Annotated in this window: 45 protein-coding genes (1 of these 45 only partly in view); 13 read left to right on the top strand and 32 right to left on the bottom strand. The window is 70.6% G+C overall.

Annotation, left to right across the window (positions count from 1 at the left end; translation table 11 throughout):
• Both VGC13_RS11790 and VGC13_RS11785 read left to right on the top strand, forming a co-directional pair.
• On the top strand, positions 1-852 hold the 3' portion of the coding sequence (locus VGC13_RS11790; protein WP_331125460.1) for an Ig-like domain-containing protein. It extends 702 nt beyond the left edge of the window; the window shows 852 of its 1554 coding nt (coding positions 703-1554); its start codon lies beyond the left edge, outside the window; the stop codon is at positions 850-852.
• A gap of 190 nt (positions 853-1042) precedes the next feature.
• Positions 1043-2179, top strand: coding sequence for a tail fiber domain-containing protein (locus tag VGC13_RS11785; RefSeq protein WP_331125459.1), 1137 nt, complete (start codon positions 1043-1045; stop codon positions 2177-2179).
• Between the two features lie 188 nt (positions 2180-2367).
• On the opposite strand, the gene ligD is transcribed toward VGC13_RS11785, so the two are convergent.
• Both ligD and VGC13_RS11775 read right to left on the bottom strand, forming a co-directional pair.
• Positions 2368-5154, bottom strand: coding sequence for a DNA ligase D (gene ligD / locus VGC13_RS11780; RefSeq protein WP_331125458.1), 2787 nt, complete (start codon positions 5152-5154; stop codon positions 2368-2370).
• Positions 5155-5170: 16 nt separating this feature from the next.
• On the bottom strand, positions 5171-6169 hold the full coding sequence (locus VGC13_RS11775) for a Ku protein (protein ID WP_331125457.1): 999 nt from the start codon (positions 6167-6169) through the stop codon (positions 5171-5173).
• A gap of 585 nt (positions 6170-6754) precedes the next feature.
• Here VGC13_RS11775 and VGC13_RS11770 point away from each other — a divergent pair.
• Entirely contained in the window at positions 6755-7798 is a 1044-nt protein-coding gene (locus tag VGC13_RS11770; RefSeq protein WP_331125456.1) for an N-acetylmuramoyl-L-alanine amidase, read from the top strand.
• A gap of 92 nt (positions 7799-7890) precedes the next feature.
• Here the strand turns inward: VGC13_RS11770 and VGC13_RS11765 are convergent, their stop codons facing one another.
• Together VGC13_RS11765 and VGC13_RS11760 are read right to left on the bottom strand one after the other, a co-directional pair.
• On the bottom strand, positions 7891-9843 hold the full coding sequence (locus tag VGC13_RS11765) for a HEAT repeat domain-containing protein (RefSeq protein WP_331125455.1): 1953 nt from the start codon (positions 9841-9843) through the stop codon (positions 7891-7893).
• Positions 9844-9987: 144 nt separating this feature from the next.
• Complete coding sequence (locus VGC13_RS11760) at positions 9988-10752, bottom strand: polyprenol monophosphomannose synthase (RefSeq protein ID WP_331125454.1); 765 nt, start codon at positions 10750-10752, stop codon at positions 9988-9990.
• 96 nt (positions 10753-10848) lie between these two features.
• Between VGC13_RS11760 and VGC13_RS11755 the strand changes: the two genes are divergently transcribed.
• Positions 10849-12048, top strand: a complete 1200-nt coding sequence (locus VGC13_RS11755) for a glycosyltransferase (protein WP_331125453.1) — start codon at positions 10849-10851, stop codon at positions 12046-12048.
• A gap of 343 nt (positions 12049-12391) precedes the next feature.
• Complete coding sequence (locus tag VGC13_RS11750) at positions 12392-13327, top strand: hypothetical protein (protein ID WP_331125452.1); 936 nt, start codon at positions 12392-12394, stop codon at positions 13325-13327.
• Here VGC13_RS11750 and VGC13_RS11745 read toward each other — a convergent pair.
• Together VGC13_RS11745 and VGC13_RS11740 are read right to left on the bottom strand one after the other, a co-directional pair.
• The gene (locus VGC13_RS11745; protein ID WP_331125451.1) at positions 13287-13901 is read right to left on the bottom strand and encodes a hypothetical protein; all 615 of its coding nucleotides are present in this window, start codon (positions 13899-13901) and stop codon (positions 13287-13289) included. The genes VGC13_RS11750 and VGC13_RS11745 overlap by 41 nt on opposite strands.
• 198 nt (positions 13902-14099) lie before the next feature.
• On the bottom strand, positions 14100-16370 hold the full coding sequence (locus VGC13_RS11740) for a S8 family peptidase (protein WP_331125450.1): 2271 nt from the start codon (positions 16368-16370) through the stop codon (positions 14100-14102).
• A 750-nt stretch (positions 16371-17120) separates the two neighbouring features.
• On the opposite strand from VGC13_RS11740, the gene VGC13_RS11735 reads away from it, so the two are divergent.
• From VGC13_RS11735 to VGC13_RS11715, 5 genes are all read left to right on the top strand, one after another.
• Entirely contained in the window at positions 17121-18038 is a 918-nt protein-coding gene (locus VGC13_RS11735; RefSeq protein WP_331125449.1) for a class I SAM-dependent methyltransferase, read from the top strand.
• Positions 18035-19177, top strand: coding sequence for a glycosyltransferase family 4 protein (locus VGC13_RS11730; protein ID WP_331125448.1), 1143 nt, complete (start codon positions 18035-18037; stop codon positions 19175-19177). Before VGC13_RS11735 ends, VGC13_RS11730 begins: the two co-directional genes overlap by 4 nt.
• Positions 19177-21570, top strand: coding sequence for a YfhO family protein (locus tag VGC13_RS11725; protein ID WP_331125447.1), 2394 nt, complete (start codon positions 19177-19179; stop codon positions 21568-21570). Before VGC13_RS11730 ends, VGC13_RS11725 begins: the two co-directional genes overlap by 1 nt.
• Complete coding sequence (locus VGC13_RS11720; protein ID WP_331125446.1) at positions 21567-22535, top strand: lysylphosphatidylglycerol synthase domain-containing protein; 969 nt, start codon at positions 21567-21569, stop codon at positions 22533-22535. Before VGC13_RS11725 ends, VGC13_RS11720 begins: the two co-directional genes overlap by 4 nt.
• Before the next feature lie 1026 nt (positions 22536-23561).
• The gene (locus VGC13_RS11715; protein ID WP_331125445.1) at positions 23562-24044 is read left to right on the top strand and encodes a GreA/GreB family elongation factor; all 483 of its coding nucleotides are present in this window, start codon (positions 23562-23564) and stop codon (positions 24042-24044) included.
• A 142-nt stretch (positions 24045-24186) separates the two neighbouring features.
• Here the strand turns inward: VGC13_RS11715 and VGC13_RS11710 are convergent, their stop codons facing one another.
• From VGC13_RS11710 to VGC13_RS11695, 4 genes are all read right to left on the bottom strand, one after another.
• Positions 24187-24636, bottom strand: a complete 450-nt coding sequence (locus tag VGC13_RS11710; RefSeq protein WP_331125444.1) for a DUF6174 domain-containing protein — start codon at positions 24634-24636, stop codon at positions 24187-24189.
• A gap of 159 nt (positions 24637-24795) precedes the next feature.
• Positions 24796-25239 (bottom strand): DUF6174 domain-containing protein, encoded by a 444-nt coding sequence (locus tag VGC13_RS11705; RefSeq protein ID WP_331125443.1) that lies wholly within the window; start codon positions 25237-25239, stop codon positions 24796-24798.
• A gap of 124 nt (positions 25240-25363) precedes the next feature.
• Positions 25364-25897, bottom strand: coding sequence for a secretin N-terminal domain-containing protein (locus tag VGC13_RS11700; RefSeq protein WP_331125442.1), 534 nt, complete (start codon positions 25895-25897; stop codon positions 25364-25366).
• A gap of 89 nt (positions 25898-25986) precedes the next feature.
• Positions 25987-26712, bottom strand: coding sequence for an MBL fold metallo-hydrolase (locus VGC13_RS11695; RefSeq protein WP_331125441.1), 726 nt, complete (start codon positions 26710-26712; stop codon positions 25987-25989).
• A 337-nt stretch (positions 26713-27049) separates the two neighbouring features.
• On the opposite strand from VGC13_RS11695, the gene VGC13_RS11690 reads away from it, so the two are divergent.
• Positions 27050-27802 (top strand): hypothetical protein, encoded by a 753-nt coding sequence (locus VGC13_RS11690; RefSeq protein WP_331125440.1) that lies wholly within the window; start codon positions 27050-27052, stop codon positions 27800-27802.
• A gap of 29 nt (positions 27803-27831) precedes the next feature.
• Positions 27832-28155, top strand: coding sequence for a hypothetical protein (locus VGC13_RS11685; protein WP_331125439.1), 324 nt, complete (start codon positions 27832-27834; stop codon positions 28153-28155).
• Between the two features lie 1222 nt (positions 28156-29377).
• Here VGC13_RS11685 and VGC13_RS11680 read toward each other — a convergent pair.
• The 22 genes from VGC13_RS11680 to VGC13_RS11575 form a co-directional block, all read right to left on the bottom strand.
• Complete coding sequence (locus VGC13_RS11680) at positions 29378-30940, bottom strand: hypothetical protein (RefSeq protein ID WP_331125438.1); 1563 nt, start codon at positions 30938-30940, stop codon at positions 29378-29380.
• Between the two features lie 151 nt (positions 30941-31091).
• On the bottom strand, positions 31092-32657 hold the full coding sequence (locus VGC13_RS11675) for a hypothetical protein (RefSeq protein ID WP_331125437.1): 1566 nt from the start codon (positions 32655-32657) through the stop codon (positions 31092-31094).
• Between the two features lie 218 nt (positions 32658-32875).
• A complete protein-coding gene (locus VGC13_RS11670; RefSeq protein ID WP_331125436.1) occupies positions 32876-33322 on the bottom strand; it encodes a nucleotidyltransferase in 447 nt (148 codons plus the stop codon).
• On the bottom strand, positions 33258-33479 hold the full coding sequence (locus VGC13_RS11665; RefSeq protein WP_331125435.1) for a hypothetical protein: 222 nt from the start codon (positions 33477-33479) through the stop codon (positions 33258-33260). Before VGC13_RS11665 ends, VGC13_RS11670 begins: the two co-directional genes overlap by 65 nt.
• A gap of 38 nt (positions 33480-33517) precedes the next feature.
• On the bottom strand, positions 33518-34498 hold the full coding sequence (locus tag VGC13_RS11660; RefSeq protein ID WP_331125434.1) for a glycosyltransferase: 981 nt from the start codon (positions 34496-34498) through the stop codon (positions 33518-33520).
• A gap of 47 nt (positions 34499-34545) precedes the next feature.
• Positions 34546-36036, bottom strand: coding sequence for an RNA polymerase factor sigma-54 (rpoN, locus tag VGC13_RS11655; protein WP_331125433.1), 1491 nt, complete (start codon positions 36034-36036; stop codon positions 34546-34548).
• Positions 36033-37610 (bottom strand): LPS export ABC transporter ATP-binding protein, encoded by a 1578-nt coding sequence (gene lptB / locus VGC13_RS33630; RefSeq protein WP_331125432.1) that lies wholly within the window; start codon positions 37608-37610, stop codon positions 36033-36035. Before lptB ends, rpoN begins: the two co-directional genes overlap by 4 nt.
• Entirely contained in the window at positions 37607-39265 is a 1659-nt protein-coding gene (locus VGC13_RS11645) for an OstA-like protein (RefSeq protein ID WP_331125431.1), read from the bottom strand. Before VGC13_RS11645 ends, lptB begins: the two co-directional genes overlap by 4 nt.
• Before the next feature lie 2 nt (positions 39266-39267).
• Positions 39268-39828, bottom strand: a complete 561-nt coding sequence (lptC, locus tag VGC13_RS11640) for an LPS export ABC transporter periplasmic protein LptC (protein ID WP_331125430.1) — start codon at positions 39826-39828, stop codon at positions 39268-39270.
• A complete protein-coding gene (locus VGC13_RS11635; protein WP_349264204.1) occupies positions 39828-40748 on the bottom strand; it encodes a KpsF/GutQ family sugar-phosphate isomerase in 921 nt (306 codons plus the stop codon). Before VGC13_RS11635 ends, lptC begins: the two co-directional genes overlap by 1 nt.
• A 92-nt stretch (positions 40749-40840) precedes the next feature.
• Positions 40841-41404: an HAD-IIIA family hydrolase gene (locus tag VGC13_RS11630; RefSeq protein ID WP_331125428.1), complete on the bottom strand. Its 564-nt coding sequence runs from the start codon at positions 41402-41404 to the stop codon at positions 40841-40843.
• Positions 41397-42350 (bottom strand): 3-deoxy-8-phosphooctulonate synthase, encoded by a 954-nt coding sequence (gene kdsA, locus VGC13_RS11625; protein WP_331125427.1) that lies wholly within the window; start codon positions 42348-42350, stop codon positions 41397-41399. The genes VGC13_RS11630 and kdsA overlap by 8 nt, the downstream gene beginning before the upstream one ends.
• Positions 42350-44062: a CTP synthase gene (locus tag VGC13_RS11620; RefSeq protein ID WP_349264203.1), complete on the bottom strand. Its 1713-nt coding sequence runs from the start codon at positions 44060-44062 to the stop codon at positions 42350-42352. The genes kdsA and VGC13_RS11620 overlap by 1 nt, the downstream gene beginning before the upstream one ends.
• Before the next feature lie 5 nt (positions 44063-44067).
• Complete coding sequence (gene kdsB, locus VGC13_RS11615; RefSeq protein ID WP_331125425.1) at positions 44068-44853, bottom strand: 3-deoxy-manno-octulosonate cytidylyltransferase; 786 nt, start codon at positions 44851-44853, stop codon at positions 44068-44070.
• Positions 44854-45449: 596 nt separating this feature from the next.
• Positions 45450-46073 (bottom strand): zinc ribbon domain-containing protein, encoded by a 624-nt coding sequence (locus VGC13_RS11610; protein ID WP_331125424.1) that lies wholly within the window; start codon positions 46071-46073, stop codon positions 45450-45452.
• A 533-nt stretch (positions 46074-46606) separates the two neighbouring features.
• Positions 46607-47251: a class I SAM-dependent methyltransferase gene (locus VGC13_RS11605; RefSeq protein WP_349264202.1), complete on the bottom strand. Its 645-nt coding sequence runs from the start codon at positions 47249-47251 to the stop codon at positions 46607-46609.
• Between the two features lie 38 nt (positions 47252-47289).
• Positions 47290-48801: a hypothetical protein gene (locus VGC13_RS11600; protein ID WP_331125422.1), complete on the bottom strand. Its 1512-nt coding sequence runs from the start codon at positions 48799-48801 to the stop codon at positions 47290-47292.
• Positions 48798-49376, bottom strand: a complete 579-nt coding sequence (locus VGC13_RS11595) for an aminodeoxychorismate/anthranilate synthase component II (protein WP_331125421.1) — start codon at positions 49374-49376, stop codon at positions 48798-48800. Before VGC13_RS11595 ends, VGC13_RS11600 begins: the two co-directional genes overlap by 4 nt.
• Before the next feature lie 158 nt (positions 49377-49534).
• A complete protein-coding gene (locus VGC13_RS11590; RefSeq protein ID WP_331125420.1) occupies positions 49535-49966 on the bottom strand; it encodes a hypothetical protein in 432 nt (143 codons plus the stop codon).
• A 166-nt stretch (positions 49967-50132) separates the two neighbouring features.
• Positions 50133-51305 (bottom strand): DUF2911 domain-containing protein, encoded by a 1173-nt coding sequence (locus tag VGC13_RS11585; protein ID WP_331125419.1) that lies wholly within the window; start codon positions 51303-51305, stop codon positions 50133-50135.
• A gap of 457 nt (positions 51306-51762) precedes the next feature.
• The gene (locus tag VGC13_RS11580; protein ID WP_331125418.1) at positions 51763-52842 is read right to left on the bottom strand and encodes an aminotransferase class I/II-fold pyridoxal phosphate-dependent enzyme; all 1080 of its coding nucleotides are present in this window, start codon (positions 52840-52842) and stop codon (positions 51763-51765) included.
• Entirely contained in the window at positions 52839-54185 is a 1347-nt protein-coding gene (locus tag VGC13_RS11575; protein WP_331125417.1) for an APC family permease, read from the bottom strand. The genes VGC13_RS11580 and VGC13_RS11575 overlap by 4 nt, the downstream gene beginning before the upstream one ends.
• A 438-nt stretch (positions 54186-54623) precedes the next feature.
• On the opposite strand from VGC13_RS11575, the gene VGC13_RS11570 reads away from it, so the two are divergent.
• Entirely contained in the window at positions 54624-56888 is a 2265-nt protein-coding gene (locus tag VGC13_RS11570; protein ID WP_349264201.1) for an excinuclease ABC subunit UvrA, read from the top strand.
• The last annotated feature ends 783 nt before the right edge of the window (positions 56889-57671 follow it).

Raw genomic sequence — 57671 nt, 5'->3', positions numbered from 1 at the left:
GTCGATTCGCTGAACGGCGGCTCGCCGATCACGTACACGAACGTGGACTACATCGACTATCCGGGGCTGCTCGCGCAGAACGACACGTCCTCCCCGAAGCACCTCCGGTTCGTCTTCACCCCCAGCGTCACCAAGCTGGCGTTCACGTACCGCATCTGGACGCGGGTGCAGTATCCCCACGGCTACATCACCGTTTCGCCGGCCACGGTGCCCACCCTGTCGCCCGGGGTGACCCGGACGCTCACGGGTACCGTGTACAACGCGTTCGGGGCGGTGCAGGGGGACAACATCACCTGGTCCAGCTCGGACCCGGCGGTCGCGACCGTCGATGCCTCCACGGGCCTGGTGACGGCGGTGGCACCCGGAACGGCCACCATCACGGCCACCTCCACGGTGAACGCGCAGCGCATCGGCACGCGCGACATCGTCGTCAGCTTCGAGACGACCTGGCAGGGGGACGTGGACGGCGACGCCAACAACTGGCACAACCCGCTGAACTGGTCGGGCGAGGCCGTTCCGACCTCGCAGAGCATCGCCATCATCCCCGCGGTGCCCAACCAGCCGGTGCTCTCCGCCGACGGCACGGTTCTGGACCTCCAGGTCGCCTCCGGCGGCACGGTGGCGCTGAGCGGAAACACGCTCGAGGTATTCGGCGACATCGCGGTGGCGGGGACCGTCTCGGGCGGCACGGTGTTGCTGAGCGGAGCCGCGCAGGTGCAGGGGACCATCCCCGGAATGCGGATCACCGGCGGCATGTCGCTGGACGGCCCAACCAAGGCCACGGCGGCGGTGTCGGTGAGCGGCGGCTCGCTGACCGTGGCGGACCAGGCGCTCAGCATCTCCATCCCCTGACGAACCCGGGGCCGCAGGAACGGTGACGGGACGGACTCGGACGCTCCCCGCGGCCGCGCGCCGGCCGGCTCCGCGCTCGCGGTGAGCAGCGGCGCCAGCCGTTGAAGGCTTGCCCATCCCTCCGGGGTGTGCGGTGCCGCACCCCTGAACTCAGGAAACTTCTGACCAGGGCCGACCACGAATGACAACCATGCATCGCAGCCTCGTCATCGCCGCCGGCGCTCTGGCCGTCGCGCTCGCGGCGCCCGCGCGGGCCCAGGCCCCCGACTCCGCCTTTGCGGTGAGCAGCGGCGGCACCAGCCTGTTCCGCGTAAACATCGACGGCGGAGCCCTCTTCCTGGGCGTTTACACCGGGAACTCCACCGGGCCGCTGTGCACGTCCGGAGGTTCCGCGGTCAACTGCATTCCCGCCGAGGGGGCGGGAACGCGGATGATGTGGTACCCGGAAAAGGCGGCGTTCCGGGCGGGATACATCAACGGCACGCAGTGGGACGACGCCAACATCGGGCTGTACTCGGTGGCCATGGGCCAAAACGTGCGCGCCAGCGGTGACAACGCCGTCGCGCTGGGCGTGCGGAGCACGGCCGCCAACGGCAGCTCGTTGGCGATCGGCGAGGACAACACGGCCTCGGGCTATGCGTCCGTTGCCCTGGGCTACCACGCCCACACCAATGCGCGGCGGGGATCGTTCGTGTTCGCCGACAACGTCAGCGGCGGGACGCAGGACTCCGTGCGGGCGGGGCTGGTGGGCTCGGCAACGTGGCGGCTGAGCTGCGGGATGCGGATCTACACCAACCAGGCGCTCACCACCGGGGTGTCGTTCGGCGGGCCGTCCGTGAACCCGTCGGTGTGCGGCAGCAGCAATCCCTACCACGGCCAGGCCACCGCGATGATCTCCACCAGCACCGGCGCGTACCTGTCCACGTCCGGTGTGTGGACCAACACGTCGGACGCCAGCCGCAAGCACCGGTTCGAGAGCGTGCGCGGCGAAGACGTGCTCGACCAGCTTCGCGGGATGCCCGTCCGCAGCTGGAGCTACCGCGTGGACGATGCTTCCGTGCGGCACCTGGGTCCCACGGCGCAGGACTTTCGAGCGGCGTTTGGCCTGGGGATGGATGAGCTCACCATCGGCACGGTGGACGCGGACGGGGTGGCGCTGGCCGCGGCGCAGGCGCTCACCGCGCGCACGGACGCGCTGCGGGCCGAGAACGAGGCCCTGCGCGCCGAGAACGCGGCGCAGGCGGCCCGGATCGCCGACCTGCAGGCCCGCATGGCGCGCGTGGAGGCGCTGCTGGCGGGGCAGGGGACCGCCCCCGCGCAGCCGTAGCATCCTGCAGAGCACATACGAAACCGCCGCCCCGGAGCACCGGGGCGGCGGTTTTCGTTCATCCACAGTTTCGAAAAAGCAACAACTTGGGGGTACAGAGGAACAGAGTCAGACAGAGGAACAAAGCTGATGGTTCAGTTCGCTTTCTCTGTCTGACCCTGTTCCTCTGTACGATTATTCTTTTGGGATCAGCGCATGCCGACGGCGGTGCGCATGGGCTTGGTGATGGACTGCTTCGACGTGTAGAAGCCCTCCCACGGGTCGCGCTTGAGCTTGGCGACGCGGCGGATGACCGCTTCCGGCGTGAACGTGTCGGGATCCAGCGCGGGGCTCAGCTCGTCCCAGCGCAGGGGGACGGAGATGGCGCCCGTGGGCTTGGCGCGGATGCAGAAGGCCGAGATCGCCGTGGCCCCGCGGCCGTTGCGCAGGTAGTCGATGAAGATCTTTCCCTTGCGCGCGGCGATGTTGGCCTTGGTGAGGTACTTGCCCGGGTTGCGCACGCTCAGGTCTACCGAGAACGCCCTGGTGAAGTCCTTGACCTCGTCCCACGACTGCCGTCGGGCAAGGGGGACGACGATGTGCAGCCCCTTGCCGCCGGTGGTCTTGACCCAGCTGTCCAGCCCCAGCTCCGCCAGCCGGTCGCGCACCTGGAACGCCGAGGCCACGGTGCGCGCCCACGGCACGTCCGGCGCGGGGTCCAGGTCGATGACGAAGCGGTCCGGCCGCTCGAAGTTGTCGCGCCGCGCGTTGGAGGTGTGCAGCTCGATCACCCCCATCTGCACCATGCCCACCAGCGCGGCGGCGGAGTCCACGTAGGTGTAGACCTTCTCTTCGCCGTCGTTCTCGGCGATGGTCACGCGGCCGATGGAGGCGTGGAAGTGCTGGTCGCCGTGCTTCTGGTAGAAGCAGTCGCCGCCCACGCCGTCCGGGCAGCGCACCAGGGTGAGCGGGCGGTCCTGGATGTACGGCAGCATCCACTCGCCCACGGCCTCGTAGTAGCGCGCCAGCTCCAGCTTGGTGACCCCCTGCGCGGGAAACAGCACCTTTTCGGGGCTGGTGATGCGCACGCCCAGCACCTCGGTGTCCTCGCCCTTGCCGCGGCGCGGGTTGGAGCGCTGGGTGGAGGGGGGCACGGGGCGCGAGCGCGGGGCAGGGGCGGCATCGCGCGGCTGGGCCCGCTCCGCGGCGCGGGCGCGGCCGGCCCGCCTGGGCGCGTCTGATTCCGGCGCGGCGGTCTCGCCGGCGGGGAGCGCGGCCGCGTTCTCGCGCACCACGTCGCGCGGGCTCTTGTCCTCGCGCAGCCCCTGGAACACCGGGTGGCGCAGGATCCCTTCCTCCGTCCACTCGGTAAAGGCGATCTCGCAGACGAGTTTGGGATCGATCCAGTGGACGCCGGCCAGCTTGCGCCCCCTGCGGCCGTGGTTGACGAAGGGCGAGTCGTCGCGCTCCAGCTTGCGCAGGCGGGCGAACACGTCGCGCAGCCGCGACTGGTCGAAGCCGGTGCCCACCTTGCCGGCGTAGACCAGGTCGCCCTTTGCGTCGTGCACGCCCAGCAGCAGCGCGCCAAAGTGGGAGCGCGACCCGCGGGGCTCCGTCCATCCGCCGATGACGAACTCCTGGCGCAGCAGGCACTTGACCTTGAGCCAGTCGTTGTTGCGCTTGTGCTGGTAGGGGGCGTCGGCGCGCTTGCAGATGATCCCTTCCAGCCCCAGCCCGCACGCCTGCCTGTAGAACTCGGCGCCGGCGCCCGCGATGTGGTCGCTGAAGCGGACGAGGCCGCGGTCCGCCGCCAGCAGCCCGCGCAGCGCCTCCTTGCGCGCCAGCAGGGGCGATGCGCGCAGGTCCATCCCCTCCAGGTACGGCAGGTCGAAGGCGTAGAACACCAGCTCGCCCGCGCCGCCGGAGCTCATCACGTTCTGCAGCGCCTGAAAGCTGGTCGTCCCCTTGGGCGTCAGCACCACCAGCTCGCCGTCCAGCACGGCGCTGGCGGCGGGAAGCGCCTCCAGCGCCGCGGCCACGGTGGGAAAGCGGTCCGTCCAGTCGTTGCCGTTGCGGGTGATGAGGCTGGCCCTGCCCTTGTTGAGCATGGCCACCAGCCGGTAGCCGTCGTACTTGAGCTCGTGGATCCACTCGTCGCCGGCGGGCACCTGGTCCACCAGCGTGGCCAGCTGCGGCGTGAACGGCTTGGGGAACGCCGCCTTCCGCGCGCCCGGGACGTCGGGGGCGGGGGAGGGGGCCTTCCTGGACCGGGCGGATGACTTCGCGGCGGAGGGCTTCGCGGCGTCCGCCGCAGCCTTCTTCGCGGCCGGCTTCTTCTTGGCGCCGGTGTCGGCCTTCGCCTTCGACGGCGTGCCGTGGCGCGTCATGGCCTCGGCGGCGGGGGCGCGCGAGTCCCAGCTGGCGTCGGCGTCGGCGGCGATCTCGTCCATCGTCCGCCCCGTGTCGACGCTGGTCATGAACTCGTCGGTCACGGTGCCGGCGGACTCCGGACGGGCCACGTCGTCGTCCTCCTTGAAGAGCAGCCACTGCTCCTTCTGGCCCTCTTCACCCCGGCGGGAGCGCACCAGGTGCCAGCCGCCGCTCAGCCGCTCGCCCTGCAGGTGAAAGCGCAGGTGGCCCTTGCGGTACGCCTTGTGGGGGTCGTCGTCGGGCGTCCAGGTGCCGCGGTCCCACAGCATCACCGTGCCACCGCCGTACTCCTTCTTGGGGATGATCCCCTCGAAGGTGCCGTACTCGATGGGGTGGTCCTCCACGTGGACCGCCAGGCGCTTGACCGAGGCGTCCAGGCTTGGCCCCTTGGGGACGGCCCAGCTCTTCAGGACGCCGTCCAGCTCCAGGCGAAAGTCGTAGTGAAGGTGGCTGGCGGCGTGCTTCTGGATGCAGAAGGAGAGCACGTCCCCCTGGGGGTGGACGTGCCCTTCCGGCTCCGCGGTGACCTTAAAGTCGCGCTTGCGTTTGTACTCGTCGAGACCCATTCAGGAGTGTCCGGGTTCAGGCGGTCTTGCGCTGCTTGCCGCGCGGCTTGGCCGCGGCGGTGGAGCGGGGCGCAGGCGCGGCGGCGGCGGCGGGCTTGGCGCCCCTGGCCGGCCTGGCATCCGCCTCGTCCGCGTCCGCGTCGGATTCGGCGGCGGCGGCGGCCTTCTTGGACTTGCGGGGGGCGCGCTCGGTGTCCGCGGCCACGCGCTCGCCGCGGCCGGTGGCCTCCACGCTGCGCTTGAGCAGGGCCATGATGTCGATGACGTCGCCGCCCTCGGCCTCGGAGACCTCCACCGGCGACTCGTCGGGGTGGTCGGTGTTGCCGCTTTCGATGCGCGCCTGGATGAGCTGCATCAGGTCGTCGCGGTAGCTGTCGTGGTAGCGGGAGGGATCCCACTCGGCCGTCATCCCCTCGACCAGCCGCTCGGCCATCTCGATCTCGCGGTCGTTCACGCCCAGGTCCTTGAGGTCGCCGTGCGGCACCTCGAGGTCGTCGGCGGAGCGGATCTCGTGGGGGTAGCGCAGGATCTCGAGCAGCAGCACGTCGCCCTGGGGCACCACGGCGGACAGGTACTCGCGCGAGCGGATGACCACCTTGGCGATGCCCACCTTGCGGGTGCGCTTGAGCGCCTCGCGCAGCAGGGCGTAGCCCTTACGGTTCTTGCCGGTCGGCGCCAGGTAGTACGGCTTGTCGAAGTAGACGGCCTCGATCTCGTCCAGGTCGACGAAGTCGGTGATCTCGACGGTCTGCGTCTTTTCGGGATTGGCGCGGCGCAGGTCCTCGTCGCTCAGGACGACGTAGTGGCCGCTCTCGTACTCGTAGCCCTTTACGATCTCTTCGGACTCGACGTCGTCGCCGGTGTTCTTGTTGTACTTCTTGTAGCCGATGGGCGACAGGTTCCGCTTGTCCAGCTGGCGAAAGCTCAGCTCGTCGGGCGAGGCGGCCGAGAACAGTCCTACCGGGATGTTCACCAGGCCAAAGCTGATGCTGCCTTTCCAGATTGCGCGTGCCATGAGCGTGCTCCTGGGGAGATGCGTCCCAAGCCTCAGGCATCATGGGTGACTTGGGATGCATCCCAAGCGCAAGGATTACTCCACTTCGTATAATATGCATTATGTAAACTAAGTCGTGTGGAAAGATGTGGAAAAGCGGGATGAGGCGTGGAGATGTGTGGATTCCCCGCTCCGGCCCCTCACGAGAGTGCTTCGTGTGAGGTCGTACGCGTTCCGCCACGGCGTGATGGCTCAGTCCTACGTGAGAGGTGCCGTGTCGCGACGCGTGGGAGGATGGACGGCGATGGTGCGCCTCGTCCCGGCCTCGTCGCGTTGGACGGGATTTGCAGGCGATCCCCCTATTCCGTATCGCCGTGGACGTCCCGCTCGCGGAAATGGTATCGTGGAACTGTAACGGCTGAATCGCGCCGTTACAGTGCCGCGGACCCGGATGCGGGCTGCCGCCCGTCGTTCGGGACTCATATCTTACATGCTCATAGACAGTTAGCTTCGCCACTCCCTGCCCCGGGGGCGCACGGACATCGGTTTGCGATTGAATCGGCGCGGCGCCCCGCCGCTTGCCCTTCCCCGCACTCCCGCACGCCCATGAAAACGCAAGGCCAGTTCACGCTGTTCGAGACGCTGGATGAATTCGCGCAGTTCATCCAGAAGCCCGTCCAACGGCAGATCAAGCTCATTCAGAACCACCACACCGCCGAGCCCAGCTACAACGACTTCAACGGCCAGAACCACTTCCAGCAGTTGAAGGGGATGAAGAGCTTTCACGTCAACGAGCGGAAGTTCAGCGACATCGCGCAGAACCTCACCACGTTCCCGGACGGCACCATCGCCATCTGCCGGCCGATGGACCAGAACCCGGCGGGGATCAAGGGCGCGAACACGGGCGCCATCTGCATCGAGCACGTGGGCAACTTCGACAACGGCAAGGACAAGATGACCGCCGCGCAGCGCGAGTGCATCATCAGGATGAACGCGCTGCTCGCCCGCCGGTTCAAGCTGAAGCTGGATACCAACGCCTTCGTGTACCACCACTGGTACGACCTGGACTCCGGCACGCGGAAGAACGGCGCCGGGAACACCAAGACGTGCCCGGGAACCAACTTCTTCGGGGGGAACACGGTCGCCGCCTGCCAGGCGAGCTTCCTTCCGCTGATCCAGGCGGCCGTGGCGGCGCTGGACGGAACGGCGCCCGCTCCCGCGCCCGTCGCGGTGCCCACTCCCGGCACGGTGTCCATCCCCATCGCGGTGGTTGCCACGCAGGGCGCCGCGCTGTCCATTCGCCGCGGGCCCGACGCGAACGCCGACAAGCTGGGCGAGCTGGCGGACGGCTCGGTCGTGCACATCCACGAGGCGAACGGCATCTGGCGCCGCATCGATCCCGTGGCGCAGAAGTGGGTGTCCAGCAAGTACCTGGCGCCGGCGCCGCAGGCGGTGTCCATCCCCATCGCGGTGGTTTCCACGCAGGGCGGCGCGCTTTCCATTCGCCGCGGGCCCGACGCGAACGCCGACAAGCTGGGCGAGCTGGCGGACGGCTCGATCGTGCACATCCACGAGGCGAACGGCATCTGGCGCCGCATCGATCCCGTGGAGCAGAAGTGGGTGTCCGGCAAGTTCCTGGCGCCTCGCTGAGCCGCCCGGCGCCCCTGCGCCGCGGATGAACGAAGAGCCCCCGGCGGATCAAACCGCCGGGGGCTCCGTGTTTCCGTCGCGGGAGTGCGCCGCTACCCCGACGCCGCCAGGAGGCGGCGCGCCTCCTCGGCCATCTCGTCCCTGCCCTGGGCCACGGCGGCCAGCGCTTCGCGGGCGGCGGGCGTGTCGATCTTCGCGATGGCGTACAGCGCGGCCACCTTGCCGCGGGTGGACTTCTTGAGCCCCAGCAGCGAGCGCTTCTGCACCGCCGTAAGCAGCGCGGGGAGCGCCTCGCCGCTGCCGATGCGGCCCAGCGACGCGGCGGCGGCCACGGCAAGCTCTTCGTCGCCGTCGCCCAGCAGGCGCGCCAGGAACGGCACGGCGGCGGCCTCGCCCAGCGTGCCCAGCCCCTGCACCGCCTCGCGGCGCACCAGGCGCTCGGGGTCGTTCAGCAGGTCCACCAGCACGCGCATGGAGCCGCGGCCGCCCAGCGCCGCGGCCGTGCGCCCCGCCTCCACGCGCACGGCGGCGTCGCGGTGCGAGGCGGCCTCACCCGCCCAGCGGCGCGCGATCTCGGGATCGATGCCGCTCTGCCCCGCCAGCTCCAGCAGCGTGCGGGTGCGCACCGGGTTGGGGTCCTGCACGGCGTTGGCGATCAGCCGGTCCGTAAGCCCTTCCACCCCCACCAGCGTGCGCACCACGGCGGTGCGCAGCTCCAGGTCGCCCGCGCGGTACAGCAGCCCCTCCAGCATCAGCAGCGCGTCGGCGCCCAGGAAGACGAAGAAGCGCAGGATGCGGTCGCGGTCCGCGCCGGCGTACGGCAGCCGCTCCAGCAGCCGCTGCAGCGTGGGCGCCGTTCCCGCGCGGCGCAGCGCCTGGACGGCCGACTCGCGGAAGAAGCGGGTGCGGTCCGGGCGCTCGGCCTCGCGCACCAGGGCGTCAAGCAGCTCCACCGCCTGCGCGTAGCCGTCGTTCTTGAGCAGCGTGAGCGCCGTGCGTGCCGCCGACTCGGCCAGCTCGTCGAAGCGGGTTACGGTGGACGCCTCGTGCAGCAGCCGCGGCAGCGCCTCGGCGGCCTGCTCGCCGTGGTCGGCGGTGCGGAAGAAGTGGTACATGTCGCTGCTGGGCGGCTCCTCGCGCCCGCCCGGCTCCCCCGCCCGGCCAAAACTGGACGGTGCGGCGGGCTGCCCCGCGTCCGTCAGCGCGCCCGGGCCCGCCCCGTCGAACGCCTCGTCGATGAACTCGAACTCCGCCAGCTCCGTGCTCTCGCCCTCGTCTTCCCACGGCATCCCCTGCCCCGTCGTCAGCGAAGGGGATGCGAGCTCCGCGGGTGCCGGAGCGTCCGCCGCGGATCCATCCGCCGTGGGCGCGGCAGGTGCGGGCTCCGCGGACGCCGGAGCGTCGGCCACGGGCTTCGGAGCGGCGGATTCCGCGGGCGGCGCGGCCTCGGGCGCATCCGTCGCGGGGGCGGACACGGGCTCCGCGGATGCCGGAGCGTCGTCGGCGCGTTGCGGAGCGGCGGACTCCGCGCCATCGGCCACCGGCGTGGATGCGGGAAGCTCCGCGATCGCGGAAGGCGCGGCGGGTGTCGAAGGCTCCTCGGATGCGGGAGGGGCGGCGGCGCGGGCGGGGGGCTTGTAGACCTCGCCGGCGGCGGTGCTGGCGTACAGGCCGCGGGGCTGCGCCTGCGCCAGCGCGCCGATGGCGCCCCCCTCCCCCAGCTCCGTGGAGCCGCGGGCGACGATCTCGCCGAACGCCTGCAGGTCCGCCGCCGCCGCGTCCGGCGTAAAGCCCACGCGGTTCAGCCGCAGGGTGATCAGGTGCCCGGCGGCGCGCAGCACGCGCGGATCCACCCCGCCCACCAGCTGCCCCTTTTGCGAGAACCCGGTGAACTGTACGTCCAGCACCAGGCTCTTCTGCGTGGCGAGCACCTCGCGCAGCGCCGCGTGTGCCTCTTCCGCGCGCGCGGCCGCGTCGCCGTCGCGCGAGACGAGGGCGGCGAGTGCGCGGACGAAGCGTGCGGCGGCTTCGGGTGCGTCGGGCATGGGGCCGGGTACGGAGATAAAAGAAAGTGTGGAGGGGAGGTTCAAGTGCCCAGGATCAAGTGTCGAGAAGCCGTACCCCGATCATTCGATACGAGGCACTCGGCACTTGGCACTAGGCACTAGGCACTAGGCACTAGGCACTCGTCACTGCGTCTTCCGCGCCACGGCCTGCTTCTTCTCCAGCCGCCCGAACATCGCCAGAAACCGCAGCCGCCACACGCGCCAGACGGCTTCGCGGACGATCTTCTTGCTCATCTTGCTTTCGCCCTGGTCGCGGTCCACGAACATGATGGGGATCTCGCCCAGGCGAAAGCCCTTTTTCCAGGCGCGAAAGCTCATCTCGATCTGGAACGCGTAGCCGTTGCTCTCCACCCGGTCCAGGTCGATGGCCGCCAGCACCTCGCGCCGAAAGCACTTGAACCCGCCCGTGGCGTCGGCGATGGGCAGCCCCGTCACCCAGCCGGCGTACAGGTTGGCGAACCAGCTCAGCAGCAGCCGCCCCATGGGCCAGTTGACCACGGTGACCCGGCCGTGCAGGTATCGCGAGCCCAGCACCAGGTCGTACTTCTCGATGGCGTCCAGGAACTGCGGCAGGTGCACGGGGTCGTGCGAAAAATCGGCGTCCATCTCGAAGAGGACGTCGTATCCCCGCTCCAATCCCCAGCGAAAGCCGTCCAGGTACGCCGTTCCCAGCCCCAGCTTGCCGGCCCGGTGCAGCACGTGCACGCGCTGCTCGGTGGCGGAGATCTCTTCCGCCAGGCGGCCCGTGCCGTCGGGCGAGGCATCGTCCACGACCAGGATCTCCAGGCGCTCGTCGCGCGAGAGAACCGACGGGATGAGGCGAGGAAGGTTTTCGCTCTCGTTGTAGGTCGGGATGATGACGAGCGCGCGCTCGAACGACGACGACACGTGCCTGGGAACCGGGGGGAAGTGCTTGTATCCGCTGAAAAAAGCCCGTAGGTTGGGCCGGATGCACAACGTATCGCGGCGTACCCATCCCCACAAGTGAAGGTCCTTTACCTGGTCTCGGCGTATGCCCGCGACCCCGGCGACCTCATTACCCCCTGGATGGTGCAGACCATCCGGCGCCTGCGCCCGCTGGGTGTCGAGGTGGAGGTGCTGGCCCCCGCGTACCGCGGCCTGCGCACGCACACGGTGGACGGCGTGCGCGTGCACCGCTTTCGCTACGCGCCGCGGCCGTGGGAAACGCTGACGCACGACCAGACGGCGCCGGACCGCATCCGCGAGCGCCCCGTCTTCATGGGGCTGGTGCCCGGCTACGTGGCCTCCGGCTCGCTGGCGGCGGCGCGGCTGGCGCGCACGGGCGGGTTCGGCGCGGTGCACGCGTTCTGGCCCCTCCCCCACGGCCTCATCGGGCTGGCGGCCAAGCGCGCGTCGGGGGTGCCGCTGGTGAGCACCTTCTTTGGCGTGGAGCTTACGTGGATGGAGAAGGAGCTTCCCTTTCTTTCCCCCATCCTCCGGCGCATCGTCCGCGGCAGCGACGCGGTGACGGCCATCAGCACCTACACGGCGGACCGGCTGCGGCGGCAGGTGCCCGGTGCCGATCCCGCCATCATCCCCTTCGGCGCCACGGTGGAGCCCGCGGCGGAGCTCCCCGTCCCGCGCACGGATCCGGCTGCGCCCTTCGAACTGCTGTTCGTGGGCCGCCTCGTCGAACGCAAGGGTGTGCACCTGCTGCTGGAGGCCCTCTCCACCCTGCCCCGCGAGCGCCGCGTGGTCCTTCACGTGGTCGGCGACGGGCCGGACGGGCCGCGGCTGCGCGAGCAGGCTGCGCGGCTGGGGCTGGGGCCGCGCGCCGTCTTTCACGGCTTCGTCTCGCGCGAGCAGCTCGAGGCGCGCATGGCGGGGTGCGACGCGTTCGTCCTTCCCGCCGTGGTCGATGCCAAGGGCGATACGGAGGGCTTGGGCGTGGTGCTGCTGGAGGCGATGGGCTACGGCAAGCCGACCATCGCCAGCGCGGCGGGCGGCATCGTCGATATCGTCCGCGACGGGCGCAACGGCTTCCTGGTCCCGCCGGGCGACGCGCCGGCGCTGGCGGGCGCGATCGTCCGGATGATGGACGACCCTGCGGCCGCGCGGCGGCTGGGGATGAACGGCCGCGACGACGTGCGCGCGGACTTCTCGTGGGACGTGATCGTCGGCCGCTTGGCCGAAGTCTACGCGCGCGTCGCCGCGGGACGATAGACACGAATCAGCCGCACCGGCCGATCTCCTGCCCCACCGCCCGCTCACCCCGCGCGTGGAGCGAGGGGAAGGTTCTCGAGATCGCGCATCAGGGATCGGTTTGGCTCGATCCGGTGCGCTGCCGATACCATCTGGCGATCCGCATCTTCCCCCAAAAACGCGGATGGCCCCCTGCCGCATCCCATCTCCTTCCCGTTCCCGATGGCCCACGCCGGCTCGTGCCTCGCCGACTGGCGCGCCATGCCTCCGCTCACCACGGATCGGCGTTTCGGACGGTCGCGGAGGAAACGGCACGAGAAAACTCTGCTGACTCTGTGTGAGGCCTGTTCTTTTGCGGATTCCGATGCGCCTTCCCCAACATCGCTGTCCCCTGCTGATCTCCGCCTCGCTGGTGCTGGCGTGCGGAACTCCGGCCCGTCCGGCTCCCCAAGCCGTTGAGATCCCACCTCCCGCCATTCAGCCTGCCGTCGAACCCGTCACCGCCCCGCCGATCGCCCCGAAGCCGCTTGCCCGCGGCGAAGATTCGTTCGACGACCCGTCGCTGGGGCGCTACACGGCGCACACCATCAAGGGCTCTTTCTGGTCCGTGCGCGCCGGGGTGCTCACCGCCCGCGGGCCCGCAATCCAGAGCGTGCTGATCCGCGACGACGTCCGCTTTGCCGACGGCTACGTGGAGGCCACGTCCAATCGCGCGGACGACGGTGGGCTGGTGCTGCGCTTCGTGGACGAGAACAACTACTACCTGCTCACCTTTCGCGACGACCAGGCGCCGTGGCCGCGCGACCGCCAGAACCTGGCCGTGTATCGCCGCATCGGCGACGAGTTCCGGGAGATGTGGAACACCGACGTCGACTGGCGTCGTGGAACCGTGCGCACCATCCGCTTTCAGGCACGTGCCGAGCGGCTGTCGGTGTTCGTCGATGGCAAGCTGATCCTGGCCGTGTACGATCGCGACCCTCCGCTGGGCGCCGACGCGTCGGCGTTCGCCACTACGGCGCGGATGCGTCGTGGGTCACTCGCTTCCACGCCTTCCGCTGGCAGGAACTGCTCGCCGACTGAAAACGAAGGCCTCACACAGAGTCAGCAGAGTCAGCAGAGTTTTCTCTTGCCGGTTCCGATAACCCGTTGTGTGGCAACTTTGGGGACAGATTGGGCAGTTGAAGCCCCGCGGGGTTTGCGGGGCTTTCCGCGGTTGTTGCGGCGGCTTCAGCCGCTCTCGCGCGGTTGTCGGCAGGGGATCAGAACGAGCCCCAGCGCAGCAGGTCGAAGCGCGAGGTGATGCCGGGTCCCTTGTGGGTGTTGTCGTGCCGCAGCCCGAAGCCGCCCGACTCGTACGCGTCGTCACTCCCCCGCAGCACCGGCTCACCGTCCATGTAGGCCGTCAGCGTGGTCCCGCGCGCCTCGAAGCGGAACGTCTTGCGGTCACCGCGCGTGAACGCCACGTCCAGGGGACCGGCGATCCGTTCGAACTGGCCGCCAGCCGCGCGGTACATCTCCAGGTTGGCCCAGCCGTAGTGCGAGTCGTCGCGGATCGCCAGCAGGTAGTAGTCGCCGCCGCCCTGGTGGCGCAGCACCAGCCCGCCGTCGGACGCCTGGTCCGTCTCCGTCTCCACCCATCCGTCGGCCAGGGTGGCGCCGGTGCGGATCACCACGCTCTGCACCGCGCCCGTGCCGCCCACCAGCTGCCCGTCGGCGACGGACCACGCCCGCGGGGTGTTGTGGATGGTGTACCGGAGCAGCGCCCGGCCGCCGAAGGTGTCGACCGTCGTGGAACCGCCGCCGAAGATGCTCGCGCACCCCGTCAGCGTGCAGAGCGAGCACAGGAGCAGGGCCGGGCGAACGTGGATGCGCATGGAGTGTGTGCCAGGGTTGGGGAGTGGGGTTGGAACGCACCGGAAGGGTAGCCGCCCGCGGGCGATGGTTCAAGCGGCGCCGCGCGGACGTACGAAGGAGCGGCCAGGCACCCCGGGGTGCCTGGCCGCTCCTTCATCCCGCTTCCCCGCCCCGCTCGGCCCGGGGGCCGCTCCGGGCGGAGGGCGCCGGCCGGACCGTTAGAACGAGGTCCAGCGCAGCAGGTCGAACCGCGAGGTGATGCCCGTTTCGGCGCGGGTGTTGTCGTGCCGCACCCCGAAGCCGCCGGACGCGTAGGTGGCGTCGGTGGCCTGCAGCACCACCGTGCCGTCCATGGACGCCGTCAGCGTGCTGCCGCTGGCCTCGAAGCGGAACGTCTTGCTGCCGCCGCGGACGAACGACAGGTCCACCGGCCCGGCGATGCGCGTGAACGCGCCGCCCGCCGCCTTGTACATCTCCAGATTGGCGTAGCCGAAGCGCGAGTCGTCGCGGATGGCCAGCAGGTAGTAGTTGCCGTTGCTCTGGAAGCGCAGCACCAGCCCGCCGTCCGACGCCTGGTCCGTCACCGTCTCCACCCAGCCGTTGGCGATGGAGGCGCCGGTGCGGATGGCCACGCTCTGCCGGGCGGCCGCGCTGCTGTTCAGGTACCCGCCCGACATGGACCACGCCGAGGTGGTGTTGTACAGCGTGTAGGCCCCCAGCGAGGTGCCGTCGAAGTTGTCGACGCTCACCACGTTGCCCCAGCGCAGCACGTTGAAGCGCGAGGTGATGCCCGCCTCCATGCGGGTGTTGTCGTGCCGCAGCCCCAGGCCGCCCGACGCGTAGGTGGCGTCGGTGGCCTGCAGCACCACCACGCCGTCCAGGTACGCCTTCAGCGTGCTTCCGTTCGCCTCAAAGCGGACGGTCCGGCTGCCGCCGCGGGTGAACGCCAGGTCCACCGGGCCCGCGATGCGCGTGAACGCCCCGTTGGTCGCGCGGTAGATCTCCACGTTGGCGTAGCCGAAGCGCGAGTCGTCGCGGATGGCCATCAGGTAGTAGTTGCCGCTGCTCTGGAAGCGCAGCACCAGCCCGCCGTCCGACACCTCGTCCGTCTCGGTTTCCACGTAGCCGTTGGCCACGGTGGCGCCGTTGCGGATCACCACGCTCTGCGTGGCCGAGGCGTCGGCGTTCAGGAAGCCGCCCGAGATGGACCACGCCCCGGGGGTGTTGTAGATGGTGTAGCTGCCCAGCGTGTTGGTGTCGAACGGGTCCTCGCCCGCCGGCGTGGGCGGAACGACCACGCTGCCCGCGTCCACGTACAGCAGGCGGTTGGGCGAGCCCGTGCCCGCGTTGGTGACCTTGCCGGTGGTGGCGGCGGAGATGATGGCCGCGTGCACGGTGGCGGGGCTGGCGCTGCCGTTGGCCTGCAGGTAGCGGGCGACCGCGCCGGCCACGTGGGGGCTGGCCATCGAGGTGCCGCTGATGGTGTTGGTGCCGCCGTTGAGCCAGGTGGAGGTGATGCTGCTTCCCGGCGCGAACAGGTCCACGCAGGTGCCGTAGTTGGAGAACGACGTCGAACGCGAGTCGCTGGAGGTGGTCGAGGCCACCGTGAGCGCGTTGGACACGCGCGCCGGCGACACGTTGCAGGCGCTCTGGGTCTCGTTGCCCGCGGCCACCACGTACGCCACCCCGTCCGCGATGGAGCCGTTGACGGCCGCGTCGATGTCGGCGTTGGCCCCGCCGCCCAGCGACATGTTGGCCACCGCCGGCTGCCCGGCCTGGTGGTGCGACGTCACCCAGTCCACGCCGGCGACCACGCTGCCCACCGTGCCGTCGCCGTTGCAGTCCAGCACGCGCACGCCGACCAGGGTCACGCCCTTGGCCACGCCGTACGTGGCGCTGCCCACGGTGCCCGCCACGTGCGTGCCGTGGCCGTTGCAGTCCTGCCCCGAGCCGCCCCACGCGTCGAAGCCCACCGAGGCGCGGCCGCCGAACTGCGGGTGCGAGCTCTCGATGCCGGTGTCGATGACGTACGCGGTGACGCCGGCGCCGTTGGTGTTGTACGTGTAGCTGCCGCTGAGCGGAAGGTCGCGCTGGTCGATGCGGTCCAGCCCCCAGGTGGGGTTGGCCTGCACGTCGAAGGCGCTGACCACCTCGTCAGGCCGGATGGACGCCACGTTGGGGTTGTTGCGCAACGCTTCCACGGCCGCCGGGGGAAGCGTGGCCGCGAAGCCCTTGACCGCGTGCTGGTAGGTGAAGTGGATCGCTCCTCCGTGGGCGCCCGCCAACTGGCGGGCCGTTCCCGGCGCGTCCCGCACGTCGTCCTTGAACAGCACGATGTACTGGTTGGGGATGGGACGGCCGGCGCCGCTGGCCCGGGCTTCGACGCCCTGGTCGGGGGTGGACGTGGGGGCGACGGGCGCGTCCGTGCAGGACGCAAGGCCGATCGCCAGCAGGGTGGTTCCAAGGAGACCTGCGCGGGGGTGTGGCATGGGTGCTTCTCGTAAGGTACTGGTGGAACGACTCCATCGCGTGCGGATGTGCACCGATGGCGCATGCGGAACCGTCTCGGAGAGAAAATTGGCCCTAGAGGACGGCTCCTTTCATAAGCAAAGGTGAAGACGAATGCCCCGGTATGGCCTTTAGAGTGCGCTGGCGCGACAGCATGAAACCGCAGGTCCTGGCGGTAGTCGTGTAGTAACGCCCGGCGCCTGCCGCTTCTGACACACGGGCAATGACGAATGTTCCTTCTGGTTCCGCCTCCCGAACACCCGAAGCGGAGTGGACGACGTCCGCCCCTTGCGTCGTCCGGTTTCCGGGCATCTGCTGGCCGCAGGCGATGCCGGCCCGCACAGCCGAACCCGATGGCTATGACTCCGTGGATTCCCAAAAGGTTTCAATTCCGCGGGCCCGCCTTCATCATCCGTCGCGGCGCGAGCACCGGAAAGAATGGCTCACACGGAGCCATCTCCAATCCGCCCAACGACTTGTCCCCCGCGGGGACACGGAGGACACGGGGAACCATCTTCCGCGTCTCCGCGTCTCCGTGAGACCGTCTTCGGGATCTTTCGATCGGCGGAGCCGGCGGAGACCGTGCGTTCCGTCGACCTCGCGGAGCGCCCACGAGGCGGAATCCCCTTCCCTCCGCGGGATGAACGTACCCCCACCCTGCCGCGCGCGGGCACGGGGCTGTAGAATAAGGGCCGATGAACGCCGACCCCTCATTCAGACGCGCCGTTTCCGTGCCGGATGCACCCCGAGCAGCAGATTTCTCCGCGGCGGACGCGCCGGACCCGTCCGGGGGCGAGCCCCGCTACCGCGCCATGCTGGAGCAGGACCGCGAGCGGTGGTGGAAGTCCGAGAACTGGGATAAGTGGGCGGCGCACTACGTAAGCGAGTACCCGCGCGGCCGCTTCATCCTGCGCACGCTGCGGCGCTACGCCCCCGGGTTCCGGCCCGAGGGCGCGCGGGTGCTGGACGTGGGATGCGGCGACGCCGGCGTCCCCATCGCCTTTGCCGAGGCGGGCGCCCGCTGCGCCGGAATGGAGCCCGACGCGCGCAGCCTGGAGCGCGGACGCCTGCGCGCGGAGGAGCACGGCGTGCGGGTGGACCTGCGGCAGGGCTTCGCCGAGTCTCTCCCGTTCGACGACGCGGCGTTCGACCTGGTGGTGCTGGACAACGTCCTGGAGCACGTGCAGGACAGGAACAGGACGCTGGCCGAGATCCACCGCGTGCTGCGGCCCGGCGGGCTGCTGTACCTGGTGACGCCCAAGCCCTTTGCCGCCTACAGCCTGTGGAGCGACCCGCACTACGCCATGGCCGGGCTGGTGCTGATGCCCCGCCCCGTGCAGGTGTGGTACTTCGAGCGGGTGCGCGGCGGCGGAAAGGGAAACTACGGCGTGGGGGTGATCCCCACCCGGCGCGGGGTGCTGCGCATGCTGCGGCGCCACGGCTTTCGCTCGCTGGTCCCCCCGCGCGAGCTGTGGATGCACTACCTGCGCGAAAAGATCACCGGCCCCACCTCCCTTTCCACCGGCCTCAAGCGCCGCGTGGGGCGGTGGGTGGCGGAGCGTCCCTGGGTGACGGAGGCGGCGCCGCTGCAGTGGGCGTGGGACGTGGGGATCGGCTCCAACTTCTTCATCGCGCGGCGCGAGGGGTGAGCGGGCGGATGCGGGTGCTGCACTGCATCTACGACGATCCCGCCAACCCCTGGGTGGCCGGCGGCGGCGCGCACCGGGTGCGCGAGATCTACCGCCGCCTGGCGGACCAGGTGGACGTGACGGTGGTGAGCGGCAGCTTTCCCGGCGCGCGCGACGAGGTGCTGGACGGCGTGCCGTACCGCCGGCTGGGCGCGCGCGGCCCGTACGCGTGGAGCCGCGCCACCTACGCGCGCGCCGCCACCCGCCTGCTGCACGCGGGCGGCTACGACGCGGCGCTCTTCGACTTTTCGGTGTACACGCCCATCCGCCTTCCCCGCACGGGACCCGTGGGGATGGTGGTGCACATGCTTCACGGCACCACCGCGGCCCAGCGCTTCGGGCCGCTGCTGGGCGGCGTGGTGCGGCGCGCCGAGCTGCGCGCCATTCGCCAGGGGCGGTGGATCACCACGCAGTCGCGGTGGATGGTGGACCAGCTGCGGCCGCTGGTGCCGCCCTCCACCCGCATCGTGCAGGTGGGGAGCGGCGTGCCCGACGAGTTCGGGCGCGTGGAGCGGCGCGAGCGCGACTACCTGCTGTACTACGGCCGCTTCGACGTCTTTCAGAAGGGGATCGACGTGGCGCTCGAGGCGTTCGCCACCATCGCGGCGGCGCGGCCCGACGTGCGCCTGGTGCTGGCCGGGCGCGGCAAGGACGAGGCGCGCGTCCGCGAGCTGGCGGCGGACCCGCGGCTGGCCGGGCGGGTGGAGGTGCGCGCCGGGGCGGACCGCGCGCAGGTGCTGGAGCTGATGTCCGGCGCCCTGGCCCTGCTGATGCCCTCGCGCCTGGAAGGCCTCCCCCTGGTCCCCGGCGAGGCCATGGCGGCCGGCGTGCCCGTCATCGCCGCGGACGTCGCCGCGGTGCCGGAGGTGGTTGCGCCGCCGGAGCGCGGCGTGCTGGTGCCCCCGGGCGACGCCGCCGCGCTGGCGGCGGCCACCCTGGCGCTGCTGGACGATCCCGCGCGGCGCGCGCGGATCAGCGCGGCGTCGCGCGAGTACGGACGCCGCATCTCGTGGGACGTCATGGCGCGGGACCACCTGCGCTTCCTGGAACGGATCGCCGCCGAGGACGCGGCGCCCTCTTTCATCCACACCGACCGCTGATGAAGAACCCCACCACGCCGGCGCCCGCGCCCCCCGCCCCGCCCCGGGCGGCCGCGCCCGACGAGCCGCGCCTTCCCGGCGTCGGCCTGGCCGCCGCCATCTACTTCGGCCTGGCGCTGCTGTACTTTTTTCCCGCGTTCCTTCCCGGCCGGCACATCTACGGCACGGACTACCTGGCCGGCGGGTTCTTCTTCCACGAGTTCATCTCCGAGCGCTTCTCCAGCGGCGCGCTGCCGGCGTGGGTGCCCGAGGTGTACGGCGGGCTTCCCCTGTTCTCCAACCCGGGAAGCACCTTCTACCCCTTCCGCTTCCTGGCCGACGCGATCTTTCCGGTGGAGCGCATCTGGCCCACGCTGTTCGTCATCCAGTTTGGCCTGGGCGGGCTGGGGGCGTACCTGCTGGCCCGCGAGCTGGGCGCGCGGCGGTGGGTGGCGTTCGTGGCGGGGCTGGCGTTCGAGTTCACCGGCCTGGTGATGTCGTGGGTACTGGCCGGGCACGAGGGGCGCATCATCGTGGCCACCTTTGCCCCGCTGGCCTTCTACTTCGTGCACGCGGGCGTGCGCACGGCCCGGCTGGCGCCGTTCGCCGGGCTGGCGGCGGTGGTGGCCTTTTCGCTGCTGAGCTTTCAGATCCAGACCGCCTACTACCTGCTGCTGGCGCTGGCGCTGTGGGCGGGGTTCTGCCTGTGGGAGCTCAGGGCGTTCACCCGGCGCGCGGCGGGGGTGCGGTCGGTGCTGTACGGGGTGGGCGCGGTGGCTTTCGCCTTCGTGGCCGCCTCCGTGGTCTTTCTTCCCTTCCTGGAGTACGTGGACCTGTCGCCCCGCGGCGGGCCGGGGCGCGGCTACGAGTACGCCACCTCGTGGGCCATGCCGCCGCGCGAGACCACGGCGCTGGCCGTGCCCGAGGACGTGGGCCATCTGGACACGTACACCGGCAGCAACGCCATGAAGCTGCACACCGAGTACGTGGGCGCCACGGTGCTGCTGCTGGTGGCGCTGGGCTTCTGGTACGCGCGGCGCAACCGCTACTTCTGGTTCTTCCTGGCGCTGGGGCTGTTCACGCTCACCATCGCCTGGGGCGGCGCCACGCCGCTGTACCGGCTGTACTACGAGCTGCTGCCGGGGACCAAGAAGTTCCGCGCGCCCTCCGTGTCGCTGTTCCTGCTGTCGATGTCCCTCGTCGCCATGGCGGGGATCGCGCTGGAGGCGCTGGCGCGGCTGGTGGACGCGCGCGAGGCCCGGCGTCCCGTGCGCGTGCGGACGACGAGCGCGGCCGCCGCGCCGGCGGACGCGGACCTGGGGCCGGCGACGTGGATCCTGGCCGGGATGGTGGGGCTGGGGCTGCTGCTGGGGATGATGGCGGCGGCGCCCAACCCCGGCGGTGTGCCGGGGCCGGGCGCGCTGGCGTTCCGCTTTGCCCTGTTCGCCATGGCGGTGGCGGGGGTGCTGTGGGGATGGCTGCGCGGCGGGCTGGGCCGCACCGCGGCCGCGGTGCTGCTGGCCGTGGTCACGGTGGTGGACCTGTGGGTCGTGGACCGCCCCTTCTTTCGCACGGTGGACTCGCCCGAGGTGATGTACGCGGCGGACGACGTGGCGCAGTTCCTGGCGTCGCAGCCCCGGCGCGACCGGGTGTGGGCGCTCCCCATGCCGCCCGAGGGGGTGTACCGCGGCCAGGTGAACAACTACCTGATGCGCTTCGACGTGGACCAGGCGGCGGGCGAGCACGGCAACCAGCTGCAGCGCTGGAACCAGTTCATGGGCGCCGGCCAGCAGACGTACGTCGACTACCACAACTTCATCGAGCGCCCCGCCTTCCTGCGCGCCGGCAACATCCGCTGGATCGTCACGGGGGTGGAGCTGCAGGGGCTGCCTGAAGCCTTCCGCGGCTCGTCCATCGTCTACGAGAACCCCGACGCCCTTCCCCGCGCCTACCTGGTCCCCACCGCGGTCACCGCTCCTGGCGAGACGGCGCTGGCGCAGATGGAGCGGCCGGACTGGGATCCGGCCCGGGTGGCGTACGTGGACGGGCCGGTCCAGCTTCCCGCCGGCCCGCTCCAGGGCGCCGCGCAGGTGACCGCGTACGAGGCGGACCGGGTGCAGGTGCAGACGCAGGCCAGCCGCGCCGCGCTGCTGGTGCTGGCCGACAACTGGTACGAGGACTGGAAGGTGGAGGTGGACGGCCGGCCGGCCCCCCTGCTGCGCGCCAACCACACGCTGCGCGGCGTGGTGGTGCCCGCGGGAACGCACCGGGTAACGTTCACCTTTCGCCCGGCGGACCTGTACACGGGCTGGTACCTGTACCTGGCGTGCATGGCGCTGCTGGCGCTGTACGGCGCGTACCTGCTGGCGGCGTACCTGCGGGGCCGCCGCACGCCCGCCGCGCGGCCGGAGTGAAGCGCTCCACGCTCCTGAAGCGCGCCGCCGGGCTGCTGCTGGTCGCGGCGACGGTCTGGTACCTGGCGGACACCATCGGTGCGCACTGGGGCGAGCTGCGCGCCTTCGACTGGCGGCCTGACCCCGTGCTGCTGGCCGCCAGCGTGGTGGCGCACGTGCTGGTGCTGTCGTGGGGCGTGTGGGTGTGGGGCCGCGTCCTGCGCCACTTCGAGCACCCGCCCGTGCGGCTGGGAATGCTGCAGCGCATCTGGTTCCTCAGCAACCTGGCGCGCTACGTCCCCGGCAAGGTCTTCCAGTTCATCGCCGTGGCGCAGCTCAGCCGTGGCGCCGGGCTCTCGGGCCCGGTGCTCATCACCTCCATGCTGGTCGCCACGGGGATGTCGCTGCTCTCCGCGGTGGTCGTGGCGGCGTGGACGCTGGCGGGCCAGATGGTGCCCGGCGTGGACCCGCTCTGGGTCGGGATCGTCGCGACGACCGGGGCCGCGCTGGCCGTGCATCCGGGCTTTCTGAACCGCCTCATCGCCCTCATCCCCCGGCTGCTGGGCAAGGACGTCATCCGCTGGAACGCGGGATGGGGAGACGGGCTGGTGCTGCTGGGGCTGTCGGTGGTGAGCTGGGGGTTCTACGGGGTGGCGTACCACCTGTTCGTGGCGTCGCTGGCGGACGTGCCGTGGAGGCTGCTCCCCCAGATGGCGGGGGTGAACGCGCTGTCGTTCTTCATCGGCTACGCGTCGCCGCTGCCGGGGGGCGCGGGGCTGCGCGAGATCTCGATGACGGGGCTGCTCACGCCGCACTTCAGCGGCGGCGTGGCGGCGGTGCTCTCCATCGCCGTGCGCCTGTGGACCATCGCCGCCGAACTCATCGGCGGGAGCGCGGCGGCGCTGCTGGTGCGCGGCGGACCGGGGGTGGACGGCCCCTCGTCCGCCGATCCCGCCGGCGCCGTGCCGGTGCCCCAGCAGCCGTGACGGAGGCTGGACGGATGGATCGGGACGAAAAGCACGGAGGCAGCGGAGAACGATCTCCACTGCCTCCGTCGCTTTCCCCGCGATTAACTCCCCCCATTCCGGCCCGCCGCATGAACCCCTCGGCCGCGCGGGATGAAGCGCGCTTCCGACCCACGTGACATTGGACGGACGCGGCCGGAGGTTTTCTCAGCGGGGCTGCACGGGCGAATGAATTCGCTGCAACAACCACACGAAGTCCGCCTTCGCGGACAGGCGGGCTTCGAGGCAGGCTCGGAGGATAGGGGACGTGGCGATGATCGAGGTGGCCCAACGCATGATCCGGAACGCGTTGCCTGCGGCCGAGAGGGGTCGCCTGCCCCGCACGCGGATCTCATCTCGAGTCCAGCGGCGCTCCGCCCACCCTGCTGAATGCAGGCACGATTGTCATTCCGAGGCCCGGCCACGCCGCAATCGGACGATCACGCCTCACGTTGCAGGGCCGAGGAATCTACCGTCGGCTCGCGGGAGGCAGGACGCGACAGCCCGCGCGATCACCGCGGCGGCGAAACCGCCGGACAGGGCCCGTGCGGGGGCGGCGGCAGGCATGAGGAAGCGGAACGCAGACCTCGCCCCGCGATTGACTTCCTGAGGGAGGCGCTGCTCCGCAACCTGCCGGTACGATGGACTTTGGCACCAACTGAAGGATCTCGCCAGCATAACCGGAGGGCCGGCTGCCGCGCCCGGAGGACAGTCCTTCGCGAAGGGCGGACGAGATCCTTCGGTCGCGCGCAGGCGGTTGTGTGGCTTCTGGTTACGCATGGTGCGCTCCCTCAGGAAGTCACCGCTCCGCTGTGAGCTTCAAGGTTTGGCAGCACCCTCTCAGGATGACGGTTTCCTCGTGCAGTTGCATGGGGCGAAGGGATTTCCGTCTACCCATAATCCGGGCAAGACCGCGGCTGTGACGCGAGACAGTGGCGCGCGGCGCAACGGGATGGTTACATTTGCGCCACTGCTGGCCCGTCTAAGGAAAATCATCGGAACCGTGAAATGCTGGACGACCTGAAGAACAAGCTGGGCGAAGAGATCGAGCGGCTTACGCACGAGCTGCAGGTGGTGCTCCCCGAGGCCATCAAGAAGGCGGTGGAGCACGGCGACCTGCGCGAGAACTCGGAGTACAAGAGCGCGCTGGAGCGCCAGCAGTTCGTGCAGGCGCGCCTGAACCACCTTACCCGGCGCGCCGGCGAGCTGTCCAAGATGGACCTGACGCAGATCCCCGCCGACCGCATTGGCTTCGGAAGCCGCGTGACGGTGACGGACATGCGCACGCGCGAGGAAGAAACCTACACGCTGGCGTTCGGCGACTTCATCGACCTGGACAGCGGGCAGATCTCCATGGCCAGCGCCCTGGGGCAGACGCTCATGGGGAAGAAGGAGGGCGAAAAGGTGAGCATCCAGCTGCCCCGCGGCGAGCGCAAGCTGCACATCAAGAAGGTGCAGACGCTGCAGCAGATGGTGCAGGGCGCGGAATAACCCCCCTGCCCCGCCCCGTACGCGCGAAGCCCCGTCCCTGCGAATCCAGGGACGGGGCTTTCGTGTGGGCATGGAAGACGCCGGCGGAACCGCGGCTCGTCTTGGGCGGATGAGTATCGTGGCCCGCCGACGCCCTCCATGCTCAGTCCACCGGCTGCAGCCCGTCCAGGTAGTAGTTGACCCCCGCGTCGTTGGCCAGCGTGCCCAGCATCACCCGCATGGGGTAGCCCAGGGTGGGGTGGTACTTCACGTCCGCCGCCTCGTCGCGGGCCTCCGCCTGCGCGATGAAGTCGAACACCTGGTCCACCGTCGGGATCTCGTCCCAGCGGTCGCGGTCCAGCGGCCGGCCCGTCGACGCCACGCGCACGTCCACCACCTGGCCGTCGCGCACCCGCACGCTCACCAGCGGAAGGTCGACGCAGAAGCACGCCCGGCCATAGACGTAGCGGTAGTCGTCGATGTCCTGCCGCTCCCACACCTGGCGCTGCACGGACGGCTCGCCGGGTACGGGGGTCGGGTTTTGGGATTCGGTCGGCATGTCGCACGCGGCCAGCACCAGGGCGGCGGCGATGAGTCGGATGGAGCGCAGCATGGGTCGGAGCGTCGGCTGGTGGATCTCGGTCCCGCGTTGTCATCGAACAAACGCGCGGCGCCCCCCGATCCTGACACCGCCCGGCCGATGGATGCGAAAAAGCCCCTTCCCGTCGGCCGGAAAGGGGCTTCGCTGCGTCGGTGGATGCGGACTCCCGCGTCACTCCAGGCGCGCGAGGTCGGTCACGTGGTAGCGCGTCCCCGCGTCGTTGGCCAGCGTGCCGATCTCCGCGACGGTGGGATACCCCAGCGTGGGATGATACTCGATCACCGTGTGCTCGCCGTTGGCCTGCGCCTCGGCGATGCGGTCGAAGAGCGCGTCGATGGTCAGCGCGCCCACCGCCTCCTGCTCCGGCACCTCCGCGCCGGTCTGCGGGTTGCGCACCGCGGCCACGCGGCCGTCGCGCACGGTCACCTGCACCGGCCCGCGCCCCAGGCAAAAGCACTCGCGGGTAAGCACGAAGCGGTAGTCGTCCATCCCCTGCTGGTTCCAGCGCTGGCGCTGCGCCGAGGCGTCCTGCGCGCCCGCGCCCGCCTGGGCGAGTGGCGCCGCACAGCCGGCGAGAACGAGGGCAAGGGCGATGGAGCGGATGCGTCGAATCATGGGTGTCGTCGGGATCGTGGTTCGTCCTGCACGTTCGTGAGGTCCGGCACTGCGCCTGCGTAACGCGCGGCGCCGCAAGATACTGACCCCGCCGCGCGCGGATCGGTCCTTCGGCGGAAAGACGCTACGGATGGCCGATCAGGCGCTCCATGGTGGCGAGCGCTTCTTCGGTGTCCGTCACCACCAGCGCGTTGGTGGTCTCGCTGACGGCGATGCGGCCGCGCTCCGACTTCACCGCGTCCAGCACCTTCGCCAGGTCTGCGGCGGGAACGTAGTCGATGCGGAACACCCGCGTCACCAGCGGCGCCTGCACCGCGTCCGCGGCCACCCGCTCCAGCGGATCCACCCGCAGCAGCCCCGGCGCGATCCGCCGCACGGCCAGCCCGTGCGCCTGCAGGATGGCGCCGAACGCCACGTCCCACGGCTGGTTGCGCACCTCCGCCGTCACCTGTCCCCCTGCGCCCGCGCCGAGGATGACGGACTCGCCCGAGAAGTCCGCGAACGCCGCCGCCACGTCGCGCATCTCCGACTGCTGAAACGAGACGGTGATGCAGCGCGCGCCGCCGGCCCGGCAGGCGGAGGCCGCGGTCTGCGCGGATGCGGGTGCGGACAGCAGCGCGAAGGCGAGCGTCGTGAGGGTCAGGATGCGGATGATCATGTCCGGATTCTATGGAAAAACGCGACTGGAATCCACTTGAGCCGATGACGTACATCTCAAGATAACACATCGGCTTCCATCGCATAGCCTCATGCGCCCGCGGGTCCCCATCTGCGGCGCATCGCGGCGCTCGCCCCGCCGACGACCGGCGGGCCGTGGCCAAAGCAGGCTGTCTCGTACTCCAGCGACCCCAGCGTCACCAGGTCGCGCATTCCCTGGGCGTAGTCCTCGTAGACGATGGCCACGTCCAGCCGCCCGAGCAGGTTGGCCGCCGGGTCGCCGGCGAACAGCACGCCGCCGTGCCGCTGCCACAGGTACCCCACCTGCCCCGCCGAGTGGCCCGGAAAGCCCACCACGCGCATCCCGCCCGCGATCGGCAGCAGATCCCCATCGTGCACCTCCTGATCGGTCTCCGCCGCCTCGATGCGCCGGGGGATGGCCCAGATGGCCAGCGGCATCACGACGGAATAGACGTGGCGCGGCGGCGGACGGAGCCCCGGCCGCAGCGAGCGCCCCTGGCGGACGAGCGCCGCGTCGTCGGGATGCATGTAGACCCGGGCCCCGGACGCGCGCTTCAGGGCGGCGAGCGCGCCGGTGTGGTCCGGGTGCGCGTGCGTCACCAGGATGCGGCGGACGTCGCCCACCCGGTGCCCCAGCGCGGTGATGGCGCGCAGCAGCAGCGGGCGCGTGGCAGCCATCCCCGTGTCGATCAGGGTAAGCCCGTCCTCCCCCTGCAGCAGGTACGCGTTCACCACGCCCAGGTTGATGCGGTGCACCCCCGGCACCACCGCCTCCACCAGCATCTTCCCGATCATCCGCCCCCGTTCCGCTGATTGCTCCGTCCTATCGAATGCGCCCGGTCCGGACGAGCGATGCGGGTCATGGTGGAACCGAGGAATGCACGGGAACCCGTCCGCGAAGGCGGACATCGCGTCTTCCCAGCCGCGAATTCATTCGCCAGCCCCCGGCCCCTGCCCCGGCGTCTGCCCGGCACCTGCCCCGCCGACCTGCCAACCGGCCATTCGCCCAATCCGTCCCCCCAATCTGGCGCTCCGTCGGCCGGAGCGCACGTATCCCCGCGCCGGAACGTGCCTTGCAACCGTCCCTGCCCCACGATTCCGGTGGATGCACGAGGACGAGGGAGGTGGATCGATGCCGTTGACGGGACAGGGCGGACAGTCAGGCGGGCCGCAGTACGGCTGGGGCGGCGTGGGGAACGACCCCTCCGTGGGCGCTCGCACGGGGAGCGGCGGTTCGCGGAGCAACTTCAACTCGGGGCTCAACAGCGGGCGCTACACCGCCGGCCCCGAGGCGGGAATGCGGCGCGGCGCGTGGCAGTGGAGCGGGCACGGCCCCTCCGCCCAGCGCGACTACGGCTGGGACTATCAGGGCGGCGTGGGCCGCGACGAGGTCGTCATGCGCACCGAGGCGCGCGACGGCGGATCGTACCTGTCGCACATGGCGCAGGACCGCGGCGGCGGATTGCCCCGCTACCATGACGACTACGACGTCGGCGACCGCTGGTTCAGCCGCCTGGGCGAGGGCGCCGGCGGCCGCTCCGCGCGGGACTACGACCGCGGCTTCCGCGGCGGGATGGGCGGAGGCGGGATGTACGACCGCGGCTACCAGGTGCGCGGCGGGACGGTGGGCGGCAGCGGCAACCGCACCGGCTTTGGCTACGGCGGCGACAACCGCCAGGGCTTCGGCGGGCACTACGGCGGCGATTACCGTGGGGAGATGAACCGCGGCGGCGAGCGCCAGGTGACGTACGGGTTCGGCGGGCGGCAGGGCGGCGGCGGATACGGCCGCGACTTCGGCGGGCGGCAGGGGGGCGGATACGGGGACGACGCCATCCCGCCCCGGCTGACGGACGGCGAGTTCTACTCGCGCGTGAACCGCTGGTGAGCGGGCACTTTCAACTGGAGGATGCACCGATGGACCGCAATTCCAACGACCGCATGAACGTGGACGGCAATCCCGACGCCGCCGGGCAGGACCGGCTGAACATGCAGCCCGGCCGCCTGGACGATATCGAGAGCGCCGAGGCGTACGCCACCCGCACCGGCCAGGCGGACGTCACCGGCGACATGCCCGCGGGCTCGGGCGAGGGCCGGCGCACGCTGGAGGGCGAGCGCCTGCACGACCGCGAGGACATGTCGGCCCGCGAGGGCATGGCCAGCACCGACGACTCGCCCGTGGAGCGCGGCGAGCGCCAGGCCCACACCGGCGGCGGCGCCAACCGCGACCCCATGGTCTGAACGGTCGGCGTCGGGAAGACAACGGAAGGCCGCGACGCGCCGTCGCGGCCCTCTGCGCTTACAGGAAGGTGACTGGCCTTCAAGGGCTGTCATTCCGAGGCCCGGCCACGCTGCACTTGGATGATCACGCCGCGGGTCGCAGGGCTGAGGAATCTACTGTCGGCGCGCGGGAGGCCGGACGCGGCAGCCTGCGCCATCGCCGCGGCGGCGAAAGAGCCAGACAGGGCTGGTCGGGGGCGTCGCGACAGGCCACGAGGAATCGGAAAGTAGATTCCTCGGTCGCGCACCGGGTTCTCTGGTCGGATCAGGTGCCTGCTGTGCGCTCCCTCGGAATGACAGATCGGGGGTGTGGCCAGTGACTTCCGAAACCGGCGGTACTCCGTATCCTGCGGGATGAGAAAAGGGCTGTCATTCCGAGGCCCGGCCACGCTGCACGTGGATGATCACGCCGCGGGTTGCAGGGCCGAGGAATCTGCTGTCGGCGCGCGGGAGGCCGGACGCGGCAGCCCGCGCCATTGTTGCGGCGGCGTGAGAGCCAGTCAGGGCCAGTCCGGGGCGTTGCGGCAGGCCAGGAGGAACCGGAAAGCGGATTCCTCGGTCGCGCACCGGGTTCTGTGATCGGACAAGGTGCCGGGTGTGCGCTCCCCCGGAATGACAGATCGGGGTGTGGTCAGCGCCCGGCGGCATTCCGTATCCTGCTGGATGAGAAAAGGGCAGTCATTCCGAGGCCCGGCCACGCCGTAGCCTGCTTTCACACCAGAGGTTGCAGGGCCGAGGAATCTACTGTCGGATTGCTGGAGGGCAGACGCGGCAGCCCGTGCTGAACTCGCGGCTACGACACGGCCGGACAGGGCCAGTGCCGGAGCGGTGCAGCGGGGCACCAGCAGCAGACAGTAGATTTCTCAGTCGGCGCGCAGGACTTCGTGCGAGCCGATGGTGCGGTGTGGCGCCTCCTTCGAAATGACATACGGGCGCGAGCGCAGGGATTCTTGAACACACTCTGAGGGAGCGCACCACGCGTAGCCAGATCCCACACAACCACCTGCGCGCGATCGAAGGACCTGCTCTCGGTCCGCGAGGGGCCAGTTCCTCGCCGCGAATCCAGCACCACGGTTCTGCCGGCGAGGTCCTTCGGTCGGCGCCACAGTCCGTCGTACGGCAGGGTGCGGAGCGGCGCCTCCCTCAGGAAGTCATTCTCTCTTCTGGCTTTAGCACACATTCCTCACGACACGCGCAGCAGCTTCCACCGGAGCGTCTCGGGCGCGGTCAGCAGCAGCGACAGGGTGGAGGCGGGGGAGCGGACGAGCAGGTACCCCGTGCTCCCCGGAGGCCGGGACGTGTACTGCGTCTCGCCGGACCCCGCCGTGATCACCCGGTCGGGCGCCCACCCCCTGCCCGCCAGCTCCCAGTCGCCCGCCCGCAGCCAGGTAGGATCGCGGTAGACGGTGCTGGCAAGGCGGTCGTCTGCCGCGGTGCTCAGCGTCCAGGTGAGCACCGCGTCCACCGGCTCCCACCCCGGCAGCCGCCCCCGCATCCGCTCCGCCATCCCCGTCCGGCGCGATTCGGAACCCACGCCGTGCCACCCCTCCACCGCCCCCCGCAGCACCTCGCGGAACGCCACGTCCATCTCGTCGCCGCGCTCCATCCGCCGCAGCGCCAGGTCGCGCAGGAACGGGGCGGACGAGTAGTAGCCGTACGTCAGGATGCCCCCGCGCGAATACCCGTTCGCGAAGAGCGCCGCCTCCACCGGCGACCGCGGCGTGGCGCCAAAGTCCACGTTGCCCTGCAGCGGCACCCCGGCCGCGCGGCGCAGCGTCTCGGTGTCGACCAGCGTGGCGCCGCCCTCGATGCCCCACCGGGCGCCGCCCCTGTCTCCCCGAACGCCGGACGCCGGCGGGTTGCGGGCAAGGAACTCGTACTGAAAGGTGTGCGCGATCTCGTGCGCCAGCAGCCAGAGCATGTGCCCCAGGTCCAGCTCCGGCGTGTGCTCCAGGCGAATCCAGTGGGTGGCCGTGCCTTCCGGCCGGATCTCGATGTGCGTCTCGCCGCCGCCGGGCGTCACGTCGGCCTCGAACACCACCACCAGCTGGCCCGACTCGGGCGTGGTGACCGGGCGCTCTGCGGTGAACGCGGCGTGCATCAGGGGAAGCCCGTGCTGCCGAAGCAGGGGCGCGGCCTGGTTGAACAGCTGCACCACGCGCTCCGTGTCTCCCGCCAGCGAGGGGTTCACCGCCAGGACCAGCCACCCGTCGAACACGCTGGCCACCCGCGCCGACGTGTACGGCGTGCAGCTGGCCGTGCAGTCGGGACGGATGAGCGGGATCTGGTCGCCCACGCTCCAGGGCCCGCCGGCCGGGATGGAGCGCACCCGCCCGGCCCCGCCGCCAGCGGAAACGCGGACGTGGGCGGGCACCGCGGGCGCGGCGAGAAACGTCATGGACGGCGCCACCGACGCCCGCGCGCCGCCGGCCACGTCCTGCACCACCAGGGTAAAGCGCTCGTCGGCGCCGGCGCCGACGTACGGCTCCGGCTGCGTCTGCGCGCCCAGGGCGAACCGCGCGTCGTAGTAGGCCAGCACGTACTCCGCCCCGCCCTCCGCGCGCAGCGGGCACTCCGCCGTGGGCTGCACGTCCACCGCCTGGCCCACCTCCAGCCGCAGCGGGCGTCCGCACCCGTCCGTGGCGGACGGCGAGTCGGCGCAGGCGGCCAGCGACAGCGCGATGGCGGCCGCGCGGGCGAGGGGCCGCGTGATTCGGCGTGGATGGGGAATCATGGGTGTCGGCATGGGAAAACCGGCCTGGGTGGGATGCCGCGGGGCCGCGGGCGCAGAATCCGGCCCCTACTGTGTCAACAACGAGCCTGCCCTTCCCTCCGTGACGCCCGCGGCCGGGGCGAACCCGGGCGCAGGCACGTCCAATCTCCTTCGGGGAGGGGTGTCAGGAGATGCGCAGCAGCTTCCATCGTACGGAAGGCAGTGATCCGACCCGCACCCGGACCCCCGCGCCCGTGTCGCGCAGCAGCAGCCACCCGCTGCTGCCTCCCGGGCGGTCGAAGCGCAGCGTGCGGTTGGAGCCGCCGTCGATGATGCGGTAGGCCATCCATCCCATGTCGATTTCGGGGCCGACGTCGCCCACGCGCAGCCACGCCGGGTGCTGGTACACGGGATTGGACACGTGGTCGTCGGCGCCGGCGGCCAGCGTCCAGGCGAGCACCGCGTCCGCGGGGTTCCACGAGGGGATGCGGGTTCGCATGCGGGCCGCCATCCCCTGACGGCCCGGCCCGGCGCTCGCGTGGCCGTACCACCCTTCCATGGCGCCGCGCAGTACCTCACGCAGCGCCACGTCGCGCGGATCGCCGGCCTCGGTGCGGCGCACCGCCAGGTAGTCCAGAAAGCTGGCCGCCGACCCGTACCCGGTCACCAGCGTTCCGCCGCCCAGGCTCGACAGCCGAAAGAGCCGCTTCTCCCACGCCGAGGCGGGCGCGGCGCGAAAGTCCACGTTGGCGTCGTGGGCACGCGCCGCCGCGTGGCGCAGCGCCTCCAGCGCCGCCAGGGTGGCGCCGCCCTCCACGCCCCAGCGCGTGTGGCCAAAGCTGGTTTCCGCGCCGGGCGCCGGCGCGTCGCGCGCGGCGAACTCGAACTGAAAGGTGTGCGCGACCTCGTGCGTCAGCACGCTCAGCAGCGCTCCCTCGTCGAACTCCTCTTCCAGCTCGATCTGGATGACGTGCGTGTTGCCCTCGGGCCGCAGCCTGCTCCACGCAAGGCCCGCCACCCCCGTCACGTTGCCCCGGAACAGCACCACCAGCTGGCCGGACGTGGGGGTGGTCACGGGCCGGTGCGGGGTGAACAGCTGTTCGAGCATGGGAAGCGCGTGCTGGCGAAAGTGCGGGGCCGCCGCGTCGAACAGCGCGGCCACGCGCGCCGCGTCGGCGCCCACCGTGGCGTCATCCACGGCGAACACCAGCCATCCGTCCAGCACGCGTGCCACGCGGGCGCTGCACTCCACCTGGCACAGGGGCTCGCCCACCCGCATGGTCTCGCCTTCGCGCCACGGGCCGTCGCCCTCCACGGCGGCCAGGGGCCCGGTCGACCCGTCCGCGGCCAGCACGCGAAAGTCCGGCCCCTGCGCCGCCGCGGGCAGCAGCGCGGTGCCAAATACGCTGCCTTCCTCCGAGCCGTCGCCTTCGACAACGGTGAACGCGGTGCGGGCCTCCACGCCGCCATACGGCTCGGCCCGGGTCTCGGCCAGGGTGGCGAGTTGCGCGTCGTAGAACGCCAGCGCGTAGCGGGCGCCGTCGCGCGGACGCAGGTCGCAGGTTTCGTCGATGGCCACGTCCACCGCCTGCCCCACCTCCAGGCGCATGGGCCCTTCGCCGCACTCACGCACCGCGGCGTCCGAGGGCGAGCCGTCGCAGCCGGCCAGAAGGGTGAGCAGTGCGGCCGAGCAGAGCGCGGACCGGCGCCGGGGTACGGCGTGTCGGGAGGATGCGGGCGGAATCATCATGGGAACGTGCGGATCGGGGAGACCACGTGCGCCGGTCGGACGGCGCATCGGCACATTTCCATCAACGACTCAAGCGCGCGCAATTCTGACGGGACGTAACGACGCTCCGGTGTGCAGCCCAGGAAAAGCATCACGCGTGGGTCATGGAGGAAGAGAAAGGACGCGGATGAAGGCCTCATCCACGTCCTCGTCTTTTCCTCCATGACCCACGCGTGAGATCAGCGCAGGTGGTCCAGATCCGCCAAGTCCTTGTGGCGCCCGCTCGCCTGCTTGTTCCGCTTCAGCTGGCTCAGGTTGATGATGGACGTTTCGACACCGTCGATCGTATCGACCACCCGCTCGCCGTAGCATTCTTCGAAGGTAACACCGGAGATGACCGTCAGGATCTCGATGCGCAGCGGGATGTTTCCCATCCGCACGATCCGGCCCTCCTGCATGAACAATTCGGGCGAGAGCTCCGGTGTGTCGAATCCGAACTCACGAACCACATCGACCATGCGTTCCGCGTTCGCGGCATCCAGAGCAATCCAGACGTCGATGTCGCCCGTGGCTCTGGTATAGCCGTAGTAATTGACTGCGTATCCCCCGATCAGCAGGTACCTAACGCCATGTAGCCCAAGCAAGCTCAAGAACTCTTTGAAGTCTGCCGGCAGCTGCATCGCCATAGTTGATCCGGCGCAGGAGTTCGAGGTGGACCAAGCGCTCCGCGGGCGTGCGCGAACGCCAGTAGGCATCGTCCTCCGCATCCGCTTCCTCGAACGAGGAGACGATCGAGAACGCGGTACGGTCGACGCGCGGCTCCGGGTCGTGCGGCTCGCTCATCCAGCCCCTCCTCTTGAATGCGATCCCCTGCCCTGCGTCTACCTTCGGCGCCGCAGGTCCTCGACTTCGGCGCGGAGGGTGGCGATGAGCTCGGCCATGAAGCCGAAGCCGAACAGCACCACGCCCATCGTCTCCAGCAGCACCACCAAGGTCAGCAGCGGACGGTAGCCGAACGGGGGCATCCATCCCCCCACGCGCAGCACGATGGTCGTCAGCCCCACCAGGATCCCCGCCAGCATCAGCAGCAGCCCGCCGCCGCCAAAGAACTGCATAGGCTTTTCGCTGAACTTCAGGTAGAACCAGACGACGACCAGGTCGCCCACGCCCACCAGCACCCGGCGGCGGCCCGAGAACTTGGCCACGCCCGCGCGGCGGGGAAACAGCTCGATGTCGATCTCTGACACCCGGTACCCGCGCGCGTGCGCCAGCACCACGAAGAAGCGGTGCCAGTCGTGCCGCAGCGGAATTTCGCGCAGGATCTCGGTGCGGAACGCCTTCATGCTGTTCAGGTCGCGCACCGGCACGTCGAACAGCGTCTGCGACAGGCGGTTGTAGGCGGACGAGACGCCGCGCTTTTCGTATTGCCCCACCTTGCGGCCGGTGACGATGTCCCACCCCTCGCCCAGCTTCTCGAGGAAGCGCGGGATCTCTTCCGTGGAGTGCTGCAGGTCGGCGTCGAACAGCACCAGGAACTCCGTCTCCGCCGCGAAGGCGCCCGTCACCATCGCCTCCGTCTTCCCCAGGTTGCGGCGGTGGCGAAGCACCTTGGTGCGAGGCGTGTTCACGGCCTCGTGCCGCGCCGCCTCGTACGTCCCGTCGCGCGAGCCGTCGTCCACCAGGATGATCTCGCCCGCCAGCCCGTGCTTCTCGAACGTCCGCCGCAGCTCGGCGAAGAGCGCGGGGACGTTCTCCACCTCGTCGAAGGCGGGGATGAGCACGGCGAAGTTGGCGCGCAGCGCGGCCGGCACTACCGGAAGCGGCGTGGATGCGGACGTGGAAACCGCCAGAGGGGCGTCCACCAGAACGCCCCCCTGTCCCCTGTCCCCCGTACCCTGTCCCCTGCCCGTCACACCCGCTTGCGCATGCGGGCGCTCAGCACGCCCAGCTGGTCGCGGTACTTGGCCACCGTGCGGCGGGCGATCTGGATCCCCTCTTCCTTGAGGATGTTCACGATCGCCTGGTCGGTCAGCGGGTGCGCGGGGTCCTCGTCGCTCACCAGCTTTTCGATCTGCGCCTTGATGCCGCGCGCCGACACGTCCTCGCCGCTCGTCGTGCTGAGGCCCGACGAGAAGAAGAACTTGAGCGGAAACACGCCGCGCGGCGTCTGCACGAACTTCTCGTTGGTCACGCGGCTGACCGTGGACTCGTGCATGTCGATGACCTCGGCCACCTCGCGCAGGGTGAGCGGCTTGAGGTACTGCACGCCCTTGTCGAAGAAGTCGCGCTGCCGGTCGACGATGAAGTTCATCACCTTGAGCATCGTCTGCCGCCGCTGCTCGATGGCCTGGATCATCCAGTTGGCGGAGTTGAGCTTGTTGCTGATGAACTCCTTGTTCTCGCCGACAAACTTCTTCTTGTCCTTGGCGATGTCGCGGTAGGCGCGCGACAGCTTGAGGCGCGGCAGGCTGGTGTCGTTCAGGAACACCAGGTACTCGCCCTCGATCTTTTCGACGATCAGGTCGGGGATGATGTAGTTGTCGCCCCCGCTGCCGTACTTGAGCCCCGGCTTGGGATCGAGCTTGGCCACCTCGTCGGCCGCGTCCTGCACGTCGCGCGGGGTGATCGACAGCTCCTTGCTGATCTCGCTCCAGCGGTGGTTGATCAGCTGGTCGAAGTAGTCGCGGACGATGCGGAACGCCAGGCTGGCCGCCAGCCGCCGCTCGATCTCGGCCACGTCGGGATCGCTCTCCCCGGTCTCCTGGATGAGCTCGCTGACCACGTTGTCGCGCAGCTGCAGCAGGATGCACTCGCGCAGGTCGCGCGCGGCGATCCCCGGCGGGTCGAAGGCCTGGATGACGCGCAGCATCTGCTCCGCCTCTTCCATCCCGTACGGCTCCAGCCCCTCGAACTCACCGGCGTCGGCGATGAAGTTGTTCAGGTTCACGACCGTCTCTTCCAGGTCGCAGACCAGGTACCCCTCGTCGCTCACGTTGCCGATGATCTCTTCGCCCAGCAGCAGCTCGCGCTCGGTCAGGCGAAGCAGCGTCAGCTGGTCGTGCAGGTGGTCGCCCAGGTCCTTGGTGTCGACGGAGACGGGCTCGTAGTACTCGCGCTCCTCGTACTCCTCGCGGCGGCCGCCCGTCTCGAAGCCGTTCAGGAGGATCTCCTCCCAGTCGATCTCGTCGGCGTCCTTTTCCTTTTCCTTTTCCTGCTCCTTGGCCTCTTCCTCGGCGTCCGGCTCCACCAGGTCCAGGAAGGGATTGTTGAGCAGCTCCTGCTTGAGGTGCTGCTGCAGGTCCAGCAGGGGCATGTAGAGCAGATCCATCGCCTGGTACAGGCGTGGATTGATCTTCATCTCCTGCTTCAGGGTCGTACCCTGGTAAAGGCCTGTCCTCATGCCGCTTCGTCCTCTCGTGGATCCTGCGTGTGGTCCTGGGATGCATCGGGCTGGTGCCCCGCCCCGTCCCGCTCTCCGTCGCCGCCCGCCGCGTAGCCGTGGCCCCGCGATGTCCAGCCCTCCTCCTCCAGCCCGCCGTCCCGCCCTGGCGCGACCCCGCCGTCCGTCCCGCCGAAGTCGCCGAACGCGCCCTGCGCCTCGCCGTCCGCGTCGTCCTCCATCCGCCCGTCCCCGTACCCGCCTGCATCGAAGCCGGTGGAAAAGCGCGGGTCGTGCGCGGCCGACGCCTCGTCGGCGGGGTTGGCGTAGCGCTCGCGCATGCGCGCGGTGAGGGTGGGGCCCAGGTAGATCTCGGCCACCTCCTCGTTCCACACCAGCTCGGCAACCGTGCCGCTTACCCGCACGCGGCCGTCGTACATGATGTAGGCGCGGTCCACGATGTCGAGCGTCTGCTCCACGTTGTGGTCGCTGATCAGCACGCCGATGCCGCGGCGGCGCAGGTCGCTCACGATCTGCTGGATGTCGTGCACGGCAATGGGGTCCACCCCGGCGAACGGCTCGTCCAGCAGCATGAACTTGGGGTTGCCCACCAGCGCGCGGGTGATCTCGAGCCGCCGCCGCTCGCCGCCGGAGAGCGCGTACGCCCGCGTCTTGCGCAGGTGCTTGATGTGCAGCTCGTCCAGAAGCTGCTCCAGCCGCGCCTTCCGGTCGGCCCGCTTGATCTTCATCATCTGCAGGATGGCCATCACGTTCTCTTCCACGGTGAGCTTGCGGAAGATGGACGGCTCCTGCGCCAGGTACCCGATGCCGGCGCGCGCGCGGCGGTACATGGGCACCCCGGTCAGGTTGCGGTCGCCGATGAACACCTTGCCTTTGTCGGGGCGGATGAGGCCCACCATCATGTAGAAGCTGGTGGTCTTGCCCGCCCCGTTGGGCCCCAGCAGGCCCACGATCTCGCCCTGCGACACCTGCAGGTCCACGTCGTTCACCACGCGCCGCTTGCGGTACACCTTCACCAGCCCGCGGGCGCTGAGGGTGGCCCCGCCCGGCACCAGCATCGCCCCCGGGAGCGGCGCCGCTTCCACCACCGGCTCGGCGGGCGCGGGGGGCAGGTCCAGCGGCGCGGCGTGCGGCGCGGCGGCCGGCGGGTCGATCTGCTCCAGGATGCCGCGGATGCGCCCGTCCAGCAGATCCAGCACCGCGGGCCTGCGCGCCTCCACCTCGGCCGCCGCCCACGGGCTCAGCCGCACGGCCGTCCAGGGCACCTCGCCGGCGGCCGGGTCCGCGTCTTCCTGCGGATGGCCCAGCGGCTCCACCACGCGCTGCTCCGCCAGGGTGCGGACGATGTGCTCGTCCAGGTAGTGCACCGTCTCGGCGGCGGGAAACGTCTCCGGCTGTACGCCGTCGTGCCCGGGCCCGTACCAGCGCAGGTACTCTTCGCGCACGCCGGTCATCCAGCTGGCCCGCTCCACGGTGCCGTCGCCGTTGGCGCGGTCCACCAGCGCGCGCAGGGCGATCAGCGTGCTCAGGTCCGCGTCCCCGGCGGCGCCCACCAGCGCGTCGAAGCCGCTCATCGGCGCCCTCCCGGCGTGGGCGTCGTCGGCGCGGGGCGGCGTTCCGCCGGGGCCGGCGTGGTGCTCCCGGTCGTCGCGGGCGGATTCTGCGGGGCCGGCGTGCCGCCGGTCCCCTGCCCCGCGGGCGCGACGGAATCCGCCGGAGCGTCCGCCGGGGGGCGGCGGGCGCCCGCGGCCACCTGTCCGCTGTCGGCGCGCAGGGAGTCCGCACCGGCGCTGTCGGTCTTCAGCGGGTCCAGGTAGACGCCCTTCTTGAGCCCGCGGACGGTGGCGATGTCCACCTCGCCCTCGGCGAAGGTAAGGTCGATGGTGTCGGCGATCACGTAGTTGATGCCCAGCTTTGCTGTGGTGTCGGCCGCTTCTTCGCGGCTGGGGCGCATTCGGTACAGCGACCGCGCGCTTCCCATGGCCAGCATTCGCTCCAGCTGCGCCTGTGCGCTGTCCGGCCGCGCGGCGCCGGCGCTGTCCGGGCGCACGGGGCGCGACGGGTCGGCCTGGGCGGCGCGCGCGGAGTCCATGGGGCTCGGTCCCCGGCCGGCGAGCGAGTCGTCCTTGAAGAAGCCGATGATGGTGTCGGCGTAGATCAGGTCGCGCTCCCCCAGCGCCAGCCCGGCCACGGTGTCCGGCGCCGCGGCGCTGGTGTCCGCGGGGGACGGGCTCGCCACGCCGGCCGTGTCCCACGACTGCCCCTCGGCCGTGCCGATGGCCGTCACCCGGCGGATGCGCTGCCCCGGGGTGAGCGCCTCCAGCGAGTCGGCCTCCATGCGAAAGCCGCGGGCGAGCGCCACGGAGCGCCCCTGCACCTGCGTGCTGTCCAGCGCCGGGTTGTGCCCCGAGACCAGCCGCTGCAGCGAGTCGCGGGCAAAGAACAATTGCAGCTGGGGCCCGGTCACGCGCAGCCGCTCTTCCACCAGCCGCGCGTTGCCGCGGGAAAGGACGCGCTCCAGCACCCCCTCCGCCAGCTTGCTCTCGATGAAGTCGCCGGTGAGCTCGTACGTCTCGCCCTTGGCGCGGGCGTTCCGGCGCAGCTCCATCCGCTCCGCGTCGGCGTCGTAGAACGCCTCGGCGGCCCAGGCGTCCATCTCCTTGCCGTCGATCACCACGTTGCCCTCGGCGGTGACGAACTTTTCGCCCACGGTGGTGATGCGGTCGGCGTCCACCTCCATGGGCTCGCGGGCGCGGCCCCCGCGCGGCACCACGGTAAGGTGCGGGCGCTCGGTCGAGATGGCCTGCGCGTCGGGCCGGCCGGGGGCCGCGCGGTAGTACTCCAGGTTGGGCCCGCGCAGCGTGCTGCCGCGGTTCTTGTCGGTGAACACCACGCTGCCGGTGGCCCACAGCCGCCCGGTGTTGCCGTTGTAGGTGGCGTAGTCCGAGGTCAGCGAGCGCGTGGGGTCCTGATAGTCCACGCGGCGGAACAGGTGGAACTCGTTGATGGCCTCGTAGACCACCGCGCTGTCCGCCCGCAGCTCCTCGCCGTTGCTGCACCGCACCAGCAGCGGGCCGCCGGCGTTGATCACCCGCTGCCCCTCGGCGCCCACGGACACCCAGTCGCCGTTCTGGTAGACGAGGTCGCAGACGTTCTGCGCCGCGGCGTCCGTGCGGAAGCCGGGGAGCATCGCCAGGGCGAGCAGGAGGGGCGCGAGAAGGCGGGTCATCCTCACAGGCCGCCTTCGCCGGCGTTCACGCGGATGCCGCTGCTGCGGGCGTTCTTGCCGCGCATGTTGGTGAAGCGGGTGTCGCTGGTGAACCCGTCGCTCACCCCGCGGCGCCCGGGCTCGTCGATGATGGTCTCGCGGTCGCTCCACACGCGGTCGCCGCGCTGGTCGTAGTGCAATTCTTCGCTCTTGATGATGCGCTCTTCGCCGCGGTCGTTGTGCGTTACCAGCACCACGTTGCCGCGGGCCACCATGATCCCCGTGGTCGCGTCGTACTCGCCCGTCTTCGACGTGAGCTTGCCGGGCTTCTTTCCCTGGTCGTCGTAGAAGGTGAGCTTTACGCCGCGCAGCTCGGTGACCTGGGTGTTGGGGCGCGTGAACGCCGTGTCGCCGTACAGGTCGGCCCGCAGCACGCCGCCCTCGGTGAGCTTCAGGTTCATCCCGTACGTGCGCTGGGTGTCGTCCGCCTCGGCCACGGTGGGCGCGGCGGGCGTCGGCGGCGTCTCGCACGCCGCCAGCGCGGCCCCCGTCACCAGCATCCACGCACCGCTCCGCATCCGCATCAAACCGCCCCCGCCCGCATCAGGTCGTGAAGGTGAACCATCCCCACCAGCCGCCCGTCGCCGTCCACGACGGGAAGCGCCATGACGCCGTGGCGCTCCATCACGCCAACGGCGGCGGCGGCCAGCTGGTCCGGCTCGGCGGTCCTGGGGGTGGTGGTCATCACTTCGGATACGGCGATCGTGAAGAAGTGTTCCTCCCGCTCCATCAGACGGGTCAGGTCGCCGGAGGTCAGCACCCCCAGCAGCCGCCCCTCGTCATCCACCACCGCCGCCGTTCCCCGCCGCTCGGCGAGAAGGACCACGGCCTGGCGCATGGTGGCGTGCGGCGGCAGCGCGGGGACGTCTTCGGCCACCATCACGTCGCGCACGCGCAGCAGCAGCCGGCGTCCCAGCGCCCCGCCGGGGTGAAAGCGGGCGAAGTCGTCGCGGCCGAATCCGCGCCTCAGCAAGAGCGCCACGGCCAGCGCGTCGCCCATCGCCAGCGCGGCGGTGGTGGACGAGGTGGGCGCCAGGTCGTGCGGGCACGCTTCCTCGGCCACGGAGCAGTCCAGGACGAACTCCGCGTGGCGGGCCAGCGCGCTGTCCACCCGCCCGGTCATCGCCACGGTGCGCACGCCCATGCGCCCCAGGTACTCCATCAGCCCGCGCAGCTCCTCGCTCTGCCCGCTCTTGCTGAGCAGGATGGCCACGTCGCCGCCGCCCACGATCCCCAGGTCGCCGTGCAGCGCCTCGACCGGGTGGAGAAAGCTGGCCGGCGTGCCGGTGGAGGTGAGCGTCGAGGCGATCTTGCGGCCGATGATCCCGCTCTTGCCGATCCCCGCCACGATCACCCGCCCCGGCGCCGCCAGGATGGCCTCCACCGCCCCCGCGAACTGGTCGCCGACGCGGTCCTCCAGCGCGGCCACGGCCTGTGCCTCCATGCGGATCACCTGGCGCGCGCGCCGCAGCGTCTCCGCCAGGGAGAGCCCGGCTTCCGCGGTGGAATCCACCCGGTCCACCACCTCCGTCCCGCTCACTGCGCGGCCTCTCGCTCCGCCACGTAGGCCGCCACCTGCTCCGCCCACTGGCCGCGCGCCGTCAGCAGCGCCTCGGCGAACTCGCGGACGGCGCCGCGGCCTCCGTGCTTCGTCGCCCGCCAGACGGCAAAGGCGCGCGCGTCGCTGGTCGCGTTGCCGACCACGGCGGGAAGCCCCACGCGGCGCAGCACGGCGATGTCGGGAAGGTCGTCGCCCACGAACGCCGTCTCGTCCCAGCCGATCCCCTGCCGCTCCAGGATCGCCGTCAGCGCGGTGACCTTGTTGGCGGTCTTGTCCTGGTGCAGGTCGTCCACCTGCAGCTCGTCCGCGCGGATGCGGACGGCCTCGGAGGTGCGCCCGGTGACGATGGCGATGCGCAGGCCGGCGTTCTTCATCATCAGGATCCCCAGCCCGTCCTGGATGTCGAAGCGCTTGAGCTCCACCGGCTCGCCGCTTTCCGTGGCGCCCAGGTAGATGCCGCCGTCCGTCAGCACGCCGTCCACGTCGAACACGACGATGCGGATGCGCCGCGCCAGCTCCGCCGGGATCGTCTCAGACACGGGCGGCCTCCATCCCCAGCGCGGCCCGCAGCGCCAGCACCTCTTCCACCAGCGGCCGCAGCCGGTCGAGCGGCAGCATGTTGGTCGTATCCGACAATCCCTTCGCCGGCTCCGGGTGCGTCTCCAGGAAGAGCGCGTCGGCCCCGGCCGCGACGGCCGCGCGCACCAGCGTGGGGATGTGCCGCGGCTCGCCGCCGCTGACGCCCGCGCCCTCGCCCGGGCGCTGCACGCTGTGGGTGCCGTCGAAGATGGCCGGCGCGTCGCACGCCTCGCGCAGCAGCGCGAACGAGCGCATGTCCACGACCAGGTTGCCGTATCCGAAGAACGTCCCCCGCTCCGTCACCGCCACCGACGGCGAGCCCGCGCCGCGCACCTTGCCCGCCGCGCCCCGCATCTCCTGCGGCGCCATCCACTGCCCCTTCTTTACGTTCACCGGCCGCCCCGTCCGCCCGGCAGCCACCAGCAGGTCCGTCTGCCGGCAGAGAAAGGCGGGGATCTGCAGGACGTCGACGACCTCCGCCACCGCCGCGCACTGCTCGGGGAGATGGACGTCCGTCAGCAGCGGCAGCCCGGTCTCGGCGCGGACGCGCTCCAGCTTGCGCAGCCCCTCGTCCACCCCCGGCCCGCGCGGCGAGCCGGGCGACGAGCGGTTGGCCTTGTCGAACGACGCCTTGAAGACGATCGGCAGCCCCAGGTCGTCCGCCATCCGCGCCAGCGCCTCGGCGATCGTCAGGTTCAGCGCGTCGTCCTCCAGCACGCACGGCCCGGCGATCAGAAAGAACGGCCCGCCCACGCGGAACAGCTCGGCCACGGATGTCGCGTTCGGCGCGGATTCCCTCGGCGCCTCGAACGCCTGGTAGCCTTCCGGCCCCAGCACGTACCCCGTCATCCGCTCGCCCGGCGCGCGATCGTCCCGCATCTGCCCGTCCCCGCTCGCGTCGTTCATCACGCGACCGTCACCGGGCGCTCCGGGGCCTTCTCCGCCGGCGCCCCAGCCTGCACGGAGGCGGGCGCGGCGAGGTCGCGCTCCAGCGACGTCTGCGCCTGCCCGTCGCGCCGGTCCATGGCCGCGCGGACGAACGAGGCGAACAGCGGGTGCGGATGGTCCGGCCGCGACTTGAGCTCCGGGTGCGCCTGCGTGGCCACGAACCACGGGTGCGACGGAAGCTCGATCATCTCCACCAGGTTGCCATCGGGCGAGGTGCCGCTGATGCGCATTCCCGCGTCTTCGAGCTGGCCGCGGTAGGCGTTGTTCACCTCGTAGCGGTGGCGGTGGCGCTCGCTGATCTCGTGCGACCCATAGATCTCGGCGGACTTGGATCCCGGTGCCAGGCGCGCCATGTACGCACCCAGCCGCTGCGTGCCGCCCAGGTCCGTCACCTGGCGCTGGCTGTCCATCAGGCAGATGACGGGGTCCGACGTGTCGCGCTCCCACTCGGCCGAGTGCGCGTGCTCGAGCCCGCAGACGGCGCGCGAGAACTCGATGATGGCGGTCTGCAGCCCCAGGCAGATGCCGAAGAACGGCAGCCCGTTCTCACGCGCCCAGTTGATGGCGCCCAGCATCCCCTCCACGCCCCGCACGCCGAAGCCGCCGGGGATCAGCAGGCCGTCGAACTCCGCCAGCTTGTCCGCCGTCTGGCCGTTCTCGAAGTCTTCCGACGACAGCCACTCGATGTGCACCCTGACATCGTTGGCGATGCCGCCGTGGTACAGCGCCTCCTGCACCGACTTGTATGAATCGACCAGCGCCACGTACTTGCCGACGACCGCCACCTTCACCGTGCCGTTCCTGGGGCGGCGGATGCGCTCCACCAGCTGCTCCCACTCGGCCAGATCCGTCTTGCCCGCCGGCAGCCCCAGCTTGTGGCACACCTGCTCGTCCAGCCGCTGCTTGTGGTACTCCAGCGGCACCTCGTAGATGCTCTTTACGTCCGCCGCCTCGATGACGCTGGCCACGTCCACGTTGGTGAACAGGGCGATCTTGCGCCGCATTTCCGGCGGAATGGGGTGCTCGCTGCGGCAGATGAGGATGTCGGGCTGAATGCCGATCTCCATCAGCTCGCGCACCGAGTGCTGCGTGGGCTTGGTCTTCAGCTCCCCCGCCGCGGCGATGTACGGAATCAGCGTAAGGTGCACGAACAGCGTGTGCTCGCGCCCCACCTCCTGCCGGTACTGGCGGATGGCCTCCAGGAACGGCAGCGACTCGATGTCGCCCACCGTGCCGCCGATCTCGGTGATCACCACGTCGTGGTTGGGCGCCAGCCGGCGGATGGCGCCCTTGATGGCGTCGGTGATGTGCGGAATCACCTGCACCGTGGCGCCCAGGTACTCGCCGCGGCGCTCCTTCTGGATGACGTCCTGGTAGATGCGCCCGGTGGTGATGGAGTTGGCCACGGTGAGCGACTCGCCCACGAAGCGCTCGTAGTGCCCCAGGTCCAGGTCCGTCTCGGCCCCGTCGTCCGTGACGTACACCTCGCCGTGCTGAAAGGGCGACAGGGTGCCGGGATCGACGTTGATGTAGGGATCGAACTTCTGGATGGTGACCCGCAGCCCGCGGTTCACCAGCAGCCGCCCGATGCTGGCCGCGGCGATCCCCTTGCCCAGCGACGAGACCACCCCGCCGGTGACGAAGATGTACTTGGTGGGGGTCGTGTTCATCGCGGTCATGCCAGTGCCTCTTCGGTGTGAATCGTACGTCTCAGGATGTGCTCCGCCCGCTCTGCGTCAGCCGGCGTGTCTACCCCGCCCTGGGCCGGCGCGCCCACCGCCACGCCCATGCGGATCCCCGCCGCCAGCGGCCGCAGCTGCTCCAGCCGCTCCACGCGCTCCAGCGCGCCCTCGGGCAGCGCCACCCAGCGCAGCAGCGCCTCGCGGCGGTAGCTGTAGATGCCCACGTGGCGCAGGTACAGCCCGGACGCAAAGTCCTCGGCCTCCGGCTCCGCGTCGCGACGGAAGGGAATGGGTGCGCGGGAGAAGTAGAGCGCCGCTCCGTCGTCCCCCCGCACCACCTTTACCACCGACGGCTCGCGCCACTCGTCCGCGCCGCCGATCGGGGTGGCCACCGTCCCCGCGTCCCACCCGCCCTCGCGGACGAGATCGATCGCCGCCTGCAGGTGGTCGCGGCGGACGAACGGCTCGTCGCCCTGCACGTTGACGATGGTGCCGAACCCCGCGTACTTCCCCAGGCGCGCCACCTCGGCCACCCGGTCCGTGCCGGAGGGGTGGTCGTCTCGCGTCATCTCGACCGTGGCGCCGAACGCGCGCGCCACCTCCGCCACCTGCGCGCTGTCCGTGGCGACCACGACGGCGTCGAAAAGACCGAAATGCACGACGCGGCGCCAGACCCATTCAATGAGGGGCCTGCCGGCGATGGAGTGCAGCGGTTTGTGGGGGAGCCGTTGAGAAGACAGCCGGGCTGGAATGACGCCGAGAACACCGGCAGTCAGCATACCCGCAGAGGGGGAAGCCGCGTGATCCGTTGCAATAATCACGCCAGACAAGATAGCGCCGCCGGGCGCCGTTGTCAAAGACAACGCGTCAGGCGGCGCGGACTTCGGTGCAGCGGTGGTGCAAGGACGTGTGATGGAAGGTACTCGATTGCGGCGGTGGCGGCTAGGGTGGGGGTGGAGGGGAGAACCGGCCCGACGTGGATCTCGCCCCATTTTTCGACGCACCTTCGCTCCGTTCCCTCGACACCATCGCCCCGTCCCCGGTCCCCCGGGTTGAAACCCGGGGCTAGAAAGGCCAGAAGCCCCGTCTTCGTTCGCTACCGCTCACGAAACGGGGCTTCGACTGCACCGAGCGGAGGCTGATCGGCTCCCACATGCCGCTCGCGGCGCCGGCGGGGGCCCTCACCCGCTCGCTTAGGCTCGCCCGCAACCGGGAGAGGGTATAAACATCGCGAAAACCTGTCGTGCGCTCCCGAAGGGGAAGCCCCGTTCGGCGAGCGCAAGCGAGCCGAGACGGGGCTTGTGGCAGTTCCAGCCCCGGGTTTCAACCCGGGGCGGCCCCGGGCGACCGGGGCCTCGGTCGTCGATCCATCAAATCATGCCTTCTGGCCGCACTCCGGGCAGAACTTGGCCGAGCCGGGGATCTCCGCCGAGCAGGAGCCGCAGTTACGGGTGAGCGAGAGCGCTTCGCCGCACTCCGAGCAGAATTTGCCGCGCGCGTTGGCGGCGCCGCAGCCGGGGCAGCTCACCACGCGCTGCTGCATGTCTTCCTTCGTCACGCTGGCGGTCTCGTACGCCACCTCGCGGGCGCGGGCCAGCTTGGCCTCGCGGTTGATGGCGGCCAGCTCCGGGTCCAGGCGCGGGACGCAGCTGATGCAGGTGCCCTCGTCCTCGTTCCAGCAGTTGTCGCAGAAGTGGTTGGCGCAGCGCGGGCAGCGGTGAAAGTGCTGCTTGGCCTGCTCCACGGCGTCGCGCAGGGCGGCGTCGCGCGCCTTGCTCCACCCGGCGCTCTTCACGTGCCCCACCGCGTTGCGCGCCGTGCCGAAGATGCCGCCGAAGATGCCTTCCGCGGCGCCCAGCAGGTTCTCCGCCGTGCCCGTGGCGTAGCGGTCGAACTCCGAGCGCCACGTCTCGCCGCAGTGCTCGCAGTGGAACTCGAACTGGAATCCGGTATCGGTCGAGAGGTCGTTGTAGTTGTCGGAAAACTGGATCTGGCTCATCGCTGTGGTCTCTGGGTCGGGCGGGGGATGATGCGGATGTGGCGGCGCGGAGGTCTTGCGGCGCCGCGGCGACAAGGTAAACGGCGGGAGCGCGGCGGACAACAGATTTTTGCGGCGGTGCGAGGGCGGCAGGGGCCTGCAAGGGCCTGCAAGGGCGAATGAATTCGCTGCAACAACCACACGAAGCCCGCCTTCGCGGGCTGGCGGGGCGGGCGGTTGCGGAGGGTGGGTGCGCGTGGCGGGCCTCGTCCCGGGCGGGTGAACCCGCGGCTGGAAACGCGGAAAGCCCCGCAAACTGCACGGGGCTTCGTGTCCGACTCACCGGAGTGTCATTCCGAGCGAGCGCACCAGGTGAACCCCTCCGGGGCGGGCGGTTGGGGAGGGTGGGGTGCGCGTGGCGGGTGTGGTGAGGGTGTCCGCCTCCTGGGGGGCCTGCCGCCCTGCCTCGGACCTGCGGCTACGAGCGGGTGAAGCCCCGCCGGGCGAGCTCCGCGAGCCCAGGGCGGGGCTTATGGCATTTCCAGCCCCGGGTTTCAACCCGGGGTGGGCTCCGCCACCATCAGCAGCGACACCGGCTTGCCCGTGCCGGGATGCACCGGCTCGCGGAGGTCCGAGAGTCGGAATCCGCCGGCGCGCAGGGCATCCACCCACGACTGCAGGGTGCGGAAGTACCAGGGCATGGGCTCCGCGAACTCGCCGCCGAACGCGTCGAAGGTCTCCGTGCGCCAGCCGTCCGCGTATCCCTCGTCGCCGGCGGCGGTCCAGGGATGCACCGTCTGGATGACGATCGCGCCGCCGGGCGACAGGTTGGCGCGCAGGGCGCGGAGCAGCGGAACCAGGTCCGCGCCCAGCAGCGAGAAGTTGCAGGCGATGGCGTCGTACGGGCCGCCGGCGCGGGTGGGATCGTCCACTAGCTCTTCGTACGAGCAGCAGCGGTAGCGGCCGCCGCCCGTCTCCTCGGCCGCCATCACCAGCTCGAGCGACACGTCCAGGCCGATGGACGAGATCCCCCGCTCCGCCAGCGCGCGCATCAGCCACCCCTCGCCGCACCCCAGGTCCAGCACGCGGCCCGGCTTCAGCGCCGCCACCGCCTCGACGATGGCCGTGTCCGTGGCCACGCGGCGGCTCTCGATGCGCCCCTCGCGCACCGCGCGCGTCCATGCGTCGGCGTTGGCCATCCAGCTCCAGATAAGCGCCGCCTCGCGATCGGGGTCCGTCACCGCTGCGGGATGTAGAAGCCGAAGCTGAACTTGGGCGTCGCGGGCCGGTCCGCCGGGTTGATCATCATCCGCGCCCGCACCAGGGCAAAGATCACCCCCACGCCCGCGTTCTGCACCCATTGCGGCTCGTCGTCGCCCGTCCACGCGGCGCCGGCCAGGTGCACCGCCTCTACCGACGGCGAGCCGACCACGGGAAGGACGATGTTGTTGAGCGGGATGATGTAGCTGGACTCGATGAACACCAGGTGGTCGCCGCGAAAGCGCGCGATGGGCTCGGAGGGGAGCGATCCGCCGCCGCCCAGGATGCCCCGGCGCTGCGGCGGCGCGCTGCCGCCGATGGGTGCCATGAAGCGGCCGTACAGGCGCAGCGAGTGCGTCCGCAGCGCGCTGGCCAGGTAGGTGCCCTGCACCAGCACCTGCGTGAACTCCGCGTCGCCCGGCGCGGCGAGCGCGTGCTCCAGGTTGGCGTCGCCGTCGAACGACGAGGTGGTGGCGCGCCAGTGGTACTCGGTTCCCGCCAGCAGCGAAACGAAGGTCCCCTCCAGCGCCGCCGGGTTCTCGCGCTCCAGCCCCTCGCGGTCCAGCAGCGCCCACGGCGACTGCGTCGACAGCGCGCGGTCGTCCGACACCTGCACGCCGACGCGCGGCCCCAGCCAGCTCTCGCCCGCGATCAGCGGCTTGCCCACGGGGCGCTCCACCATCACCCGCAGCACGTCGGCGTCCCAGTAGTCGCGGTAGTCGCGGCCCAGCACCAGCGCGCGCACCGAGTTGGCCACGTCGCCGCGGATCCAGGCGTCCATCGTCCGTGTGGCGCGGGACGCCTCGCCGGTCAGCTGCAGGTTTTCGCGCCCCAGCGGCGCCCGCCAGCGCACGCCGCCGCCCAGCTCGTTCTCCTGCTCGAAGCGGTACGCGCCCCACACGTTGAACACCGGCCCGTCGTCGCGCCGGGTGGGGCGGACGTTGGCGGAGGCCGACAGGGTCAGGCCGTTCACCCGGTCATAGGTGGGAAACGGGCCCACGGCGGGGGCAAAAAAGGCGGGGCGCGGCGGCGGGGTGATCTGCGCCGCGGCCACGTACTCGCCGTCGCGCCCCGTGGGCCGCGTCTCGACCTCAATGCGGGTGCGGGGACCGGTGACGAAGATGGAGTCGCGGTCCACCACCGCCAGCCCCGCCGGGTACACGCCGCCGCCGACCACCGCGATCGATCCGCCCACGCGCCCGCCGGGCCGGATCCACAGGTCGCCGCCGATGACCACGGCGGAGCCCGGCACGCTTCCCTCCAGCCGCACCTCGGCGTCATACACCACCAGGTCGCCGGGGGCCTGGAAGTCGGGGCCCAGGATGGTGTCGCGGTCGATGTACACGTACGCGCGGCGGTCCAGCACCTCGCGGGCGATGCGGGCCGCGGTGCTCTGGTCGTCGCCGCTGATCTGCGGCACCTGCGCCCCCGCGGCCGGCGCGAAGGCGAGAGAGAGCGCCAGGACGAGGACGCGGCGGATGCGCCTCATCCGATGCTCAGGAAGTTGCGAAGCAGGTCGTGTCCGTGCTCGCTGGCGATGGACTCGGGGTGAAACTGCACGCCCCACACGGGATGCTCGCGGTGGCGCACGGCCTGGATCTCGTCCTCCCACCCCTCCTCCTGTGTCCAGGCGATGGCCTCCAGCGCGTCGGGGAGCGTGGAAGGCTCGATGACCAGCGAGTGGTAGCGCGCCACGGTGAGCGGCGAGGGCACGTCGCGAAAGATGCCGTCGCCGGTGTGGCGGATGGGCGACGTCTTGCCGTGCATCACCCGCCGCGCGCGCACCACGTCGCCGCCGTACGCCGCGCCGATGCTCTGGTGCCCCAGGCACACGCCCAGGATGGGGGTGGTGGGTCCCAGCTGGCGGATGACGTCCACGGAGACGCCGGCCTCGCTGGGCGTGCACGGCCCCGGCGAGATGACGATGCGCTCCGGCGCCAGCTCGCGGATCTGGTCCACGCTCAGCTCGTTGTTGCGCCGCACCTCCATCTCGGCCCCCAGCTCGCCCAGATACTGGACGAGATTGAAGGTGAAGCTGTCGTAGTTATCGATAACCAGGATCATCAGATAAGCTGCTTGCGCTAAAGCGTGTTCTTACGAACGTTGGCGTCCATCCACTGATAACAATCGTCATCTGCGGAAAATCACACGCCGCCCCACCGCCGCGCAATGCCGGCGCGGGCGGAGGGGCGGCGGATGACGTGTATCCGGCCCGGCGGCGGTCAGGCGCTCAGGCGGGCCCCGGTGTCGGCGGGCGGCAGCGGGGTGCGGCTCCGCGGCCGCGTACGGACCCGCAGCGCGATGGCCGAGATGGTGAACCCGGCCATCCCCGCGTACATGCTGAGATCCGGGGCTCCGGTCAGCAGCATCCCCACCGCCCCGCCCGCCAGCGTGCCCAGCGTGGTTCCGCCCACGGCCAGCCACAGCGGCACGTGCCGCATCAGCAGCCATGCGGCGAGCGGGCCCAGCGCCGCGCCCACCACGCCTCCGAACCACGCGCCCATCAGCAGAATGGAGGGATCGGACAGCGCGGCGTAGACGCCCTCCAGCTGCATCGCCCAGAGCATCAGCACCACGGCGCCCGCGAGTCCGCCGAACAGCGCCCCCGCCACCGCCAGCCCCGCCGTCACCGCGGCGATCCGAGCGATTCTCATTTTTCCTCTCCGTTGATCATCGAGAGTTGCTGGGGTGATTCCCGACTCCGGCAAAAGATCATTCTCACCCAGAGGCCGCAGAGGCCGCAGAGGGATGCTTTTCTCTGTGGCCTCTGCGGCCTCTGGGTGAGACACTTCTTTTTGCGGACGGCGCGCGGCGGGAGGTCTACCGCACCCGGAAGGGGACGGAGAACTCGGTGTCGTCCCACGACAGGCGCAGCACGCCGGCGTCGCCGCAGTCGGGCTGGGCGCGGATGGTGAACACCTCCACGGGCTCGTCCGTCATCGCGAGGCGCATGCGCACGCGGCCCAGGTCGCGCGTGGCGTCGTACGCGGTGCCGTTCTGGCCCGTCTGGCGGTTGACGATCAGCCAGCCGCCGTTCTCCTCGGGGATGGAGAACAGCGTGTACTCGCCCGCGGGGACTTCCAGCGTGCCCGTGGCGGGGTCGCCCAGCACCAGCGCACGGTCGGTGGTGAAGTGCGTGGCGCGGTTGGCGCCCGTGCGCCACAGCTGCCCCCACTGCACCACGGCGGGAAAGATGTCGCGTCCGCGGCGCACCGGCGTGCCGTAGTCCACCCGAATGTGCGCGCCCGCCACCGTGGCCTCCTCGCGCCCGCGCCCCGACAGCTCGCCGATGCCGCGCCCCTCGCGGTCCGCCTGCGCCCAGCGCGCGGCGGGGGCCTGCACCTCCACCCAGGGCACGCGCGAGACGACGACCTTGCGCGTGGTGCCGGCCGCGTCCAGCGAGACCAGGCGCCCCTGCGCGTCCACCTGCGCCACGGACGGGCCGCGGAAGGGGTGCGTGAGCGTCCATCCCCCGCCCTGCGCCGGCGTGACGGTGTACGCCAGCGGGTTGTTGCCGGAAAGCAGCGGCGCCGCACCCCCCTGGCCTCCCCGGGCACGCATCAGCACCAGCTCGAAGGGCCAGTGCACCAGGTCGACCCACGGCAGCGCGGTGGCCGGCGCCTCCACGCGCCGCGTGGCGACGGAATCGCCCTGCGTCAGTGTACGCGTCCAGCCGCCGTCCGCCGCCTCGAACACTTCCGTGCGCGTGGGCCGCTCGGCGGAGGCGGAGGGATCGAAGCTGCGCTCCTCGAAGCGGCGCATGGTGCCGTCGGGCGCCAGGTCCATCACGTAGCGCCGGTACGTGGTCCGCGGCGAGCGCACCACCGCCTCGGCCGTAATCCGCTCCGGCGTGCGCACCCAGCGCTCCAGCGCCAGCGTGTCGCGCCCCAGCACCGTCACCAGCCCCGCGCTGTCCGCCCGCGCCTGCGCCGCGACGGGCGCGGCGGCCAGGAACGCGGCGGACAGCAGACAGGCGTTCACCATCGCACGCATCGTTCTACTCCTCATACTTCGTTGATTTCGGGTCGATGAGCGGGCTGCAATCTGCGGTCCGGGCTTTCCGCGGCACAAGCGGGGCCAGCCGCGGTCGCCGGCGTGCCAGGCTATTCGATGATCTTCCCGCAGGCAGATCCACCAGCGCTGTCATTCCGAGGCCCGGCCACGCCATAGCTTGCTTTCACACCAGGGGTTGCAGGGCCGAGGAATCTACTGTCGGATTTGCTGGAGGGCAGACGCGGTAGCCGTGCCTGCTTCGCGGCTATGACACGGGCGGACAGGGCCAGTGCCGGAGCGGTGCGGCGGGGCACCAGCAGCAGACAGTAGATTTCTCAGTCGGCGCGCAGGAGTTCGTGCGAGCTGATGGTGCGGTGTGGCGCCTCCTTCGAAATGACAGACGGGCGCGAGCGCAGGGGATTTTTAGACACACTCTCACAGTTCGCGGCGTCGGCGTTCAGGACAGCGCGTCCAACGCGCGGCCGAGCCGGTCCAGCCCCTCCGCTAACGTTGCTGGGTCCACGCCGAGGCCGATGCGGACGTGCTCCGGCATGCCGAAGAAGCGGCCCGGGACCACGGCGGTCTCGTATCGATCGATCAGCAGCGCGCAGAGCGCATCCACGTCGCCGCCGGTGACGCGCGGAAAGCTGACAGTGCCGTGCGCGTGCTCCATCGCCTGCAACTGGGGATGCGCGGCGTAAAAGGCGTTCAGTGCGGCGCGGTTGGCATCCAGCAGATTGCGGGAGCGGGCGGCGATGGCGTCCAGGTCCTGGAACGCGGCCAGGCTCAGCCGCTCCGCCGCGTGCACGCCGATGTTGTTGAACAGCTCCGTCAGCCGCCACATCCGCCCCGCCAGCTCCGGCGCAGCCAGCACCCATCCGCAGCGCAGGCCGTTGAGCCCGTAGACCTTGGTCAGGCTGTTGGTGGAGATGAAGGTCGGCCCCAAGTGAAACGCGGTGCGCGGGGCGGATTCCCACAGGCTGTCCAGGTACACCTCGTCCACGATCACCCGCGCGCCCACCCGCCCCGCCAGCGCGCCGATCTCCCGCAGCGCGTCCCGGTCCGCCGGCGCGCTGCTGGGGTTGTGCAGGTCGGTGATGACGACGGCGCGCGTCCGCGGCGTGATCGCCCGCTCCACCTCAGCCGGATCCAGCCGAAAGCCGTCCTCCGCGCGCCGGGCGAAGTGGCGCACCTCCGCGCCCAGGTACCGCGCGACGGTGATCAGCGGCTCGTAGGTGGGATGCTCGATCAGCACCTCGGCCCCCGGCTGGACGAGCGCCGCCAGCGCCAGGTGGTTGGCCATCGACGCGCCCATCGCCGCCACCACGCAGGACGCATCCACCCGGTACCGGTCCGCGATCGCCTGCTGAAGCGGCGCCCAGCCGTACGCGCCGGTGCCGCTGATCTCCAGGTCGTCCAGGACGACGGGAAGCTCGCGCAGCGGCAGGTAGGGCACGCCGCTGGAGGTAAGGTCGAAGCGCGCCGGCCCGCGCGTCTTGGCCCAGCGCAGGTACTCGCTGCCGTGGACGTCCATCATGCCGCCCGCCGGCGCCAGAGCAGGTAGACGGGAAGGCCGGTGAGCATGATCCCCAGCCCGATGGCGCTGTCCACCGGCGCCGCCAGCACGGTGCTGACGACGATGAGCGCCGCCGCGGTGATGAACAGCGCCGTGGTGAGCGGATGGCCGGGGACGCGCGACACGCCGTCGTCCGCATCCCCGCCCCGTCGGCGGAAGAGGAAGATGGCGCCCGCCGTCAGGCCGAAGAACACCCAGTCCACCGCCACCACGTAGCTCAGGATCTGCTCGTACGTGCCGGTAAGGGCGATGAGCAGCGACAGCACGCCCTGCAGCACCACGGCCACCACCGGCGCCCGCGTGGTGGGATGCACCCACGCCACGCGGCGAAAGAACAGCCCGTCCGCCGCCATGGCAAAGTAGACGCGCGGCGCCGTCAGCATTCCCTGGCTCAGGAATCCCAGGGTGCTGATGGCGATGCCGGCGGCGATGATCGTGGCGCCCGTCTGGCCGAACGCCAGGCGCATCACGCTGGACGCGGGGGTGGTGGTCGCCGCCAGACCTTCCGCGCCCAGCGCGTGGATGCACGCCAGCGTAACGCCCACGTACAGCGCGATCACCCCCAGCACGCCGATCAGCAGCCCGCGCGCCAGGTCCCGCCGCGGGTTGCGCATCTCGGCCGCCACGAAGCTGGCCGTCTGCCATCCGCCGTACGAGAACATCACCGGCGTCATCGCCGCGCCAAAGGCCAGCAGCAGGCTTCCGGAGGGCGCCGCCCGGGCCGCCGCCGGCGCCGCATCCTCTGGCCCGGCCACGAAGAACAGCCCCGCGGCCACCAGCCCCAGGATCGCCAGGATCTTGAGCAGCATCAGCCCGTTCTGCACCGTGCTGCCCGAGCGCACGCCCAGGCAGTTGACCGCCACCAGCAGCGCGATCCCCAGCCCCGCCACCACCGGCTCGGCCAGCGGAACGTGCGTCACCTCGCGAAAGTAGCGCGCAAAGGTCACCGCCACGGCCGCCATGCCGCCCGTCTGGATGACCAGCAGCAGCGCCCAGCCGTAGACGAACGCCACCGCGGGGTGGTAGGCGTCGCGCAGGTAGGCGTACTGCCCGCCCACCTGCGGGCGCCGCGCCGCCAGCTCCGCGTACACGAACGCGCCCGCCAGCGCGATGAGCCCGCCCGCGAGCCACGCGGCCACGATGAGCGCCGGCGTGTGCACCTGGCGCGCGACCACGTACGGCGTAACGAAGATGCCGCTGCCCACGATGCCGCCCATCACGATCATCGTAGCGTCGAACAGCCCCAGCCTGCGGGCCAGCTGCGGCGCGCCGGTCGGCGTGGATGCGGAGTGTGGCTGCGTCACGGGATGGAGGCGGGGTGCGGGCGGGACGGCGGATGGTGGACCTGGAGGATGCGGAAGAATCTGGCGGGCGCGGCGGCACGGCAAGGGGTTCCGCGCGCGCCGCCTCAAGCACACGGGTTGAAACCCGTGGCTGGAACGGCCATAAGCCCCGCCCAAGGCTCGCAAAGCTCGCCAGGCGGGGCTTCACCTACACTCTGCAACGCGCAGAGAACCTGCCTGGAACCCCGAGCTTTCCAGTCTGCGAAGGCGGACTTCGTGTGGTTGTTGCAGCGAATCCATTCGCCCTTGCAGCCCCTCGCAGCCCTTCCCCGCCCTCGCAAAACACCCCGCCATCCATTTCCTTCCGCACCCCCACCCTCGCTCTAGCCCGCTTCCAGTGATAGCTTGCAGGCCCCTCTGGCCCCCGCGCGGGGCCGTGATCCCTTCCGGAAAAGGTGCATCGTGAGCGAGTTCATCGAGATCCGCGGCGCCCGCGAGAACAACCTGAAGGACGTGTCGCTCCGCATCCCCAAGCGAAAGATCACCATCTTTACCGGGGTGTCGGGGTCCGGAAAGTCGTCGATCGTGTTCGACACCATCGCCACCGAGGCGCAGCGGCAGCTGTTCGAGAACTTCAGCATGTTCGTGCGCAACTTCCTGCCCAAGTACCCGCCCCCCGAGGCCGACGCCATCGAGAACCTGAGCATGGCCGTGGTGGTGGACCAGAAGCGGCTGGGCGGCGGGTCGCACTCCACGGTGGGCACCATCACCGACATCTACACCGCCCTGCGGCTGCTGTACTCGCGCGTGGGGCAGCCGCACGTGGGCTACAGCAACGCATTCTCGTTCAACGACCCCGAAGGCATGTGCCCGGAGTGCAACGGGCTGGGCCGAAAGCTGGGCGTGGTGAGCGACGACTTCCTGGACCTGGAAAAGTCGCTGAACGAGGGCGCGGTGCAGGTGCCGCTGTTCGCCGGCTGGGAAGCCAGCGCGTACCCGGCATCCGGGTTCTTCGACAACGACAAGAAGATCAAGGACTTCACGCCCGAGGAGATGGACCTGCTGCTGTACGGCAAGGACCGCAAGTTCAAGATGCAGTTCGGCGGCAGCACGATGAACGTCACGTACTCGGGGATCATCGAGAAGATCGAGCGCGCGTACATCCGCCGCGACCTCAAGACCCTCTCCGAGCGCACGCAGAAGGCGGTGGCGCCCTACATCCGCCCGCAGCCGTGCCCGCTTTGCAAAGGCGCGCGGCTCAGCCAGGCGGCGCTGGCGTGCACGATCGACGGACGCAACATCGCCGAGCTGGCGGCGATGGAGATCGGCGAGCTGATCCCGTTCATCCGCGGCATCGAGGGGGCGGAGGCGGCGCCGATCGTGGCCACGCTGGTGGACCGGCTGGGGCACGTGGCCGGCATCGGCCTGGACTACCTGACGCTGAACCGCGAGACGGACACGCTTTCGGGCGGCGAGTCGCAGCGCATCAAGATGGTGAAGCACCTGGGCAGCAGCCTGGTGGACGTGATGTACATCTTCGACGAGCCCAGCGTGGGGCTGCACCCCCGCGACGTGCACCGCCTGAACGAGCTGCTGCAGAAGCTGCGCGACAAGGGGAACACGGTGCTGGTGGTGGAGCACGATCCCGACGTGATCCGCGTGGCGGACCACGTGGTGGACGTGGGCCCGCACGCGGGAAGCGCCGGCGGCCGCATTGTCTTCGAAGGCCCGTACGCGGAGCTGCTGGAGGCCGACACGCTCACGGGGCGCTACCTGCAGCGGGCGCTCCCCATCAAGACGGAGGTACGCACGGCGACGGGCGTGCTGCCCATCCGGAACGCACGCGCCAACAACCTGCGGGACGTCAGCGTCGACATCCCGGCTGGCGTGCTGACGGTGGTGACCGGCGTGGCGGGATCGGGGAAGAGTTCGCTGATCAACGAGGCGTTCCTGCGGCAGCACCCCGAGGCGGTGGTGATCGACCAGTCGGCGGTGGGCACGTCCACGCGCTCAAACCCCGCCACCTACACGGGGGTGATGGACGACGTGCGCAAGGCGTTCGCGGCGGCCAACAAGGTGGACGCGGGATTGTTCAGCTTCAACAGCAAGGGGGCGTGCGAGAACTGCAAGGGCACGGGCGTCATCTACACCGACCTGGCGTTCCTGGACGGCGTAAAGACGCCGTGCGAGGTGTGCCAGGGGCGGCGCTTCAAGGACGAGGTGCTGGCGTACACGCTGGACGGCAAGTCCATCTCGGACGTGCTGGCGCTTACGGTGGCGCAGGCGCTGGAGTTCTTCTCCCGCAAGGAGATCGTCCGCCGGCTGCAGGCGATGAGCGACGTGGGGGTGGACTACCTTACGCTGGGGCAGCCGCTGAGCACGCTCTCCGGCGGGGAGTGCCAGCGGATCAAGCTGGCGAGCGAGCTGCACAAGAAGGGGAGCATCTACGTGCTGGACGAGCCCACCACGGGGCTGCACATGTCCGACATCACCCACCTGCTGGCGATCATGAACCGTCTGGTGGATGGCGGAAACAGCGTGATCGTGATCGAGCACAACCTGGACGTGATCCGCAACGCAGACTGGATCATCGACCTGGGTCCCGAAGGCGGCAACAAGGGCGGCCGGGTGGTCTTTGAAGGCACGCCGATGCAGCTGCTGGACTGCGCGGAGTCGCTGACGAGCCGCTACCTGCAGCCGGAGGGCGAGCTCGCGGCGGCGTGAGGGGGGATGATTGCCATATGCGAGCACTGACTTCCTGAGGGAGCGCCCGCGCAGGCCCGGATGACTGCACTCAGGTGTGCGGGCGACCGAAGGACCTCCTCTCGGGCTGCTCGGAGCCGGTCTTCAGCCACGGTGCGCGGCCCCTGCGAGAGCGGGTGAACCCGCCGCAACAAGAGCGGAAAGCCCCGCACAGCCGCTTCGCGGCCGTGCGGGGCTTCACCTGCTCGCGTGGGCCGGGTCCCAGCCTCGGCGGAAGACCCGTCGCAATGCAGGCGAGATCCTTCGGTCGGCGCGCCGGCCAAGGCGGCGGCGGACGGGATTGCGCGGCGCCTCTCTCAGGAAGTCACGGCGGGTTTGTCGGCGCGGAACGGGCTTCGAGCAGTCGGAACGTAGATTCCTCATCGGCGCCAGAGGATTGTGCGAGGAGCCGGTTTCGGTGCGGCGCCTCCTTCGGAATGACAGATCGCGGCCAGGGTTGAGGCGGCACAACCACAATCTGTCATTCCGAGGCCCGGCCGCGCTGAATCATCTTCTCGCGCCGACCGTTGCAGGGCCGAGGAATCTACTCTCCGCTGCCTCAAGGCTGGATGCGGCAGCCCGCGCAAGATCCGCGGCTACTCCATCTTCGGACCAAGCCGAATGCGGTGGTGTCGGATGCCAAACGAGCCGCCCGCGACGCGGCACGACGGCGGGTTACGAGAACTCCGAGAGTAGATTCCTCAGTCGGCGCCAGAGGGTTGTGCGAGGAGCCGGTTTCGGTGCGGCGCCTCCTTCGGAATGACA

This window comes from Longimicrobium sp. (assembly GCF_036399255.1).
GTDB lineage: Bacteria > Gemmatimonadota > Gemmatimonadetes > Longimicrobiales > Longimicrobiaceae > Longimicrobium.
The sequence above is the reverse complement of the archived record's forward strand: the minus strand, read 5'-3'. Positions and strand labels throughout refer to the sequence as shown.

Coding starts and splice junctions, on each gene's coding strand:
- VGC13_RS11785 (WP_331125459.1), top strand. CDS start 1,043: ATGCATCGCAGCCTCGTCATCGCCGCCGGCGCTCTGGCCGTCGCGCTC.
- ligD (WP_331125458.1), bottom strand. CDS start 5,154: ATGGGTCTCGACGAGTACAAACGCAAGCGCGACTTTAAGGTCACCGCG.
- VGC13_RS11775 (WP_331125457.1), bottom strand. CDS start 6,169: ATGGCACGCGCAATCTGGAAAGGCAGCATCAGCTTTGGCCTGGTGAAC.
- VGC13_RS11770 (WP_331125456.1), top strand. CDS start 6,755: ATGAAAACGCAAGGCCAGTTCACGCTGTTCGAGACGCTGGATGAATTC.
- VGC13_RS11765 (WP_331125455.1), bottom strand. CDS start 9,843: ATGCCCGACGCACCCGAAGCCGCCGCACGCTTCGTCCGCGCACTCGCC.
- VGC13_RS11750 (WP_331125452.1), top strand. CDS start 12,392: ATGCGCCTTCCCCAACATCGCTGTCCCCTGCTGATCTCCGCCTCGCTG.
- VGC13_RS11745 (WP_331125451.1), bottom strand. CDS start 13,901: ATGCGCATCCACGTTCGCCCGGCCCTGCTCCTGTGCTCGCTCTGCACG.
- VGC13_RS11740 (WP_331125450.1), bottom strand. CDS start 16,370: ATGCCACACCCCCGCGCAGGTCTCCTTGGAACCACCCTGCTGGCGATC.
- VGC13_RS11725 (WP_331125447.1), top strand. CDS start 19,177: ATGAAGAACCCCACCACGCCGGCGCCCGCGCCCCCCGCCCCGCCCCGG.
- VGC13_RS11715 (WP_331125445.1), top strand. CDS start 23,562: ATGCTGGACGACCTGAAGAACAAGCTGGGCGAAGAGATCGAGCGGCTT.
- VGC13_RS11710 (WP_331125444.1), bottom strand. CDS start 24,636: ATGCTGCGCTCCATCCGACTCATCGCCGCCGCCCTGGTGCTGGCCGCG.
- VGC13_RS11705 (WP_331125443.1), bottom strand. CDS start 25,239: ATGATTCGACGCATCCGCTCCATCGCCCTTGCCCTCGTTCTCGCCGGC.
- VGC13_RS11700 (WP_331125442.1), bottom strand. CDS start 25,897: ATGATCATCCGCATCCTGACCCTCACGACGCTCGCCTTCGCGCTGCTG.
- VGC13_RS11695 (WP_331125441.1), bottom strand. CDS start 26,712: ATGATCGGGAAGATGCTGGTGGAGGCGGTGGTGCCGGGGGTGCACCGC.
- VGC13_RS11690 (WP_331125440.1), top strand. CDS start 27,050: ATGCCGTTGACGGGACAGGGCGGACAGTCAGGCGGGCCGCAGTACGGC.
- VGC13_RS11685 (WP_331125439.1), top strand. CDS start 27,832: ATGGACCGCAATTCCAACGACCGCATGAACGTGGACGGCAATCCCGAC.
- VGC13_RS11680 (WP_331125438.1), bottom strand. CDS start 30,940: ATGCCGACACCCATGATTCCCCATCCACGCCGAATCACGCGGCCCCTC.
- VGC13_RS11675 (WP_331125437.1), bottom strand. CDS start 32,657: ATGATGATTCCGCCCGCATCCTCCCGACACGCCGTACCCCGGCGCCGG.
- VGC13_RS11670 (WP_331125436.1), bottom strand. CDS start 33,322: ATGGCGATGCAGCTGCCGGCAGACTTCAAAGAGTTCTTGAGCTTGCTT.
- VGC13_RS11665 (WP_331125435.1), bottom strand. CDS start 33,479: ATGAGCGAGCCGCACGACCCGGAGCCGCGCGTCGACCGTACCGCGTTC.
- rpoN (WP_331125433.1), bottom strand. CDS start 36,036: ATGAGGACAGGCCTTTACCAGGGTACGACCCTGAAGCAGGAGATGAAG.
- lptB (WP_331125432.1), bottom strand. CDS start 37,610: ATGAGCGGCTTCGACGCGCTGGTGGGCGCCGCCGGGGACGCGGACCTG.
- VGC13_RS11645 (WP_331125431.1), bottom strand. CDS start 39,265: ATGACCCGCCTTCTCGCGCCCCTCCTGCTCGCCCTGGCGATGCTCCCC.
- lptC (WP_331125430.1), bottom strand. CDS start 39,828: ATGCGGATGCGGAGCGGTGCGTGGATGCTGGTGACGGGGGCCGCGCTG.
- VGC13_RS11635 (WP_349264204.1), bottom strand. CDS start 40,748: ATGGAGGCACAGGCCGTGGCCGCGCTGGAGGACCGCGTCGGCGACCAG.
- kdsA (WP_331125427.1), bottom strand. CDS start 42,350: ATGAACGACGCGAGCGGGGACGGGCAGATGCGGGACGATCGCGCGCCG.
- VGC13_RS11620 (WP_349264203.1), bottom strand. CDS start 44,062: ATGAACACGACCCCCACCAAGTACATCTTCGTCACCGGCGGGGTGGTC.
- kdsB (WP_331125425.1), bottom strand. CDS start 44,853: ATGCTGACTGCCGGTGTTCTCGGCGTCATTCCAGCCCGGCTGTCTTCT.
- VGC13_RS11610 (WP_331125424.1), bottom strand. CDS start 46,073: ATGAGCCAGATCCAGTTTTCCGACAACTACAACGACCTCTCGACCGAT.
- VGC13_RS11605 (WP_349264202.1), bottom strand. CDS start 47,251: ATGGCCAACGCCGACGCATGGACGCGCGCGGTGCGCGAGGGGCGCATC.
- VGC13_RS11600 (WP_331125422.1), bottom strand. CDS start 48,801: ATGAGGCGCATCCGCCGCGTCCTCGTCCTGGCGCTCTCTCTCGCCTTC.
- VGC13_RS11595 (WP_331125421.1), bottom strand. CDS start 49,376: ATGATCCTGGTTATCGATAACTACGACAGCTTCACCTTCAATCTCGTC.
- VGC13_RS11590 (WP_331125420.1), bottom strand. CDS start 49,966: ATGAGAATCGCTCGGATCGCCGCGGTGACGGCGGGGCTGGCGGTGGCG.
- VGC13_RS11585 (WP_331125419.1), bottom strand. CDS start 51,305: ATGCGTGCGATGGTGAACGCCTGTCTGCTGTCCGCCGCGTTCCTGGCC.
- VGC13_RS11580 (WP_331125418.1), bottom strand. CDS start 52,842: ATGATGGACGTCCACGGCAGCGAGTACCTGCGCTGGGCCAAGACGCGC.